Below are 57,671 nucleotides of genomic sequence, written 5' to 3'. Positions count from 1 at the left end.
CATAGTCATTTGGAAGCCCGAGATTTTTGGAATTTTCATCGTTAATATATATCAATCCGGCAAGTCCATTATACACCTGTTCAGACGTCTGACCTTTTGGATGAGGGTGGAACCATAAAGTTGCAGCTTCCTGTGTTACTTCAAATTCGATTGTACTTTCTTCTCCCGGTTTCAGTACATTGTGTGGACTGCCATCGTTATTACCTGAAACTTCCAATCCATGCCAATGGAAAGTCGTATCCTCATCCAGTTCATTGATTAGGTTTATTGTCACTGTCTCTCCTTTTTCAAACTGAAGCATCGGCCCCAGAAATGATCCGTTATATCCGTATGTTATAGTCTGGACACCATCGAATATTTCTGTTTGACCCGTTTGTGCACGCAAGGTATATTCTGTCTGCTCTTGGCTATCGCTTTTGAGCACAGGAGGAATTATCAACTCGTTTTCTCCTGTTGAATCAGTTAAACTTATTATTTCATCATGGTCCATATGTTCATTATCCATAGAATCATCGTTCATCATACTGTCCATGTGTTCCTCGCCCATAGAATTACTATCCATCATGCCCTCCATAGATTCTCCTTCCATATTGGTTTCTTCATTTGTATCCTGCTCATCTCTACTGCCGGCTGCCGATGTCTCCCTGTCATTATCAGTACAAGCAGACAAAATGGACATAACCATTAAAGAAAACAGCATTAACCATAGATTTTTCTTCTTCATTTTCTCACTCCATTTATTTTTCACTGATGTTAGTAAAGAAAGTTCTTTCTTCATTAATCAGCTTAAAATAAATTTTTAAAGAAACTGTGCATATTATTAGTATTTAATATGACAACTAAAAAATTTAAATGAATGTTTATGTCATCTTTATTTAAATACACCGCGATTCCAAATAACGACCGTTTATTGGACGATTTGATGTATGCGTGAAATCGTCCTTTATTCATATAAAAATAGTCCAAGAACCAGTATACTAATCATTGTCTATAATATTTAAAAGTATATGAGTTTTTGAACGATGTCATGCACTGTGAGACCAATTTTATGAGGTGGAACTGGGGGATAGATGTCAAAAGAAAAATTAGCGATATAAAATATTTTATCAATAATCTTGATAACTACCTTAATGTAGAGTAGAATAAAAAAACAAAAAGTGGTGCATATCTGCTGAATGCACTTGAGGCTGACTGTTGCGACGGTCACCTCTTTTTTATGTGAAAATTAGTCTTCTTTATTTGAATCTCTTTATTTTTGCCCTCAAATTGCCCTTTTCATAGCTTGTCCACTATAAAAATAACCCTCTAACCACCATGGTTAAAGGGTTTCATTTTTTACATCGTTATTCCCACTCAATAAAATATAGGGGATTCTAAGCCTTATTCTATAAGGGTTTTTGATAATATGGCAGGGTATTCGGCAGGGTAAATTAGGTGTAATCCTTGAGTTGTCTAGGTTAGTTTGAACTCAAGAATGGACTAGAGTGGGAAGTTAAAATTGAGTGTAACACCTTGAGCGATCTTCATGAATTCTTTGTCTGATATCTTACCTACAACAGAATGTGTCGCGTCTGGATTGTATTGCTTCATCATATGAATATTTAGCGTGTTAGTCTTACCATTTCGTCTTAATCCACTCACTTCAATAGGTACCAGAAAAGGTTGAGATTCATCCGTGTACACGATACGACATGCTAAGCATTGTTTGGTCACTCTATTGTATTCATCTCTGCTGATGACTATATAGTCTGTCTTATTGAATCGGTTAGACTCTTTATTATATGCTTCAACTGTAATGACATCTTTCTGGTTCAATATCTCCAGCACTCCTTAGGGTTTATATTTTTGTATAAGCTTATCTAGACCTTGTTCTTCATCTAAGCGTTCGAAGAAGTCCTCGGTTTGAGGTATTAGTCTCAGCGTGTCATCCTCTTCAATAATATAAAACTTTTGTCCTGCTTTAATTTGGAACTTGGCAGGAATAGTGATCACAACGGCATTCCTTTGCTTCCTTGCGTTTGATGTGCCTACCATCATTTATAGCTCCTCCTAATTAATATAGCATCCCAGGATAGCTGTCCTGAGGTGCAATATGTTATTTTACAACGTGTTGACTACCATAAAAGTTAATCTGTGAATTTTTTGCCAAATTAATTTCTATGTCTCCTGTAATGACATTAGCGATTGATTTGTCACTCCTACTCCATAAATGAGAGTAGTATTTTAGCGTAATTTCAGGACTTGAATGACCTAACCTACTTGTGACTTTTGACTTTATTTTGCACTTATTTAAGTGATATTTTGCACTAAAATTAAGCCGATATCTCACATTAAAAGAGAGATATCGGCTTATAAAATTTTCTATTAAAATAGGAATGAGAACAGAGCGTTGAATGTGCCATTTTCAAATAGGATATAAATTCCTAATCCTATAAAGACGATTGGAACGATCCAACGTTCATATTTTTCGATTTTATCTGAAACAAAATTCAAGGAAGCCAATCGATAGCTGATTAGACATAGAACACCAACCATGATCATGAAAACAATGACGGCAATAATGATTTCCATCATATTTAAAGTTGTAAAGTACGGTATATAGATAGCGAAATCATCCGCACTGGAAGCCAGTACAATGAAAGTGACCGTTATAAATAATTGATTGAATCTGCCTGAAGAGAAAAGGGAGAGAATGTTATCTTCATCTTCGTCCTCTTCCTCTTTGATCCATATTTTGATACCCAGGTAAAGTGGCAGCAATCCAAGCAGGCCGATCATCCATTGTTGAGGAATAAAATTGGCTACTCCCAATGCGACCAGAAGACTTGCGCCTATAATAATGACTGTCCCAATATATTGTCCAATCCAGATATGTTTTATTTGATTACTCTTTTTGATTTGCGAAAACAGAAGAATCAATATGACGAGATAGTCGATTCCTGTCGCTACATAGATGGCAGCAGCTGTAAATGCCGTTATAATCATTTTTCCAACTCCAATATTTCGACATCAGTACTTTTACTTATCTGGGAAGAACCCAAGCTTAATGCATCTTCCTTCACACGCATAAGCCTCAAACCATTCAAGGCCACCACTAAAGTGGCACCCATGTCCGAGAGAATCGCAATCCATAGTGTCAGCCATCCTGGGATGACCAACAATAGAGCAATCAGTTTGATTCCAATGGCAAAAGCGATATTCGCTTTGATGATGTTCAATGTTTTACGGCTAAGTTTGATGGTAAAGGGCAGTTTCCTCAGGTCATCGCCCATTAAAGCGACATCCGCTGTTTCAAGAGCGGTATCTGTACCGGCGCCACCCATAGCGATACCAACGGTGGAAGCTGCCAGCGCCGGGGCGTCATTGACCCCATCGCCGACCATGCCTACATGACGATAATCAGTTTTTAGTTGCTTGATTACGTCTAGTTTATCCTGCGGGAGTAATTCAGATTGAATATCTGTGACACCGACATGTGAACCAATCGCACGGGCAGTACTATGATTATCCCCCGTAAGCATGACTGTTTTTTCGATGCCTGCCTGATGCAGCTTCTGGATTACCGCTTTACTTGATTCGCGGACTTCATCCGCGACTGCAATAATTGCCTGAACTGTATTTTTCGTTCCTGCAACCATAACGGTCTTACCTTGTTCTTGAAGTGTTTTGACATCACTTTTAATTGCATCATTGAAATTAGCTGCCTCTATCTCTTCAAATAATGCCGGGCTGCCAACGTAATACATTTCATTATTGATTTTGCCCCGTATCCCTTTGCCTGTAATGGAAGAAAAGTCTTCGACAAAGATATCAGAATAAGGAAGGTTATAACTGTCTGCCTTCTTTATAATCGCGGATGCCAATGGATGCTGAGAACGATCTTCCAATGCTGTGATGACTGCCAGCATTTCCTTTTCATCAATTGCATTGTCGATTAAACGATAATCAGTTACAACCGGGACGCCTTTTGTGAGTGTGCCGGTCTTATCAAATGCAATGGCCTTTAATCCACCCATTTCTTCGAGGTAGACCCCGCCTTTTACAAGGACTCCCTTCTTGGCAGCATTTCCGATTGCCGAAACAATCGCTATCGGCGTGGAAATTACCAATGCACATGGACAACCTACAACGAGAACCGCTAACCCTTGATACACCCAAGTGGACCAGCTCGCACCGAAAAATAACGGGGGTACAATCGCAACCAGCACTGCGACAACCATAATGGCAGGCGTATAATATTTTGCAAATTTATCAACGAATGCCTGGGCAGGAGCACGCTCACCTTGTGCTTCTTCCACCAGATGAATGATTTTGGCAATGGTCGTATCTTCAACCAATTTAGTGATTTTAACTTCCAGTAAGCCTTCTTCGTTCAGTGTCCCTGCAAATACTTCATCATCGATCGATTTTTCAACCGGCACTGATTCACCTGTGATTGCTGCCTGGTTGATTGCAGAGTAGCCATTGACAATTACGCCGTCCATAGCAATTTTCTGTCCAGGCTTAACAATCATGATATCGCCCACAGCAATATCATTGACGTGCACTGTCATTTCCTGTCCGTTGCGTCTGACAAGTGCCTCTTTAGGAGCAATATCCATCAATGAACTGATGGATTGCCTTGCTCGATCCATCGAGAAACGCTCCAACGCTTCGCTGATGGCAAACAAGATGACAACAATGGCGACCTCGGCCCATTCTCCGATGATGACACCGCCAATCACTGCGACTGTCATCAGGGTTCGCATATCAAATTCAAACCGGACTAAATTCTGGAGACCCGTTTTCAGCATTGAAGCCCCTCCGACAATCATGGAAGTGATGAATAGCAGCGGTGTAAGAATATTGTCATCACCATTCAACAACATTGAAATGAAGCCAAAAGCGATAAATAGTAGCGAATAGAGCAGAGAGCTGTGCTTTTTATAAAATGGAACGGTTACTTCCTTTTCTTTTTTGTCTTGTCCACTTTCTTCTCGAGACTTTTCGGGCACCACTTTGAGGTTTTCAAATGCCCCTGCTTCTTCCAGTTCCTCAACCGTTGCAGAACCATATACAGCAATTTTTGATGCGCCAAAATTCACCTTCGCATCTTGAACTTCAGGTAGTTTCTTCACATTGTTCTCAAATGTGCCAGCACAATTCGCACAGGAAAACCCCTGAACACGGTAAACTTTTTTTTCTTCTTCAGTCAGCTCTGCAATCCCTTCAGACATTGGTAATCACTTCTTTCCTATGTATTAATGCAATCGTCATGATTTCTTTAATATGCTGATCTTCCAGAGAATAGAACGCGAGTTTCCCTTCTTTCCTGAATGTAACGATGCCTTCTTTGTAGAGCGTGCGTAAATGATGAGATGCATTTGCTACAGTCACACCGAGTATATTTGCGATATCACAGACGCATAATTCCTCTTCCTTGCATAAGGAATAGGTGATTTTTGCCCTATTCACATCGGCAATAGCCTTAAGCATCTGTGATATACCGGCAATATCTACAGTTTGTAAATTCACTTGCATCCGGTTAACCTTTTCTTCGTCATAACAAAAAACTTCACATGTTTCTTTCTTATTCATACATACACCTCATCATTCAAATATTTGTTTGAGTATAGCATAACATCTTGTTTTTCTTTATTCAAGCAGACGTTTGAATAATAATAAATTTGTATAAGTTTTTCTCGACATAGAAAGAATTTTCTGAAATAAAGCTGAAAGAAATTACGATATCGTAAGTGAACTTTATTGTGGTAAATAATGGGTCTTCGGAATATATAGTGGAATTACTTTCTTAATAGTTTAAAAACAACTGGTGTTTAAATCGGATTTTCTGGTGGGATGTTAGGACAATCAATAGTATTATATAAAAGTATCAATCACATACGAGTGATACGTTGGGGAAAAATAAAATAGTCCAATTTACTTGACCGCGTACTATGGTACGCGGTTTATAATATTCATGGGGTGAAATAAGATGATTTATCGCATTAGTGAGTTTGCAGATAAATGTGGAGTTAATAAAGAAACGATTAGATATTACGAGAGAAAAAATTTATTACAAGAACCTCACCGAACGGAAGCTGGTTATCGGATATATTCATATGATGACGTTAAGCGTGTTGGGTTTATTAAACGAATACAGGAACTTGGTTTTTCTTTAAGCGAGATTTATAAATTACTTGGTGTTGTAGATAAAGATGAAGTTCGTTGTCAAGACATGTTCGAATTTGTTTCTAAAAAACAAAAGGAAGTGCAAAAACAAATAGAGGATTTAAAACGAATTGAAACTATGTTAGACGACTTAAAACAACGATGTCCAGATGAAAAGCAATTACATTCGTGTCCAATAATAGAAACATTAACATGAGACATTAACGAAAGGGGCTTTTTTATGAATAAATTTAAGGTAAACATTCAAGGAATGACTTGTACGGGTTGTGAAAAACACGTAGAATCAGCACTTGAAAAGATAGGTGCTAAAAATATTGAGTCTAATTTTAGTCGTGGTGAAGCAGTATTTGAACTGCCCGATGATATTGAGGTTGAAAGTGCAATAAAGACGATTGATGAAGCAAATTACCAAGCCGGAGAAATTGAAGAAGTATCATCACTAGAAAACTTGGCGTTAATTAATGAAGACGATTATGACCTTCTTATTATTGGTTCTGGTGCTGCTGCCTTTTCTTCGGCAATTAAAGCTATAGAATACGGTGCAAAAGTTGGAATGATTGAGCGTGGAACGGTTGGGGGAACCTGTGTGAATATTGGCTGTGTTCCGTCAAAAACTCTTCTTAGGGCAGGGGAAATCAATCATTTATCAAAAGACAATCCGTTTAAAGGTTTACAAACATCCGCTGGAGAAGTGGATTTAGCTAGTTTAATCACGCAAAAGGATAAATTGGTGAGCGAACTTCGGAATCAAAAATATATGGATTTAATTGATGAATATAATTTTGATTTAATTAAAGGTGAAGCAAAATTCGTTGATGCTAGTACGGTTGAGGTCAATGGGGCAAAGTTATCTGCAAAACGCTTTTTAATTGCAACAGGTGCATCGCCTTCGTTGCCCCAAATTTCAGGACTTGAAAAAATGGACTATTTAACTAGTACAACACTTCTTGAGTTAAAGAAAATACCAAAACGATTAACTGTAATTGGCTCAGGATACATTGGAATGGAGCTTGGACAACTATTTCATCATTTAGGTTCAGAAATAACGCTTATGCAAAGAAGTGAGCGACTTTTAAAGGAGTATGATCCTGAGATTTCAGAGTCAGTTGAAAAAGCGTTAATTGAACAGGGTATAAACCTTGTCAAAGGGGCAACTTTTGAGCGTGTTGAACAAAGTGGAGAGATAAAAAAGGTTTACATAACAGTAAATGGCAGTAAAGAAGTCATTGAATCAGATCAGTTACTTGTTGCCACTGGAAGAAAACCAAATACGGATTCTTTAAATTTAAGTGCAGCAGGTGTTGAAACTGGAAAAAATAATGAAATCCTGATCAATGATTTTGGTCAAACAAGTAATGAAAAGATTTATGCAGCAGGAGATGTGACGTTAGGACCGCAATTTGTATATGTAGCAGCCTATGAAGGTGGAATTATTACTGATAATGCTATCGGTGGATTAAACAAAAAAATAGATTTATCGGTAGTTCCTGCTGTTACGTTTACGAATCCGACGGTTGCAACGGTTGGTTTAACAGAAGAACAAGCAAAAGAGAAAGGGTATGATGTGAAGACATCTGTATTACCTTTAGATGCTGTTCCAAGAGCAATTGTAAACCGTGAAACAACCGGTGTATTTAAACTAGTAGCAGATGCAGAAACACTAAAAGTATTAGGGGTTCATATTGTATCTGAGAATGCAGGAGATGTCATCTATGCAGCATCATTAGCTGTTAAATTTGGCTTAACGATAGAAGATTTAACAGAAACCCTAGCACCATATTTAACAATGGCTGAAGGGCTAAAATTAGCTGCACTTACGTTCGATAAAGATGTTTCGAAATTATCTTGTTGTGCAGGCTAAGGGAACTTTTTTTACAACTCCCTATTCAAGTGAACCAGCTAATACTGTACTAAAGGTGTGCAGTAGTTTAGCAAAGTCTACAAAAGATTTCATACACTATTTTGCGATCACCCATTATATAAATGCTTTAAGGGATTTTCTAAGTGCATTTGTGGTCACAAAAATAATTTAACAATGATGATTTCGACATCAAATCTATAATTGATACCTTAACACCGCAGAGTAATAAAGGATGAACAATATGTCAGACTTATTATCCCTACCAGACATTAAAACAATAGAACCACCACAAGAAAATGAAACCGATATGATGTTTAAAGTTGAAGCAGTCGGACCACCTGAACGTTGTCCTGAATGTGGTTTTGACAAGTTGTACAAACACAGTTCAAGAAATCAACTAATTATGGATTTGCCCATTCGTTTAAAGCGAGTGGGCTTACAATTGAACCGTAGACGATACAAGTGTCGTGAATGCGGATCTACCTTCTGGGAACGCCTAATATCTGTAGATGAAAAGCGTAGTATGACCAAAAGGCTTTTAAAGTCCATTCAAGAGCAATCCATGTCTAAGACCTTTGTAGAAGTCGCAGAAAGCGTTGGTGTTGACGAGAAAACAATTAGGAACGATTTTAAGGACTATGTGGCACTCAAAGAACGTGAATACCAGTTTGAAACTCCTAAGTGGCTTGGGATAGACGAGATACATATTATCCGTAGACCTCGGCTTGTATTGACTAATATTGAACGCAGGACTATTTATGACATCAAGCCAAACCGTAACAAGGAAACAGTCATCCAACGTCTTTCAGAAATCAGTGACAGGACTTATATTGAGTACGTCACAATGGATATGTGGAAGCCTTACAAAGACGCAGTGAACACTATCCTTCCACACGCTAAAGTTGTCGTAGATAAGTTTCATGTAGTTAGAATGGCTAATCAAGCCTTAGATAACGTCAGAAAGTCTTTGAAAGCCCATATGAGCCAAAAAGAAAGACGTACCCTTATGCGTGAAAGGTTTATCCTTCTAAAGCGTAAACACGATCTAAATGAACGTGAATCATTCCTCTTAGATACTTGGTTAGGTAATCTTCCTGCTTTAAAAGAAGCCTATGAACTCAAAGAAGAGTTTTACTGGATATGGGATACTCCTGATCCAGATGAAGGTCGTCTTCGTTATAGTCAATGGAGACACCGTTGTATGTCCAGTAACTCTAAAGACGCATATAAAGACCTCGTGAGAGCCGTAGACAACTGGCATGTCGAAATATTCAACTACTTTGATAAAAGGCTCACTAACGCTTATACGGAGTCAATTAACAGCATTATTAGGCAGGTAGAGCGAATGGGTAGAGGTTACTCGTTTGATGCCTTACGAGCCAAAATCCTTTTCAATGAGAAGCTCCATAAAAAGCGTAAGCCACGATTTAATTCAAGTGCTTTCAATAAAGCTATGTTATACGATACTTTCAATTGGTATGAAGTGAATGATCACGACATTACAGACAACTTTGGTGTCGATTTTTCCACACTTATTAAGAATTTGGAGAAGGGTGATTTATAAGCCCTTTTCCACCATGAAATCCGAATACCCTAAACTTAAAGAGGTTGGAACTAGACTGTGTTCCACCTCTTTTCAAATGTGTTATAGTGCAAAATAGCGCCCAAAAAATGTGCAAAATAGCGATTAAAGTGACACAAAAAAGCCCCTAACTCATTTTCGGAGTTAGGGGTAATATTACGATATTAATATAGTCTAAATAAGGAAGTATCAAGTAATCCAGTTTGATGAGTCTTCATTAAATAGCTTGTCTAATTATTTCCTTATGTTTGGTTGAAACTTTACAGTGGCAGGGATAATGGCAGGGAACTATATTAATAAATATTGGTCTTAACAAATAACATCTCTCTAAATCCATCTAAATCAAGGTAAGTCGATTGAGATATCGCTTATTTCTATTCCCACTCAATAAAAAACAGGGTTGTCTAGGCCTTATTCTGTAAGGGTTCTTGCAAATACGGCAGGGTATTCGGCAGGGTGAGCTAGGTGAAATCCTTGATCGAACCAACAAAGATAAAACCCGAACCAACGAGAGCGGTTTGCTTAATGCCAAGTCGCTCTATAAATATTCGTCCGCTGAGCACAGAACCAATTGGCCATCCGAGACTGAGTGGTATGAGTACAATACCGGTTGCAGTGGCACCCATGCCGAGTACGTTCTGTATCCAAAGTGGTAAAAATGCAGACATACTGATTAAAATCATACTTGTTAAAAATGATGCAGAGACAGAAAATGAAACATCTTGAGATGATGACATCTAAATCCATTTATCCAGAGAGTTCCTTCTTTGAAAAAGAAGTCCTCCTGCTCCTGGAACAAGTAGGGCGGCCTTTCACTAAAGTTTTGGAATTAGGGGCAGGGCGTGGCGAGATAGCCAATGGCCTAGCCCGTCAGAATAAAGATATAGTCACTGTTGAATTGGTGGAAGAGATCTGTGAATATGCGAAAAAGCATGCCCATCCAAATGTTCAAGTGATATGTGGTGACTTCTATACAGTGAAGTTAAATAGAGAATTCGATTTAATTTTGTATCTTGATGGATTCGGAGTTGGAAATGATGATGATCAGTTCTTTTTACTGCAACGGATGTACAATTGGCTGAGTGATGACGGATGTGCCTTAATAGATATTTATCAACCGCTATACTGGCAAAAAGTTGCTGGAAAAGAGATGTATCCGTTTGGCACGAAAGATATTGTACGAAAGTATGATTATGATGAAGGGGAAAATAGAATGACAGATACTTGGTGGGAAAGTGGCCAAGAAAACGATTCGATTACACAATCCCTTGCTTGCTACTCACCTGAACAAATCTATGCCCTTTGAAAAACAGCAGGATTACAGATAACTGCTTATTATCCCTCAGGTGCGATGGACTTTGAAAAAGGTGCTTATCAAAAAGTAACAGCATTGGATGAATGCTTATCTTATCGCATCAAGTTAAAAAAGAAATAAGACGGAGTAAAAGACCTTCTGATATAACAATCGGAAGGTCCTGCTATTATTTATAAGGTCTGCTTATAATATACAGTTAAAGTTGTTACTATATATCATAAATGTAGGGATATGATACTTAGATTTTGAGTAATCTTTAGAGACAATATATCCTAGTATTTATGCATAAAATCTGTGAGTTTATAACGTCTCAAAAACATTCGTTTATGAGATTACTTCTCTAAGTGTCTATAGAGAGTAGCACGACTTATATTTGTGGCAGATTTAATGTCATCTAATGTGTATTTTTTTGACATATACATTTCAACTGCTCTTTTTATATTATCGTCGCTCCGTTTAGGTCTTCCCATTTTCTGACCCTCTTTAATAGCCTTGTTAACACCTAATTGAGTCCTGAATCTGACAACATCACTTTGAAAGTTGGATATTTCATTTAAGACTTGTTGAAAATTGTATACAGAATTAGGCGAAACTAAAATGTCGGAATTAATAATATAAATTTGAACAGACTTTTCATTACACGCATCGATTATATCGACAAGATGTTTAGTTGAGTCCGCTAATATGCATATGTCAGTAATAATGATTTGATCATTCTTTTTCACAGTGTCATTAAGCAATGTATCTAATTGGTACCTTTTTTTATTTTCAGCATGTTCTTCTATATAAATATTAATAGTGTATTCCTCTAATTTTTTCTTTTGACTTTCAACATCATCGTATAAGTCAATGGGTCTTATATAACCGTGTTTCATTTAACTTCACTCCATTCTTTTCAATATTATACCATCTTTCTCATTTAGTCTTTCTCATAAAGGGGTATACATATGAAACTATTCTGTTATACTTATTTTAGATATTTAAAAAGGACAGGAAGTGTATTATGTTAGAAAAATTTAAAAGAGAATGGCTGACAGCGCCGGGTACGAATATTATGGCTGGTATAGTGGTTGCATTAGCATTAATTCCTGAAGCAATCGCATTTTCAATTATTGCCGGAGTCGATCCGATGGTCGGTTTGTATGCATCATTTCTAATTGCAGTGATCATTTCATTCGTCGGTGGTCGCCCAGCTATGATTTCAGCTGCGACAGGCGCAATCGCCTTACTCATTGTGCCACTTGTCAACGAATACGGGGTCGATTATTTACTGGCTGCCACTATACTTATGGGTATCATTCAAATATTATTTGGTGTTCTTAAAGTTGGTAAGCTGATGAAATTCATACCAAACTCTGTGATGATTGGTTTTGTTAATGCGCTCGCAATTATGATATTCATGTCTCAAATTGAACATATTTTTGGAATATCTATCGATAGTTATGTTTACGTCATCGCTACATTATTTATAGTATATGTATTTCCAAAGTTCATTAAAAAAATACCTGCACCATTAATCGCTCTTGTCGTTCTGACGGGTGTTTATATTATTTTCGGATCTAACGTAGGCACAGTCGGTGATCTTGGTACTATCGAAAGATCTCTGCCGAGCTTCTTCATTCCAGACGTTCCATTTACTATGGAAACTCTAATGATTATCTTGCCTTATTCGCTTTCTATGGCGATTGTCGGACTGGTAGAAAGTCTACTAACTGCTAGAATTGTTGATAATGCAACAGATACTTACAGCAGCAAAAATAAAGAATCCCGCGGTCAGGGTATCGCAAATTTCATTACTGGATTCTTTGGTGGAATGGGTGGTTGTGCCATGATCGGTCAATCAATCATTAATGTGAGATCCGGTGCGACTACAAGATTATCTACTTTCACTGCTGGTGTTTTTCTAATGTTTCTGATTATCGTGCTTGGTGATTGGGTCGTCCAAATTCCAATGCCAATACTTGCGGGTATTATGGTGATGGTTGCTATTGGTACATTCGACTGGGATTCATTCAAGTATGTCGCTAAAGCTCCCCGTACAGATGCTTTCGTGATGCTGATTACAGTCATTATTGTATTATTTACACATAACCTTGCAATCGGTGTTATTGTGGGTGTTATATTCAGTGCGCTCTTCTTTGCGACGAAAATCTCAAAAGTCGATGTGTATCTGGAAGAAATGGAAAATACTATTACGCTGCATTTTGAAGGTCAGATTTTCTTTGCATCAATTGATACAACAATTGAAAAAATTGATTTCAAGAAATATGATAAACCGATTCAATTAGATTTTTCCAAAGCTCATTTATGGGATGACTCCGCAGTAGATGCGATTGATACCATCGTAAGAAAGTTTGAGGAAAAAGGTAATACAGTTTATATCAAACAATTAAATACAGACAGTCGTAAAATTGTTAAAGAACTGAGCCAGTTGAATGAACAGCACCTTACTTAAGATATAGGAGGAATTTCGATGTATAAATCAATTTTGCTTGCCGCAGACGGTTCTGATAATAGTATCAGAGCCGCAAAGGAAACGTTAAATTTTATCAATGAAGAGTCAGAAGTTACCATACTCAATGTCATCGATCCAGCAGATTCTAAAGACGATGTGCTTCACAGTGGAGCTTCAGAAAGTATTATTAATAAGAGAAAAGAAAAACTGTCAGAAATTATTAGTGTTTATGAATCGAACGATATTCCTTACCTGATTCATTATGAACATGGTGTGCCGAATGAAACTGTTGTCGCTTTTGCCAATAAAGGACAGTATCAATTAGTCGTTTTGGGCAATAGGGGATTGAATAGACTGCAGGAAATGGTAATGGGAAGTGTGAGTCACAAAGTTGCCAAACGTTCGAAAATTCCAGTAATGATTGTTAAATAAACATTTGAAGCGTCTATAGAAAATCCTATACACGCTTCTTTTTTATAAATTTTTACCAACCCTCAATACTACATAGACATCCATCTATATAGATGGTAATCTATGTATGAGAAATATATTCTATTAATAAGGTGCGTGTCATTATGTTGGAAGTGAAATTTTATGAAGAAGAAATGTGTTGCTCTACAGGTGTGTGTGGTCCATCTCCTGATGAGACACTCATTAAAGTGAATCAGCTGGCTGAATTACTAAAAACTAACAATATTAGTGTAGAAAGATTTAATCTAGGTGGCAATCCAAGTAAATTCATTGAGAACAAAAATATTATATCTAAGGTTCAAGAACAAGGATTAGCAGTTTTGCCGATTACAGTAATCGATGATGAAATTGTGAAAACAGGCGAGTATATGACTGAAGATGAAGTGAATGATATTATCATGGTGAATCAGTTGAGAAATGGAGGATGCTGTAGTGGAGATGGATGTTGTTAGAGACATGCGGAGAATAAACACTAAAAGTATCGAACTCACGAAATATTTGTTTTTCACAGGTAAAGGCGGTGTCGGTAAAACAACTGTATCGTGTGCACTTGCACTTAACCTTGCAAAAGAAGGATTCAGCATTGCATTGATCAGTACAGATCCGGCAAGTAATCTGCAGGATGTCTTTAATATGGAACTCACAAATAAGCTCAACAAACATCCGGACTATAAAAATTTAGCTATTGCCAATTTTGATCCAATGACAGCTGCGCAAGACTACAAAAATAATGTTGTGAAACCATATGAAGGTATCTTACCTGAAGAGACTTTAGAGAATATGAAAGAGCAGCTCAGTGGTTCATGTACTGTTGAGGTTGCTGCTTTCAATGAATTCACACACTTTCTGTCAGATGAAAATATAGAGTCACAATATGACTATATTATTTTTGATACGGCACCGACGGGTCACACATTGCGGATGTTGGAATTACCAACTGCATGGAATGATTATTTGGATACGACCAGTCACGATGCCTCATGTCTTGGACAACTTTCAGGTCTGGACGATAATCGTCAAAAGTATCAAGGGGCTTTAGAACGGTTACGTGATGAGAAAAGTACAACCATGATGCTGGTTACTCGTCCTGAACTATCCCCGATGAAAGAACTTCAAAGGGCCCAGGAAGAACTGAGAGAACTTTCCATCAATCATTTTAAAATTATCATTAATGGTTATATCGAATCTGTTCATGGTGAGATATCGGAATACAAAAAAAATGAACAGGATCGTGTAATTGAAAGTTTCGCTGATTGGCTGAAGGGAAATGATGTTTATCATGTCCCATACAGTGGAAAGATCAATAGCTCAACGCCTGATTTAATTGGTCTTTTTAGTGATAATACTGAAACTGAAGAAGATACGTTTGAAAGAGAAAATCACCCAATGATTGACGGACTTATAGAAGAAATTGAAAATAGCAGTGTCCGTTATCTCTTTACAATGGGTAAAGGTGGTGTTGGCAAAACAAGTGTTGCTACGTTACTTGCAGAAACACTTGCGGCTAAAGGACATAGTGTGCATCTCGCAACAACAGATCCTACAAAAGAAATTACAGCTGCACAGCATCATGATAATTTGATGACTTCATTTATCGATGAAGAAGAATCTTTACAGAATTATAAAAATGAAGTTTTATCATCCTTAGGACCGAATGTCACACAAGATGATATCGATTATATCGAAGAAGATCTGCGATCGCCTTGTACTGAGGAAATTGCTTTCTTTAAATCATTCAGCGAAGTAATGGAAAATAATAATCAAACAGATTATGTAGTTGTTGATACAGCACCAACTGGACATACTTTATTACTTTTAAATTCAAGTGAAAGCTACCATAAAGAATTAGAGAAACAAGGGAATAATGTTTCTGACTCTGTTAAAACACTATTGCCAAAAATTCAAGATAAAAATTTAACTCAAATGATCATCGTTACTTTAGCTGAAGCTACACCATATTATGAAGCAAACCGATTGGCTGATGATTTAAAACGTGCAGATATTGGACATAAGTGGTGGGTCATCAATCAATCCCTGGTTACACTGGATCAGAAGGATAAATTATTCAGCAATAAAAAAACAGATGAATCAAAGTGGATTCAGATGATTAAAAAACGCAGTGATGCGAACTATCATCTTATCCCATATATGGAGAAATAATAATGAAGAAAATCGTAATTATTGGTTCGGTAGCTGCCGGTACAAGTGTTGCAGCAAAAGCAAGAAGAAATGATGAAAATGTTGAAATTACTGTCTATGATAAAGATACGGATATTTCGTATTCTGTTTGTGGTATTCCTTATTTTATTGGTGGCGAAGTGGAAGAAATTGATGAACTGACACCGAGAGATGCGAAATGGTTCAAAGATCGGTTCAATATTAACATTCATACACAGCATGAAGTGATGAACATAGATAAAGATAATAAAACTATTTTAGTTAAGAATTTATTAAACGATGAGACCTTTGATCAAGACTATGATGAACTTGTTCTAGCGACTGGCTCCAGCCCTAAAGAATTGCCACAATTAGATTCCAGTCATTACAAAAATACGTTCCAGGTCAAAAACATCAATGATGCTAAAAGTATTCATCAATATATTGAATTAAATGATGTTGAACATATTGCAATTATCGGTGGCGGATTTATTGGACTGGAAATGTTGGAACAATTATCTAAATATCAAATAACGATGATTCAAAGAAGTACCTTTATGAGCAATTTGGATCCTGATATGAGCTATATGATTGAAGAATACCTTAAGGATAAAGCAAATATCGTTTTGGGAGATACAATTGATCATGTAGTTGGAGACGACTCCATCAATCAAATTGTTCTGCAAAGTGGCCGGACGATAGACACAGATATGGTGATATTGGCAGTCGGCATTAAGCCCAATACATCATTGGCTGAAAGAATCGGAGTAAAAATCGGTGATACGGGTGCAATTCAAGTCAATAAACACTTAGAAACCAATATTCCTCATGTGTATGCTATTGGAGATGTTGCAGAAAGTTTTAGTATTGTTTCAGGGCAACCTTTATATAGACCCCTCGGCTCAACAGCTAATAAAATGGGAAGAATCTTAGGTGATCATCTCACTGGTGGCGATTTGGAGCATAAAGGAATTTTAGGCACTGGTATTGTACGGATTTTCGACATGACAATTGCACAGACAGGGCTCACTGAAAAAGAAACTAATCGATTAAATATGAATGTTGATGTCATCCACAACATCAAACCAAATCAGCCTGAGTATATGAATGGTAAAGAAATGGTCATCAAAGCGATTATTGATAAGCGAAATTCCAGAATCATTGGTGCTCAGATTATAGGATTTGAAGGTGTCGATAAACGTATTGATGTTCTCGCCACTGCAATTACCTTTGGGGCGAAAATAGAAGATTTATTCCATTTGGATCTCGCTTATGCACCAACTTTCTCGACTACAAAAGATCCAGTCATTTACACTGGAATGATTGGTCATAATATTCAAAGAGGCAGAAAAATCATCACACCGAAGGAACTCACAGAGAGAGCAGAGCAAGAGAATTTCCGGATCATTGATGTACGGTCACCCAAACAATACGAGACCAATCACGTTGAAAATGCTGTGAATGTTCCTCTAAAAGATTTAAGAGATTATGCAGAAGAAGTAGATAAAGACCAAACAATCGTCACATATTGTAACAAAGGGACGACAGGCAATGCGGCCCAAAATGTGCTGATTAATCTTGGTTTTGAGAATGTCTATAATTTATCAGGTGGTAATAAAAACTATCAAAGGTATGTGAATTTAATTGATAAAAGAAGAAAATAAAGTGAGTTATCAAACCCTGTCGCAGTATTTGAAAGTAATTTCCGATAGTAACCGCTTAGAGATATTGGATTTACTGTCATGTGGCGAACTCTGTGCATGTGATCTTCTGGAACACTTTGATTTTTCACAGCCAACTCTAAGTCATCATATGAAATTACTTAGAGAAAATAATTTAATTTTAATGCGAAAAGATGGAACTAAAAATATGTATAGTTTAAATAAAGATGTGGTTAACAGTTTGATGAATAGATTATCACTTTTAAGTTCAGATACGGTTCCGTGTATATGTGACAGTATCGGGAAAGGAACCTGCTCATAATGACGATACTTGCACTAAGTATATTTTTAATTACATTGATATTTGTTATATGGCAGCCTAGAAATTTAGATATAGGTATTACTGCAATGATTGGGGCATTGCTTGCTATCATCACCGGTGTCGTTTCATTCGGTGATGTAATAGAAGTAACTGGCATTGTTTGGAACGCGACATTAACTTTTGTGGCAGTCATTCTTATTTCATTGATACTTGATGAAATTGGATTTTTCGAATGGTCTGCCATACATATGGTTAAGGCTTCAAATGGAAATGGCTTGAAAATGTTTATATATATCGCAATATTAGGTTCTATTATCGCAGCATTTTTTGCAAACGATGGGGCGGCACTGATACTTACCCCAATTGTTCTTGCTATGGGTAGAAATTTAAAACTAGAAGAAAAGGTCATTTTTCCTTTTGTAATTGCAACTGGATTTATCGCTGATACCACATCACTACCATTGGTCGTCAGCAATTTAGTGAATATTGTATCAGCTGATTACTTTAATATTGGATTTTTAGAATATTTAAGCCGGATGATTATCCCGAATATTTTCTCATTAATTGCAAGTATTCTTGTCCTTTGGTTATTATTCAGAAAATCAATTCCTAAAACAATTGACCAATCCCAGTTAAAAGCACCTGCATCTGCGATTAAAGATCAAAAGATGTTTAAATATTCTTGGGTTGCGCTTTTAATGTTACTCATTGGTTATTTAATCAGCGAATTTATTAACGTGCCTGTGTCATTTATTGCAGGCGGTATTGCAATCATCTTCTTAATACTTGCAAAACGTTCTCCCGCTGTTAATACAAATCCAGTCATTAAAGGTGCACCATGGAATATCGTTTTATTCTCGCTCGGTATGTATGTTGTTGTCTTTGGACTGAGAAATGTCGGTCTAACTGATACTTTAGCAAGCGTGTTAGTCGATATTGCTGAATATGGATTGTTCGCTTCAGTTATGGGGGTGGGCTTTATTGCGGCTATTCTCTCTTCAGTAATGAACAATATGCCTACTGTAATGATTAATGCCATTGCAATTGATCATGCAAATGTGACGAAACTGATTCAAGACGGAATGATTTATGCAAATGTCATCGGTTCAGATTTAGGGCCGAAAATTACACCTATTGGGTCACTTGCCACACTGTTATGGCTGCATGTCCTAGCTAAAAAAGATATGAAAATTTCTTGGGGAACCTATTTTAAAATAGGTATCATTATTACTCCACCTGTACTTTTTATTACATTATTAGGGCTCTATTTAACCTTATTAATGTATTAAATAATTTAATAAAAAATCGTGCGCTTATCAAGCGACACGATTTTTTATTTTAACTATTTTTCTTTCTTAGAATCATTATTAGATTTTTCATCTGGTTTTTTTTCTTCAATTTCAACTGAACAACAGTTTTGTGCTTTAGGCTTTAATTTATTAACAAAATCTTTCACACTCATTTTCCCACCTCCTTTTTTTATTATAAGTCTGTATCTTAAATAACTATATTAAGAATCATTCCTGCGCTAATCGCAACCACCAGAATCGCTGTTATAAAAGCGACTAAAAATTTCTTTTTAAATAGTTTGGATAATAACGCAAGCTCGGGAATGCTGGCGCCTGCGCCACCGATAATCAAAGCAATGACTGTACCGATAGCCATTCCTTTAGTCACAAGCGCATCTGCGATAGGAATCATTGTTTCAGGGCGAATGTACATCGGTATACCTAACACGGATGCAATCGCCACGGATATGAAACCATCTCCACTTGCATAACGTGTCACAAATTCTTCCGGTACAAAACCATAGATGAATGCACCAATGAATACACCGATAAACAGATAGGGGAGTAAAGGATATAAAAATGCCCATGCATCGTTTAATGCTTGTTTCACTTTAGACCCTTTAGCATCAGCAAAAAATCCTTCGCCTTTAATTGTTACACCTTTATAGGTTTCTTCTAAATTAAGACGGGAGAATATGACTCCGACAAGGACACTAAAGATACCAATAACTATAAAATAAACGACAGCTACCTTCCAGCCTAGCAGAATCCATAACGCAAAGATCATCACTGGATTCATTAATGGTGAAGTCATCAAAAAACTCATTGACGGTCCAAAAGGAACTTTTGAGTTCAGAAGACCTGCTAGAATCGGGATGGTTGAACACGAACAAAATGGTGTAATTGCACCGAAGAGAGTCGCTAAAATATAATTGACCCCTTTATTGGGACGATTTAAGACACTTCTTACTTTCTCTTCCGATACAGTTTGTTGAATCAGACTGACAATAAAACTAATTACAATAAACAGGGCAAGCAGTTCAAAAAATAAAATAAAAAATGTTTTTATAAATTCCAGTATTGAATCTGACATCGATAACGCGCCTCACTTAATTAAATCCGTTTTATAAATCAAAAATATTTGATGTATTAGCTATAAAAAAAGATACTCATTATAGAATTCTACAACAAGTATCTTCTGATAGAACAACTTGTATTTGTTTTTCATTTATACTGTAATAATTCCATGTTCCATGCTTTTCTGTAATAAGAATATTTGCATCCGCCAGTTTTTTAAGATGATAAGAAATTTTAGATTGCTTTAAATCTAGTACTTCTTCAAGATCACAGACACAGAGACTCTTGTCAAGACTCTTACTAATCTCATTAACAATTTTTAAACGTGTTTTATCTGCCAAAGCACTGAACATCTGCTCATAGAATTCAAGTGTCATATCTTCACTCAATTCATTTATATTATCTATTAACTTCATTTCATTCACCTTCTTTGATTATATCAATTTTTTTTAATGTATTAATCATAATATTTTATACATAGAAAATCAAGTTTAATATCTAAGTTAAATGTAAAATATATATTTTCATTATATTGTGCAAGATAACTCTTAAAATTAGTGCAAATTAAAGTTCAAAGTCACAACATTTCCACATGAGAACTTCCTTTATATTGTATGAAATAGTCTATCAATGACTATACCATCCACGCACTGCGATGTTATTTATACGTTACGTGTTGACACTAGTATCAATAATTGTTGTCACTTTGTTTCAATATTGCTGTGGGGTAATTATATGAAGATTTTCTTATATATATAGAACATATACAATTTGTTACAATAGAATTATATAAGATAAAGCGATTATTTATATTAGGGAGAGATAGATTATGGCAAGTATAGGATTCGAGGAAAAGCTCTGGCAGGCTGCGGACAAATTAAGAGGAAGCATGGATGCATCAGAATACAAGAGTGTAGTTCTGGGATTGATATTTTTAAAATATGTTTCAGATTCATTTGAAGAGAAGCATGCAGAACTTGTCCAAGACGAATATTCAGATGAGGAAGACAAAGATGAGTATATGGCAGAGAATATATTCTGGGTACCTAAAGAGGCACGTTGGTCATACATAAATAATAATTCTAAGAAACCAGAGATCGGTCAGATTATTGACAAGGCTATGATAGCGATTGAGGCTGAGAATGACTCTTTAAAAGGCGTGTTGCCTAAAGATTTCTCACGTCCAGGATTAGACAAGTCAAAACTCGGTGGTATCATCGATATCTTCACATTCAAAGTAGGAGATAAAGAGAGTCAAAGACAGGATGTATTAGGGAGAGTATATGAGTACTTCATTGCGAAATTTGCGAGCGCGGAAGGAAAGAACGCAGGAGAGTTCTATACAGCTTCCTCTATCGTTAAACTATTAGTTGAAATGATTGAACCATATCAAGGGAGAGTGTACGACCCATGCTGTGGATCGGGTGGGATGTTTGTACAGAGCGAGAGGTTTGTTGAAAATCATCAAGGACAGCTAGGGGATATTGCGATATATGGTCAAGAGTACAATCTAACCACATGGAAGCTTGCAAAGATGAATTTAGCAATTAGAGGTATAGATAATAACCTTGGTAAAACTCACGCAGATACTTTTCACAATGATCAACACAAAGGATTGAAAGCTGACTTTATTCTCGCTAATCCACCATTTAATGCGGATGAGTGGGGGCAAGAACGTGTGTTGGATGATTATCGCTGGAAGTATGGTATTCCTCCGAAAAGTAATGCGAACTACGCTTGGATTCAACACATGGTGTCAAAATTAGCACCTAGTGGAACTGCTGGGTTTGTACTGGCAAACGGATCTATGTCAACAAGTACAACTGCTGAATTGGAAATCAGGAAGAATCTAATTGAAGAAGACCTTGTCGAATGTATAGTCACATTACCAGGTCAGTTATTCTATTCTACACAGATTCCAGTGTGTCTGTGGTTTATAACTAAAAATAAAGAAAAGAATGGTAAGAACGAACGCAAAAACGAGATTCTGTTTATTGATGCGAGAAATATTGGTCATATGGTAACGAGGACTCTCAAAGAGTTTTCCGACGAAGACATTAAGAAAGTCTCAAACACTTTCCACGCTTGGAGAGGTACAAGCGATGATAAGTATGAAGATGTTAAAGGTTTCTGCAAAGTAGCAACTCTTGATGAAGTTCGGGAGCATGAGTATGTTCTTACTCCAGGTAGATATGTTGAATTGGCAGATATGGAAGAAGATGATGAACCATTTGAGCAGAAGATGGAGCGTATTACATCCGATTTAAGTGAGCAGTTTGCCAAATCCAAGGAGCTAGAGGATAAAATCCGAAAGTCATTGGAGGGATTAGGTTATGGAGTATAGTTTAGGCGAGTTAGTAAATATAAAGTACGGTAAAAATCAAAAAAAAGTAAGAAATCCTAAAGGTCGATACCCCATACTCGGCACTGGAGGGATAATGGATTACGCAGATGAATACCTTTACGATAAACCTAGTATATTGATAGGGAGAAAAGGTAGCATAGAAAGGATAAAATTCATAGATGAGCCTTTTTGGACAATTGACACATTGTTCTATACTGAAATTAATGAAAATCTTGCAGATCCAAAGTACTTATATTATAGGCTAAGTACAATTGATTTTACGTATTATAACGAGGGCACTACCATTCCAAGTCTAAGAACGGAAACTCTTAACAAAATAAAAGTAGTTTTACCTCCTTTAATTGTTCAAAAAAGAATAGCTAAAGTTTTAAATTATTTCGATGAAAAAATAGAAGTCAATAATAGTATAATCGCAAACCTCGAGGAGCTATCACAAACACTATTCAAAAGGTGGTTTGTGGATTTTGAGTTCCCTGATGAAAACGGGAATCCATATAAATCAAGTGGAGGAAATTTTTCTACTGAATTCTCTCAACAGGTACCAGAGTACTGGTCTACACAAAAGTTGCAAGACGTAGATTGTATTATATCGGATCATGTTGCGAATGGGAGCTTTAAGAGTTTAAAGGACAATGTTCATTTCTCTGATACTCTTAAAGACAATTATGCAATATTTGCAAGAAATATAGACCTCAAACATGATCTTCAAAAAGACATAAAATATGTTACTAAGGAGACCTATAACTTCTTAAAGAAATCTAAATTATTTGGCGGTGAGGTCGTTATATCTAATGTAGGTGATGTAGGAACCGTTCACAGGATACCAAATTTGGGTGTGCCGATGGTGCTAGGGAATAACCAAATTTTCGTTACCTCTAAAGTAAGATATTTAAATGAATATATCTATCTATATTTTAATAGTCAAGAAGGCAAATCTTTAATCGTTTCTATTACTTCTGGGTCAGTGCAGATGAAATTTAATAAAACAGACTTAAGGAACTCTGAGGTTGTTATTCCTTCCGAGAGTGATTTAACAAGACTAATGCAACCTCTAAAGACACATTTAGACTTTATTCAAAAGTTAAAAAGCGAGAATCATAAATTGGTTAATCTAAGAGATACTCTACTACCAATACTAATGTCAGGAGAAATCGAATTACCAGATGATTCGGAGGTGAACGATTATGAAGAGCTTCTTCAATGAAGATGATCTTGAGCAACTATCACTAGAATGGCTAGAGAATCTAGGATACGAAATAAAACATGGAAATGATATTAGTCATATCGGTATTGCATCTGAGAGAGATAGCTATGAAGATGTCATACTCGGGCAACGTCTAGAATCAGCACTGCAATCAATTAATCCCGATGTGGCATATGAAGCGATCAAACAAGCTGCTCATTTATTGACGATTGAACAATCACCAAGTCTCATTGAAAACAATAGAATCTATCATGAATATATGACAAATGGCATTGAAGTTGAACACTATAATGAAGATGGTAAAACACTAAGAGATATCGTTAAAGTTTTTGATTTTAATAACCCGGGAAACAATGATTTCCTGGCAGTGAAACAGCTTGTTGTAGAAAAGGGAGACAACCAGAGAATACCGGACATTGTACTGTATGTGAACGGACTGCCATTGGTCGTCATTGAACTGAAAAATGCGACAAATGAATCTGTAGGTGTTCTTCAGGGATACAATCAGTTACAAACATATAAAGAGAGAATTCCCCAGTTGTTTAATCATAATGCATTTATGGTGACTTCTGATGGGCTTAATACGAAGGTAGGCTCTCTGACTGCCAATTACGATCGGTTTATGCACTGGCGAACTAAAGATGGGGAAACTGAAGCAACCTCAGCAATACCGAGTCTCGAAGTACTAATAACAGGCATGTTGAATAAACATGTTCTATTGGACATGCTCAGACATTTTATCCTGTTTCAAGATGTTGGTGAAGATCAGGTAGTTAAAATTGTCGCGGCTTATCATCAATATTATGCTGTTAATAAAGCAGTTAAAAGTACACTTGAGGCATCTTCGTCAGAGGGTGATGGTAAAGCAGGTGTAGTCTGGCATACACAGGGATCTGGTAAGAGTTTAACGATGGTGTTTTTTAGTGGAAAGCTGATACAAGAAATGAATAACCCAACCATTGTTGTACTCACAGACAGGAATGATTTAGATAACCAGTTATTTGGCACATTCTCAATTTCAAAAGGCAGACGTGGTAAGGGGTTACTCAGACAAACGCCTAAACAAGCTGAAAGTACGAAAGATTTGATTGAATTACTTTCTGTGGAATCAGGCGGGATTATTTTCACAACTATGCAGAAGTTTGCACCTGAAGAAGGTGAGTCTTTCATGAGACGGCTGTCTGATAGAAAAAATATAGTGGTGATGGCTGACGAAGCACATCGTACTCAATATGGCTTTAGTGCAAAAGTCGGCGATCAGGGTGAAGATGTTAAATATGGTTATGCAAAGTATCTAAGAGATGCCTTACCTAATGCTTCTTTTGTAGGTTTTACTGGTACACCGGTAGCTTCCACTGATAAGAATACGGAGCAGGTATTTGGTGATTATATAGACGTTTATGATATGACTCAATCTGTCAAAGATGGCTCAACAGTTAAGATTTATTATGAAAGTCGTATCATTCCTTTGAACCTCCCTAACGATTTGAGCATTGATGATGATTATGCGGAAATTACTGAGGGGCAGGAAGATTTTACAAAAGATCGTCTCAAATCAAAGTGGTCTCGCATAGAGGCATTAGCTGGGTCTGAACCTCGTGTAAAGGCACTCGCAAAAGATATTATTGAGCATTTTGAAACACGTCAGCAGGCTATGGTTGGTAAAGGCATGATTGTCGCTATGAGCAGACGTATTGCTGTGGAACTATATGATGAGATTGTTAGACAGAAACCTGACTGGCATTCTGATGATGACCATAAGGGCGTTATAAAAGTAGTTATGACTGGACAATCGAGTGATCCACAGAATTTCCAGAGGCATATTGGTCCGAAACAACGCCGAGTCTTGTTGGAAAAACGTATGAAAGATGAACAGGATGAACTGAAACTCGTAATCGTTCGAGATATGTGGCTCACAGGTTTTGATGTACCTTCATTACATACCATGTACGTTGATAAGCCTATGAAAGGGCATAACTTAATGCAGGCAATCGCCCGGGTTAACAGGGTGTTTAAAGACAAACCCGGTGGACTGATTGTGGATTATATTGGTATTGCAGATAGTCTGAAAGAAGCACTTAAAGAATATACAGCTGATGATAGAGAGCAGACAGGTGTGAATACAGAACTCGCTGTCGAATTAATGTTGACAAAATATGATGTATTGCAGGATATGTTCTATGAACATGATTATTCTGACTATGAATCGGAGAGTCGTATTGAACGTTACACTGCATTTAATAACACAGTAAATTTTGTGCTGGAGTTTAGTAAAGATCATCGTAAATTATTTATCGATACGGTAACTGAATTATCCAGAGCATATGCATTATGTGCGACAGAGGAAGAAGCCAAAGATTTAAACAGAGAAATTGCTTTCTTTAAGTCCGTTAAATCAGGTGTGGTGAAACTCGTTTCTCCCCCTTCACAGGGTGGACGGACTAAAACGCCGGCAGAGATAGATGCTGAAGTGAATCAATTAGTTTCTAAGTCTGTTGTTACTGATGAGATAGTAGATATTTACGAAACATTAGGGTTGGAAAACCCTGACATCTCTATATTATCTGATAAGTTTTTAGAAGATGTGCAGGCATTACCACAGAAAAATGTCGCAGTGGCGTTACTTGACCGGTTATTAAAAGGTAAAGTGCGTTCGTTAATGCGAACTAATGCGACGCAATCTAAGAAATTTTCAGAGATGCTGGACAATGCGATTAATCAATATAACAAGAGATCCATCGACTCCTCCAAAGTAATAGAAGAACTCATAGAGTTGGCTAAAAGTATTGATAAAGCTCAGAAAGAAGGAGAAGGTTATAATGAACCAGAAAAACCCTAAAGACACGCAAAATTTTATTACTTCTAAAAAGCATGTAAAAGAAATATTGAATCACACGAATATCAGTAAACAAGACAACGTAATAGAAATCGGATCAGGAAAAGGACATTTTACCAAAGAGCTAGTCAAAATGAGTCGATCAGTTACTGCTATAGAAATTGATGGAGGCTTATGTCAAGTGACTAAAGAAGCGGTAAACCCCTCTGAGAATATAAAAGTGATTCAAACGGATATTCTAAAATTTTCCTTCCCAAAACATATAAACTATAAGATATTTGGTAATATTCCTTATAACATCAGTACGGATATTGTCAAAAGAATTACCTTTGAAAGTCAGGCTAAATATAGCTATCTTATCGTTGAGAAGGGATTTGCGAAAAGATTGCAAAATCTGCAACGAGCTTTGGGTTTACTATTAATGGTGGAGATGGATATAAAAATGCTCAAAAAAGTACCACCACTATATTTTCATCCTAAGCCAAGTGTAGACTCTGTATTGATTGTTCTTGAACGACATCAACCATTGATTTCAAAGAAGGACTACAAAAAGTATCGATCTTTTGTTTATAAGTGGGTAAACCGTGAATATCGTGATCTTTTCACTAAAAACCAATTCCGACAGGCTTTGAAGCATGCAAATGTCACTAATATTAATAAACTATCGAAGGAACAATTTCTTTCTATTTTCAATAGTTACAAATTGTTTCACTAAATTAAAGTAATAAAGCGTTCTCTAATTTCACAAGAGGACGCTTTATTCTTCCCAAAAATTGTTCAATATTTATCAATAAATCAGTAGTTTTAAAAGTAAGCACCTGTTATTGCAATAAAATTAGCCTAATTGAGAGAAGTTTCTATAGAATTTTTCATATACTTAACGAGTGCTTTCACCTTTGAATATAGTCCTTCCCACTTATCATCACACTCACCCCGATAGCCTTTTCTAGCTATATCCAGTAAAGTTACATGCTCTTTAGGTAAAAGAGGTATAGCCCATTCTGCAGCGACATCTTTCGAGGTAATTTCACCAGTAGTCACTGTTTGCCACATTCGAGCTAGGGTTAAAATTACATTACGCTCATCACCTTTTATCCCCTCAATTAGTTCTGGCAAAGAATCCTTAATTGCTCTTCGAATATCTGTCAAAGGTACGGAGACAAGTATACTTGAAGAATCAGGACCAAATAGAGAAATACTATTCTTTCTTGCTTGTGCTAAAACAATAGCCAAATCAGGATCATAGCTTGGTTCCTGAATTTGTCCATTCTCAAATTCACCCCTGAGCCACTCACCGTATATAAATTCTCTTTTTGGAGGATATTGCCAAGGGACAACTTCACTCCTATTTATAACCGTAACTTCAAGTGGTCTAACAGAATCCGTATTTCCAATCTTTCCTGATATAGTCATTAGTCTTTCTGTTAGTTTTTTTCGAGTTAATTGAGGTAAACTATGATTCACGACGACTAGAACATCTACATCGCTGTTAATGCGTAAACCACCATTTACTGCTGAACCAAATAGATATACTCCAACTATTGAACTTCCAAATAAATCTTTTACGATATTTAATGTTTGAATCGCTTGATTTGGTAGTTTTCCGTTAATCAAATTGCTCATGATTTCACCTCGTAACTGATTATGTTCATATAAAATTTTATATTGATACTCAATTTACTTACCCTAGATTGGACATATACCTAAATGACTGTTCAATAAAGCTGACCGTTAGCGTTTAAGTACATCCTTTCACAATTTGTCTACAGATTAATAATTATTCTTTATTATACAGATCTCCATATAATTTTTGAATTTGGTTCTGTAATTTTTTATTTTCTTTTTCTAATTCCATTACTCTTCTTTTTAAGGTTTTAATAAGGATTTCCTCCGAACGAGAACTTTTCTTGGGTTTTGAGACTACATTTGCTGTTATTTGACGCTCACGAAGGGATTCGATTCTTTGCCTAATATCGTGTTCCTTATAAAGCCATGATTTAGAAACATTAGCTTCCTTTGCTATTGAATTAAAATTAATAACTTTACCTTCAATCGAAAATTTAGAAATCGCTTTGTCTACTTTTTCCCTTGTCTTTTTTGATTTCTGCTTCGCCAAACGTACAATTTCTGTTGTATTTCTAACTTGTTTATCCATTGATAATTACCCCGTCAAACTTCCAATGATTTGTTCTAAACGCTCTTTAACACGGCTATTAGTCTCTACTTGTCTTTGCCATTGTTTATCCTTAGCTATGGCTAATAACTCTTCTGTACGCTCTAACTGTTCTTCGTGCTGTGGTAAGAATTGCTTACTGGTACAGAAGTGAGTGCAATCTAAGCATGCATTCGCATGTGGACAACCACCTGCTACTACTGGCAATCTACAATAACCATTTGGAAGCACTTGTGCATTTATATTTTTCTTGAACCATTGAAGCTCTACATCATCGACTTCACTATCATCATCTAGATTGAGCACATCTCCATTATTGGTAACCAGTTTTTCTTGAAATTTAGTAAATTCATTTTTTAGAGTTTCATCAAAGATATGAGCGTATCTGCTTGTCATTTCTGGGCTTTCATGTCCCAAAAATTTCTGCACAATATGCTGGGGCACCCCGTTGTTAATCATTCTTGTTCCTACTGTATGGCGAAAGGCATGGGCATGGAATCTATAAATCTCGCCTGATTTATCCACTATATTATGCTCATAAGCTAATTTATTTAACTCGCCTCTAAATGTTTCTTGTTTTAATGGCGATCCATCTTTTCTTGGAAAGAGGTATTCACTATCTGGAAATTCCTCTGAAACTTTATCTTCCCGAACTTTAATAAGTAAAGCTACCTCTTTAGATATTGGAACTATATGCTCCTTTTTCATTTTCCATTGATAATACTTTAAAAAGTAATCTCCATCTTTGTCCTCTAATAGACAGCCTTTTTTCAAGGTGCACAATTCACTTATCCTCATTCCACATTCTTGAACAATCATAGTCATCGTAGCTATATATTCGGGTAATTTATCAAGATGACTGTTCAATTGCTCTAGAACGAATTCGTCTATAAAGTGAGGTTTTGCTCTTGGTATTTTCGGATAGTCCTCGGGATAAATTAATATTTTGGAAGGAACATCATCCCATTCTAGCCTATGAAGGGTACTAAATAGTCCTTCCAATATAGAAATCCTCCCAGTTATTGTACTAGGTTTTATCCCCATCATGTTTAGTTCACTTAAATATGCTTCAATTTCCACTCTCGTTAATTGGTGTACTCTCTGAACGTGTTTAAACTTTATGTCCAGAAAATTAAAGAACTCTTTAAGTTTTTGGGCAATATCCCTTACATAGGAAAAGCTATCCATGTTCAATCTTAACTTACAATATCTTTTTACAAGCTGTTTAAAATATGTATTCCGAAACCCTTTAAAGTTAATTGTATATTCATATTGTGTTGGGTTAACCTTATCATCTGACAAAGGTAAGTTTCGTCTATCCCAAACGTCTTTATCCCACTCCTCTCCATCAAAATAAAAATCCTCATAAAACTCCATAAATTGTTTTAGATTAGTAACATAGTAAGAATTAGCTTTTACAGGTGTTTTTTCTTGATTAGCAGTAATCTTATAATTAGTGGTGGTAATTCTAACACCCTGTTTTGTCAAATATGTTCTATACTCCGTCATTGCTTTATCAATAGGAACTTCAGTAATTGAAGTAATGCTGGGATACTTTAAATCTAAAAAATCTAACATTTTATTAATTACTGTTCCTTTTCTAATCCAGACAGTTTTTGCATTCCATATTCCATTGTTTAAATGGTAAAAATAAAAATATTTCAATTCTGTTCTTAACCACAGATTTTTAACACGTTCAAAACGAACCCAACGATTTCGTAAAGCAGGATTCTTACTTAATTCTATGGCAGAAGGATGTGGACATTTTCTTATATCCCAACTATTATTAGCCCAAAACCCTTGCATTTCTTCATTCATTACAGCTATTTTTTTGCTGATCTCACTCTGACTGATAATTTTCCTTTTACTAGAAGCATTCATTTCTTATACTCCTTTCTCTCAAGGTATTTATTAAACTCATTTTTCATATCCTGATCTGAAAGATGAACATAGGTATTTAACGTTGTCTGAACATGTGCGTGACCTAATCTCTTTTGAACGAACGCAACATCCCATCCTTCCCTAATTAGCTGCGTTGCGTGAGTGTGGCGAAGCATATGCGATGTAAATTCTATTCCAGTCCTTTTAACTATTCTTCTAACTAGATCAAGAACACTTTGGTACTTTAGTGGTTTCCCAAAATAGCCTTCTTTTAAGGAAATAAAAACATAGTCATGCTCCAATTCCTCACTATACTCATATACCAAGTAATCTGTATAAAGCGACATGAGTTCTTTACTCACATGTATTGTTCTTTCCTTCCTTAATTTAATATAAGCTTCATTAATATTAACATCTCTAGGTGTTAAATGGATTTGATTGTCCCAAGTGGCAATATCTTCAAGCCTAAGCGATAACACTTCACCGATTCTTAAACCACCCTCATACATAAGCATTATAATTAACTTATCTCTTTTCGTATGACAAGCGTCAATAATTTGCTTAACTTCCTCTGATGTCAATGTTCTTATCTGTTTCTTTTTAACCCTTAACTTTAAGACATTCTTTTGGTATCTACCCTTATTAACATGATGTAAAAATCCTTTGAAGTTTCTTCCCTTTGCTTGTTTAAATACATCAATTGATTTAAATTCTCCTAATCTACTTAAATAATCAAGAAAACTCATAACGGCATTTAAAATTGTATTCACTGTCGTTTCTTCTCTTATGGCTTCTTTTGACTGAAGATCAATTACATTATTTGCTGTTGGATATCTCAACCAGCCTACGAAGTCTGCTAACAACTCAAAGTTAATATCATTAAGAATAACGCCTCTCTGTTCCATGAACTCATACAGCAACTTTAAATGATAGCAGTATGCTTTAATGGTATTAGGAGACTTACCAGTATTATCTAAGTATTTAATAAATTTCATTACTGGTTCTATTAGCTGGTATTCTTTATCTAGTAATAAATACAATGGATACGGCTTATTCTCCACTTCTATCCTTTGAACCTTCACATGTTCCCACCTCTTTAAATACTTTAACTACTACAAATTATAAACCTTGTTAATTTTTATTTAAAGTAAAATATCCCTTTAATATCTCCTCTTAAACTACTTTAACTACTATTATTTATTATACTATGGTTAAAGGATTACGCCTGATGGATGGTTATGACCTACAATGAAGCCAGCTGCATTAGACAGTATAGCCGGCTTCAACACCTCTCTTGGGTGAACAATGGACGCGGCCAAGCTGCCGATATGGCAAATGTTAATTGCTGTCGGCTGATTTTTCGTATCTAAGCAGACAACGACAAAATACTCACGATCGACGTCTCCCAAGAATTGCTTTATGAGCTCATATGCATCATGTGGACTGCTGACTACTCTTTTTTTATATAACATACTCTGTTCCTTAACCATCTTAACACTGACAATATCCACGCGCTTCGCTGGTACGACTTTCTCTCTATCTTCACGAATAAAGTCTATTTCTAGCTGATTCAATTGATTATTGTTAATCATAAAAATTCTCCTTTTATTATAATTTAATGTGTATGACAAAAAAGCCCCTAACTCATTTTCGGAGTTAGGGGTAATATTACGATATTAATATAGTCTAAATAACGAAGTATCAAGTAATCCAGTTTGATGGGGAGTGTCAATAATTATGTGTAAATGAAGTGCTCCTTCTATAAAATCGATTTATTAATTTGTTAATCTTTCAAACATTTTTTCTAGCTCTGCTTCAGCTTGTTGGAAGCCGCGGTGAATCCGTGTCAAAAACTTCTGATTGTACGTATCAAAACGGGAAACCAAAAAGCGATCCATAGATTCTTCATTCCGAAATTGCTCTTTACGTCGACTATACTTTTTAATTTGTTTATTAAAGGATTCAATCAAATTAGTGGAATACAAGCTCCTACGGATTGATAAAGGGAAATCGTAAAATGTAAGTAAGTTATCATTTTCTAGAATAGACTTGGCCAGTTTAGAGTAGCTACTGCGCCATTTTTCTGAGAAAGCAAGGCGAGCTTCAAGGGCCGTCTCTCGTGAATCTGCTTGATAAATCGTCTTAAAGTCTTCGCATATTTCCTTGCGATCAGCGACGCGTACTTTACTAGAAATGTTGCGAGAAACATGGACACAACAGTGTTGGTAAGCTGCTTGAGGAAAAACGTGATGAATGGTATCTTTAATACCCTTGAGACCGTCGGTCACGAAAAGAAGAACATCATTGACACCACGGTCGGATAAATCTTCCAATATCTCTTTCCATGTGACGGTCGATTCATTAGGGGCAATAGCGTATCCTAGGACTTCTTTGGCACCATCTGGTCGAATTCCCACCGCAATGTGTATGGCTTCTTTCTCAACGGTTTTCCGCTTCAAAGGAATATAGGTAGCGTCCAGATAAATGACTGCATAATGACTGTTTAGTTTACGCTTTTTGAACGCTGATACTTCTTCAGTAAAGACTTTAGTCATATTGGACATCGTTTGTGGTGTATAGTGATGACCGTACATTTTCTCAATCAAATCAGCAATTTCAGACATGGTAATACCTTTTTGAAAAAGATGAATGACGGTTTCTTCTAACGTGCCATTGGTTCGCTTATATGCAGGAAGAGTCTGTTGTTTAAATTCACCGTTGCGGTCGCGCGGAATCTGTAGATGAAGTTACGCCGTATTCTGTCTTGACCGTACGGTCATGGGACCCATTGCGTGAGTTCCCTGAATGGAAACCAATCCGATCATACTTTTCGTAATCCAAAAAGGCAGTCAGCTCTGTTCTCAGGAGCGTATTTACGGCTAATTCCAAGTGCGAACGGAATAATTCGTTCAAATCACCTTTTGTAGCTAGAGTCTGTAAGATATCTGTAGTAAGATTGTTCATAGGGAAGTCCTCTTTTCTGTGAATTTAGTGTGGTAACTCTATTCTACAGAAGGGACTTCCTTTTTTCTATTTACACAAAATATTTTACACTCTCTAGATACATCACAAGCCTATATGTATTTATGACTATTTCACAAATATTATTTATTAGTTTTATTTCTCTCGATCAATATATATTCTTTAAATTCTATTGCTCTTGGAACTAAGCTTTCAGGAATCTCTACTTTATCATTTTCATACAACAAATGAATTTGCTCTAAAAACTCATTCATATATGGTTTTTCGTTCATCATCCACTTTAAACCTTCAAGTTTTGAGACCAATTTACTATTAGTATAATAATATTGGCTTCTACATAGATTCATAATTGTATCTACGATATTTACTGGTGCGTCTGATTCATCGTAGTTTAAACTGTCTATGAAATCTTTCTCAGTAATTTTCGGAAAAACATCTTCAATGGCTGGTCCTAATAGAACTATTCCCTTTGAACGTAGATTCATTATATGGCCGGCTAAGTCAGGATCTTCTTTTATTTTATTAGTATTAATTTGCCAATGATTTTCACACATATTCATATACCAATACGGTGAATAGTGAAACTCAAAATGATATGGATGCTTGTCACTCTTTAATTTGTTTGTATCTAAAAAAGATATCTCAATTTCTTTTTTTGGACCGTGTGGTTTTAATTCACGAAAAATTTTTAATAAATCTTGTTTAATTGTTGTACTCAAATTACCATCCACTACAGCTAGTATATCTATGTCAGATCTTTCCCATTTAAACGAACCTTGAGCGAACGAACCATGGACATATAGACCTACTAATTTATCCTTTAGTAAGCTCTTTAATTTATTTTCTAACAAGCTTAAATAGCAGGACACTTTTATTTTATCATCCATCTAGCTTCTCCTTTCTAGTAACATATTTAAATTGAGTATTATCTCTTAAACAATGCACTACCGTTAGTTATCAAGTATCACTCTAGTTTGAAATCATATTTAAATGATTTTACCATTATCACTTATGATAAGGTTCTCCACAGAACAACTAAATAAGGTTCTTATTCACTACAAAAGTTTCTTCTATAAAACCTTCCGATTTTGACAAGTCTTTTTATTCAATTCGGTTTCTAGCAATATATTTGTGTTTAATATTTTTATCGTTTATAACTGTATTTAATTCACTCGCGAATAACATAATCTCATTATCAATTTCTATAAAAAGTTCGTCCCAAGAAATACCTAAAAGTTTATTAGTTATTCCTCCATATACATCCTCAAGGTCTGTATCATTTCTTAATATTTTTCCTAATCCATAATGGGCCATTGAGTCTCTTAAGTCTTTATTTTTCCATCTCGTATTAATACTTAAGTTTAAATTGAAATATGTATTCAAATCCTCTATATTATCACTCAAATAGTAATAAAAAATATAAGTAAGTCTTAACTTAGTAGGAGTTAGAACATCAATGGCTCTATTAATTGCATAAAGAACTTTGTTACATTCGTTCAAATCACCTTTTGTAGCTAGAGTCTGTAAGATATCTGTAGTAAGATTGTTCATAGGGAAGTCCTCTTTTCTGTGAATTTAGTGTGGTAACTCTATTCTACAGAAGGGACTTCCTTTTTTCTATTTACACAAAATATTTTACACTCTCGTTTGATGAGTCTTCGTTAAATAGCTTGTCTAATTATTTCCTTATGTTTGGTTGAAACTTTACAGTGGCAGGGATAATGGCAGGGAACTATATTAATAAATATTGGTCTTAACAAATAACATCTCTCTAAATCCATCTAAATCAAGGTAAGTCGATTGAGATATCGCTTATTTTTATTCCCACTCAATCGTTGCTGGTGGCTTACTCGTCACATCATAGACGATGCGGTTGACGCCTTCGACTTCATTGACAATTCGTTTTGAAATTTTCTCTAGTATTTCCCAATCTATACGAGCGAAGTCACTCGTCATGCCGTCGATCGATGTGACTGCACGGATACCAACGGTATGGTCATACGTACGATAGTCTCCCATTACACCGACGGAACGGATGTCTGGTAACACAGTGAAGTACTGCCAAATTTCTCGCTCGAGTCCTGCATTTGCAATTTCTTCTCTTAAAATCGCATCGCTCTCTCGCACGATTGATAATTTATCTTCAGTAATTTCTCCAAGCACGCGTATGCCGAGTCCTGGTCCTGGGAATGGTTGTCTCCATACTAAATGTTCTGGAATACCAAGCTCAATTCCGAGTGCACGGACTTCATCTTTAAACAATGTGTTCAGTGGTTCGATCAGTTCGAACTGCATATCCTCAGGCAATCCACCGACGTTGTGGTGAGATTTAATCGTCTGTGCAGTTTCTGTACCTGATTCAATGATATCTGTATACAGAGTCCCTTGTGCAAGGAAATCAACATCTGTTAATTTACCTGCTTCATCATCAAAGACATAGATGAATTCATTACCGATAATTTTACGTTTTTGCTCTGGGTCTGACACACCTTTTAGTTTTGATAGGAAGCGGTCTTTCGCATCGATGCGTATGATGTTCATATTGAATCCTTCACCAAACTGTTCCATAACCATGTCGCCTTCGCCTTTACGCAATAGGCCATGGTCGACAAAAATACATGTCAATTGGTCACCGATTGCACGGTGAATCAACACTGCTGTTACTGATGAATCCACGCCACCGCTCATTGCACATAGTACTTTTTTGTCACCAACTTGCTCACGGATTTTCTCGATTTCAATATCAATAAAGTTCTCCATTGACCATTCGCCACTGCACCCTGCTATGTCACGGATGAACGTTTTGATGAACGTATCACCATTGATCGAGTGCTTTGATTCCGGGTGGAACTGCACACCGAATAGAGGCAGTGTTTTATGTTGAACTGCAGCAAATTCGCAATTTGTAGTCTCTGCAATTTTAATGAAGTCTTCCGGGATTTTCGTTACTTTATCGCTGTGGCTCATGAGTAGTTTTTCTTGATTTTGAAGGTCTTTAAAGATTGGTTTTTCAGTATCTAAAGAGACAACCGTCTGGCCAAATTCTCTTGTTTTAGACGCGACAACTACACCGCCGAGATTATGCATCATGAGCTGCATGCCGTAGCAGATGCCTAGGACAGGGATGCCAAGGTTGAAAATTTCAGGATCTACTGTGTAAGCATCATCTTTATAAACAGACTTCGGTCCACCTGAGAGCACGATGCCTTTCGGATTGAGCGCTTTAATTTCTTCTAAAGTGATACTTGGATTATGTAATTCACTATATACACCTAAGTCACGAATACGTCGTGTGACGAGTTGGTTAAACTGGCTACCATAATCAATGACTAAGATCAGTTCTTGCTCGAATGCCATTTCCATTGTTTTATCTCCATTCTTATCAATCGTTACTTATGTATTAATTTTATCAGAATAAAATGACAGCATACATGATTATTGTACAAGACTTTCGTACAAATTACGTCGTATGCTGTCGAAATAGAATATGACTATCTTGAATAGTTCGGTGATTCTTTTGTAATTTGAACGTTATGTGGGTGTGACTCAATCAATCCCGCATTTGTAATTTTTACAAATTGCGCCTCTTCACGCAGTGCTTCGAGGTCTTTTGAACCTGTATAACCCATACCTGAACGGAGTCCGCCCATCAGTTGGTAGACAGTATCTGCCACGGGTCCTTTGTATGCGATACGTCCTTCGATTCCTTCTGGAACGAATTTCTTCGCTTCACTATCTTCTTGGAAGTAACGGTCTTTTGAACCTTTTTCCATTGCACCAAGTGAGCCCATACCGCGGTAAGTTTTATAGCGACGGCCTTGGAAGATTTCCGTTTCGCCAGGTGATTCATCTGTTCCTGCAAGTAAGCTACCGAGCATGACTGCGTGTCCACCCGCTGCAAGTGCTTTCGCGATATCACCAGATAATTTAATACCACCATCCGCGATGATCGTTTTACCACGTTTTCTCGCTTCTGTTGCTGCATCATAGACAGCCGTAATCTGCGGCACACCAACACCTGCAACAACGCGTGTCGTACAGATTGAACCTGGTCCGATACCAACTTTCACGACGTCAACGCCCGCATCATATAGCGCAGCCGTTCCTTCTGCCGTCGCAACGTTTCCTGCGATGATTGTAACGTCAGGATATTCATCTCGAATACCTTTTATTACCGATAAAACCCCAGCCGAATGTCCATGTGCTGTATCGATGACAAGTGCGTCCACACCTGCTTTAACAAGTTCAGCAACACGTACTGAAGTTTCTTTTGCAACACCAACAGCAGCAGCGACGAGTAGGCGACCTTGATCATCTTTTGCCGCATTAGGGAATTCAATCACTTTTTCTATATCTTTGATCGTGATTAAACCTTGAAGCGTTCCATCATCGTCGACAAGTGGAAGCTTTTCGATGCGGTGTTTCTGAAGAATTTTCTCAGCATCCTTTAAGCTTGTGCCGACTGGTGCAGTCACTAATCCCTCTTGTGTCATGACTTCTTCGATTAAAATTGAGTAATCCTCAACAAAACGTAAGTCACGGTTTGTAATGATACCGATGAGTTTTTTATCCTCAGGATTGTTGACGATTGGCACACCAGAAATACGGTATTTACCCATCAAATGCTCCGCTGCAAATACTTGCTCTTCTTTTGTTAAGAAAAATGGGTTTTTAATGACACCATTTTCAGAACGTTTAACAATTGTAACTTCCTCAGCTTGCTGTTCAATCGACATATTTTTGTGGATGACACCCAGTCCACCTTGACGTGCAATTGCAATCGCCATTTTCGACTCAGTGACAGTGTCCATTCCAGCACTGAGAATCGGAGTGTTCAATGTAATCTTATCTGATAACTTAACCGTAAGATCCACGTTGTTTGGTAATACTTCTGACTTCGCTGGCACTAATAAAACGTCATCAAACGTTAAACCTTCCTTTTGAAACTTATTCTCCCACATTCCAAATTTCCCCCTATAAAATTTTAGTGCCTTAAATAAATAATTATGAAATTAATTGAATAAAATCCAGAGTGTACTTCATAGTGCTTTATTTAAGGTAAAGCGTAGAGACTCATAACCTTATCTTATGAATATATGAAATAAGTTAATTTAATATGATAACAAAAGAGTGATTTGTGTTCAAGTTTTATTTACTTTGGGTACACATATAGTATAGTACAAAAATAATTTCAGTGAAAAGGAGGAAGTTTTGTGAATTATTTTGAATTTTTTAATACTCAGGAAGAAGTCCTTCAATATTTTGAACGATTGAAAGAAGAAGGTTACTTTGAGGAAGATATACATTTAATAACCGAAGACACAGACTTTGATGCGTTGAAATATACAGGTGTAAAGGTGCACTATCATTTGGTAGAAAATCAATTAAAAGCATTCTTTTCTAAGGAAGCACAGGGTGAGAGCTTTTTAAGAGATCATCGATTCAGTGATGAGGATATCGAGACTTACTTGAAAGATGTTGAAGATGGCCAGTACTTAGTCGTCGTTGACCCTGAGGATTTGAAGAGGCGAGAGAGTCAGATGAATGAGAGAGATGAAGCGGAGTAGGGGTTGGTGATTGGTGCTTTCGAACATTTTGAGTTGTTGACGTGAAGTGTTACTCCCAATAACAAATCAAGGGATTGAGTAACACATAAATCATAAATTGTGCGTCAGCATAAGAAAACCCGAGCTGCCGCACAGTTCGAAATCAAAAGTGTGCGACAGCTCCAAAAAACCCGAGCTGTCGCACAGTTCGAGATCAAAAGTGTGCGTCAGCTCAAGAAAACCCGAGCTGCCGCACAGTTCGAGATCAAAAGTGTGCGTCAGCACAAGAAAACCCGAGCTGTCGCACAGTTTAAGAACAAAAGTGTGCGTCAGCACAAGAAAACCCGAGCTGCCGCACAGTTCGAGATCAAAAGTGTGCGGCAACTCCAAAAAACCCGAGCTGCCGCACAGTTCGAGATCAAAAGTGTGCGTCAGCCCAAGAAAAACCAAGCTGGCGCAAATTTCATCATCAATATCCCTCTCGATCCAACAAAGACAACCCGCCCATCAGACAATCATCAACGACAGTCCAACATGCGGGTTTAAATCTGTAAAAAATGCTTCATTCCTTCATCGGACCGCAATTCCTGGGAAATTGATATCGGAATATGTAAAGCAAATGTGCTCTAGCTGGTCAATTGTCAATTCTTTACTTGTCTTGTACGGCTTATACCTATCAAGCATCATTCGATATTGTTTTAGCGAAAGGAAGTTCGTGTCTTTTATCGGCAATGTGCAAGGGTGGTACTCCATATAAAACCTCAAGTAGATAAAGTGCGCGCGTTCTTCTGGATTCTTCCCATTGAATCCATTGAAACTATAAATATAGTCATCGATAAATCCAAGGCGTTGAATGGAATGACAATTGTTTTCAAGCGCATGGTGAATCGCTTCAAACATACGAATGATTTCGCACACTTCATCTGTGACTGCGACAGAAATCGTCGCATCTTCTGTTGAGATTTCATCGTAAATACTATTATATTCAGATTCAATCCCATTGATTAATACATCTTGATAGAATTTAATATCCTCTTTTAGCGTCTGATTTAAAATGTGTTTCATTTGTAGAGAGTGTAATAATAGTAAGCGGTTAAAAGGGTGTTGCAACATGAGATCTTTACCAGACATAATCGATACAGTAACATTCAGTTGGTTCATTTTCAGGTGAGCTAGCAACTCCGACGAAAGTAGTAAAAACGATAAAACTCGTAATCATGAGACGTTTACTGTTTAAATGTTTCATTAAATTAACCTCCGTTTGCATTCTATTACACAGCTATGTTGTGCAAATACAGTTTATAAAGACATGTAAAATTAAGGAAGTCTAATCAACATCATTATTCGCCAGTGAATAATTCTTTGTATCGTTGCCATAGTTCCAATTGTTCTGAGAGCATAAATATAGTTTGGGCACCCATTAGGATTTCCATACACTTGCTGTAATTTTTCTGGAAATGATGTGCGTTACATTCGATGATAATCAGCTTCGTCAAGTGAAATGTTGAGTGTTGTGAATGCAGTACTTTGTAGCCTTCGTTCACATGACGCAGCGACTGCTTATAGTTGCTCATCTCACAGTACAGATTGGCAAGGTTCACCAGTATATTGATGTACGTTTTGTAGTTTTGCTGCGCACTTTTTAGGAACATTTTCTTAGCATGTGTATACACGCGCACTCTCTGTTCCGGCTCGGTTAATATGTTGCCATAATTATTCAACACTTGTGCCATGATTTCGTAACAGCCAGGGATATCCATATACTGGTTAATCAGGCGTTTTATCTTTGAAATTGCATCCGCAACATCACCATTATGGTAATCGATAATGGCTTCATGCCACGTCTTATAAATTTGAAGTTCCGGACTTTTGTTCCAAAAGCTGATTGGATGACTATTCAGGATGTGACGTATGCTTTTTAAATCTCGAGTCGCACGTGCCGAATCCAGCATATGCATTGCAATTAACACTTTTTCAGTCGTCGCATTTGGCACAACTTCTGTCACATCAATGCTCAGCACATTGATGATGGAGATAAAGTGTTCGAGCGGGATGGTATTATCCTGATTTTCCAGTCGACTGATCATCGTTTGTGAAACGTGCGCACGCGCTGCGAGTTGTGTTTGTGACAGTGCCATAAGTTTACGTCGTTCTTTAATTTTGATGCCGATGTTATTCATTTGAATGTTGCGCTCCATTTGATAGTGAATTTCAATACCATTATATGAAATACAATCGATTATATCCTAAAATTATCCAATTCTTATTAAATTTTACATAAGGTTTACAAACAAAAAAATACTTAGACATCTTGGAGCGTGAGCCAAAATGTCTAAGTACTTTTATTTTAAGTTAGCGATGAATTTGAATATCTAAAATCTCGATATCCGGCGAAAGATATTCTGCTTTAATCGGTTCTTCTTTCATTAAATCACTTGAGAGATATTTCTTGTTATCGTCAGAGAATACTGTTGTTGCAACGGCACCATCTGGTAAGTTTTGCATCATCTTCACAGTGCCGATAAAATTCGCCCCGGATGATATGCCGACGCCTAGTCCTGAAGCGGCAAGTTTTTGTGCCATGATGATGCTATCACCATCGCTTACGGTGATTACTTCATTTAAATCTTTTAACTTACATATTGAAGGAATGAACTCATCACTAATACCTGCGATACGGTGTGATCCGACTTTCGTTCCTGTAGATAGTGTTGGAGATTCTGCAGGCTCCAGCGGATGGATAACAGCCTCTGGATTGACTTCACGTAGCGCACGACCGACGCCCATGACGACACCGCCAGTACCGACGCCTGCTACAAACCCATCTACTTTTTTGCCGAGCGATTCAAGCTGTGAGATGAGTTCTTGACCGAGACCGTGGTATTGTCCCCACATGTTGTCGTCATTATCAAACTGATGGGGTAAGAAGACATTTTCATTATTTTCTGCCATTTCATCTGCCATTTTAATACTGCCTAAAAATCCGCCTTCTTCACTTGAAACGAGTCTGATTTCAGCACCAAAACTCGCAATTAAATCACGGCGTTCTTTACTCATCCAGTCAGGCATGAAAATTGTGACAGGATGCTTTAAGTATGCGCCGAGTGCACACATTGCAATCCCTGTATTTCCACTCGTTGCCTCAGCGAAGCGATCGCCAGGTTTTAGTTCGCCGCGTTTCATGGCTTCTTTTAAAATATGAAACGCCATGCGGTCTTTCACACTACCTGTTAAATTCTCAATTTTTGACACGTCCGACACCTCAACATAGTATTTTGTTCAATCAATTTCTTAATTATACCATAGGTATACGACTATGTTGAAAGCGTTTTAACAAGTATTTGATCAATCACTATTTTCTCGCTAAATGTTGAATATCTTTTGACGCATCAAAGATTGCTTTGTAAATTTTTTGGATGCTCTCAAGCGGGTAGGGTGCGTGTTCCATATGTTCTATGCCATCTAGTATTTGTTGTTCTCTTTCAGGATCGAATACAGGTAATCCGTGTGAGCGCTTAAAATCTCCCAGCTTCTCAACTGCTTTACCACGCTTAAAGAGCAGTTCTAAGAGCTCTAAATTTAAATCAGAGACTTCCTTTCGCAAGCTATTGAATGCTTGATTGTTCATGGGTAACGCCTCCCTTCATATAACCCGATATTCGCTCAATGGCTTTTTCTATCATTTCAATACTTGCGGCGTAACTGAGTCGGATGTATCCTTCGCCGGCTGCACCAAAGGCGATTCCGGGTACGACTGCAACCTGTGCTTGTTTTGCTAAATCAAGCGCGAATGCCATGCTGTCTTGGTTGCTGCCATCGGGAATTTTGGCGAATATATAGAATGCACCATTCGGTTCAGCGATTTTAAATCCGAGTTCCGTCAACGCGTTGCAGAAAATGTCGCGTCGCGTGCGGTATTCTTCACGCATCGGATCCGCATCATCAATGCCATCAGACATCGCAAATGTCGCTGCATATTGTGCGATAGAGTTGACGTTCGTCACCATGTTTTGATGGACTTTCATAATCTCACGCGTAATGTGTGCTGGTGCAAACGTAAATCCGATGCGCCATCCAGTCATCGCGTGTGACTTAGATAATCCATTAATCACGACTGATTGGTCCTTCAGAAATCGACCGATTGATACGTGTTTTCCCGTGTAGACGAACTCGCTATAAATCTCGTCACTGATGACACAGAGCTGTGGATACTTCCGCAGTGCATCCGCAATTTGTTTGCATTCATCTTCCATCCAAGTGACACCTGTCGGGTTGTTCGGGAAATTCAGTACGATGCCGACGACATTGTCATGTTCAGTCATCGCTTCATGTATCGATTCTGGTTTTAACATAAATTCCGTTTTTACCGTATCGATAAAGACCGGAACGCCGCCTGCCATCTCGACGATAGATTCATAGAGTGTGAAAAATGGTGATGGAATCAGAACTTTATCGCCTGGGTTAATGATGGCTAACAGTGAAGCGGTCAATGCTTCTGTTGCACCATTGGTCGTTAAGATATCAGTGTTTGGATCATAAGTTACGTCATATTTCTCTTTCATAAAATGACTGGAAGCATTAAGTAAATCAGGTGTTCCTTGACTCGGTGTGTACGTTGTTAGATTCTTTTCGAGCGCTTCAATCGCACGATTTTTAATATGCCTCGGCGTGTTGAAGTCCGGTTGCCCAAGCGTGAGGCGAACCATATCCGGAATCTTCTGCATCTCTGCATCTAATGTACGTATAAGCGAGCCTTCGATGTTCGCTAGATTTTTGTTGAATGTAATATGCGATGACATCTCCATCAGTCCTTTCTTTTTGAATCGGATTTCTCAAATGCTAAGCGGCGCTCTGATGATTGACGGAAGATATCATACATGTTTTCAACCTCATCATTTTGAATGGCCGTTTTTAATCGTTGCATCTCTGCCTCAAAAGTATCGAAAGACTCAAGCAATGCTTCTTTATTTTCTAAAAATAATTCCGTCCATAAATACTCGTTAATGTTCGCAATACGCGTTAAATCACGGAAACTATCGCCGACGTACTTGTATGTTTCACGACTCGTATCATCGCTGTTCATCAGTGCCACTGCAATTGCATGCGTCAGCTGACTCGTGTAACCAATCATCGTATCGTGCATACGCGGCGTTACTTCAGACACGCGTCCAAAACCGATTGACTTAAGAAAATTAGTGAATTCTTCGATGTTTTTTCTGTCGTTCAGTTCCGTCGGTGTAATCAAATAGTTCGCTTTATTAAACACGGCGGCATCGGCATAGTTGTAACCTTGTTTTTCACGTCCAGCCATCGGATGTCCAAAGATAAAATCAACATGCGACGGGATATGTGGCGCAATAAAATCAAGCATCGTTTGTTTTATACCAGACGTCTCAGTAACGATAGCACCGGGCTTAAAGTCCTGTGCATGCGTTTCTAAAAATGTCTTCAAGACTTTCGGATAAAGTGAAATAATGACGAGATCTGCATCTTGTAAAATCGTCTGGTTCGTCACCTCACCATGCTGGATAACGCCGTCTTCTTTCGCACGAGCGAGCGTTTCTTCGTTTTTATCTATCGCTGTCACTTTAAAAGTGTTCGGCATATGTGCATCAATGGCTTTTGCAAATGTACCACCGATGACACCTAGACCGACGAGCGCAATATGTTTCATTAAGGTGACTCCTTTCCTCTAAATGGATTAAATGATCCAAACGTATGATGATATGTGGATTCAGTTTTTAACGTATTGATGAGTGCACCTAAATTCGTGTCTAAAATATCTACTTCAATGAAAAATCCATAGCGAAATGGTTTGTTTTGAATCGGTCGTGAGTTCAAACTGAGCAAGTTACATTTGTGTTCATCAAAAATATTTAATAGTTTCAGCAGGGCACCCGGTTTATGCGGTGTTTCGATATAAAAATAACTGAGTGCGCCGAGTTCTTCATTTTTCTTCGTCGACAAGATAAAAAACCGTGTCGTGTTTGCTTGTTCAGAGTTAATGTCACTGGCAATTTTTACGAGGCCGTTTAAGCGACCTGCACGATCACCCGCGAGTGCCGCATATGTCGTTTGATCTGATTCTGCAACATGACGTGCAGCATTTGCAGTGTCCGTATAACTCACGCGTTTGATGTTCGGATAATCTTTAAAATAATCCTCGGTTTGTGTAAATGCTTCTGGATGAGAATAGACATGCGTCAGTTCAGACAAATCCATTTTCGACTTTGCCCACAGATGATTTTCAATCGGCAAGTACCATTCATCGACGATGTACACATTCTCATATTTGAGTAAATCCATCGTGCGTGTAATCATTCCCGTTGTTGAATTCTCGACTGGTAAAATAATATGAGAAAGCTCGCCGGACTTAAGCATAGCCACCAATGAATCAAACGATTCAACATTTGTTTTACTTGCACCTGCTGGTAAATATTCAGTAAGTGCTGTTTCACTATACGATCCAGGTATACCTAGATACCCAATATTCATGTGCTCACCTCATTAAATTTGCAGTTGTTCTAAGTCGAGTAATGGTTTCGATGCACGTACGAGTGATTCAAATGTTTCTAAAGAAACAGTTTGCTGCCCATCACTCCATGCTTTCTCTGGATTTGGATGTGCTTCGATAACGAGGCCATCAGCACCGCTGACAATCGCAGCCTTACTCATCGGTGTGACAAAATCACGAATACCCGCTGCATGCGATGGATCGATCACAATCGGCAAGTGTGTTTTTGATTTCAAGTAAGGGACCGCTTGTAAATCCAATGTATTTCTAGTGCCTGTTTCAAATGTACGAATTCCACGTTCACATAAAATGACGTTCGTGTTTCCGCCAGCCATAATGTATTCCGCAGACATCAACCACTCTTCGTACGTTGCCGTTAGACCGCGTTTCAATAGAATTGGCTTGTCAATTTTCCCAAGCTCTTTTAATAGTGAGAAGTTTTGCATGTTACGTGTACCAATTTGAATTAAATCGACATTTTCTACGAACATATCTAAATTATCTGCGCTCATGAGTTCAGAGACGATTGGTAATCCAGTTTCCTGCTTTGCCACTTGTAAGCGACGTAACCCTTCTTTACCAAGACCTTGGAAACTGTATGGAGACGTTCTCGGTTTAAATGCACCACCACGGAACATGTTGGCACCCATGGCTTTTAATTTAATCGCCGTTTCGACCATTAAATCTTCATCTTCTACTGAACAAGGACCCGCTGCAATCATGAAATGACCGCCACCAACTTTTACACCATCCACATCGACGATCGTATCTTTTGATTGGAACGAACGACTCGCTTGTTTGTAAGGTTCAGCAATACGCTCAATACGTTCAACTGCATCAAACTTACTGATCGAGTCAGTGGAAATGCGGTTCGTTTCCCCAACAAGACCGATAATTTCACGAGATTCACCTTGCACCTTGTGGACCTGCACGTTGTATTCCCTTAATGCTTCCAGTAGAGATTCCCTTTGTTCCTTCGTGTGATTCTGTTTTAACATAATAATCATGACTCCTTCGCCTCCGGGTTTTATCATTTTTATATAATAAAAAAGAACCCCACCTAGATTGTTATAAAAAATCTAAGTAGGGTTCTCTTATACATTTAAGAGTATGGTTCATCTTATTTGTTGCCTACATTAGATTTTTTCAATCTATGTGGCAACAATTGCATTACAATTAGCCATCATAGATACAAACTCAGTTTGCATCTATGAAAACTAGATACAAACTCTATCTAAAATAGCTAAAATAAAACGATTGAGTTGTCGTTAAATGAATGTGCTGCATAATGAACGACCTCTGTTCTTTAATATTATAATTGCAATCATAGTACGTATATTTTGAAAAGTCAAAATATTTACAAAACTTTTACAATACTTACGATAAATACATAAAATATAGTGCGTACAGTATAAAAGCTAAAAGAGTTATGGGATTAAATAGATACCGACATCTTCATTCAACTCGCGAGAAACCTGCATATCCGTGAAAGTCACAACAATTTCAGCAGTGACCGAAACAATCGCTTTTGAAACATGACCACTCCAAGTTTGGTATTTATCATCACCGAAAGTACCGTGAATGTGTGCGAACGGCTTGCCGTCTTTCAGCGTCAAGTTACCCATCAAGCTGATCAATTCAACATCTTCTTCTAGAACTTTCTCATAATACTTCTTCGTTTTAATATCATAAAAATTTAGGGAAACTAGGTCGCACGCGCCAATGCCAGAAATCGTTGCAAACTTATTTCCGTATTGCTCGGATAGCTTTTCTAAACTTTCGTTAATATCTTCACCAATCTCAAGCACCAACAACACCGTATTGCCAGATTCAAACGTCTTCATTTCAATATCACTACTTTCTTTTTAGTCTTGTCTTTTATCATACGACCATTTATAAAATAACAAAAGCGTTTCATTGCTTGGTTTAGGTGGAATATATAATTAAGGAGTGATAGAGATGAATAAACGTAATGATGAAGATAAACGCATGACAACAAAAGAAGATGAGCGAAAATTGAATGAGCGTCGCGGAGATAGACCAATCAAAGAGGACGTCCCAGCAGATAGTCCCCCAGATGGTGAATTGAAACGAGAAGTAGAGCGAGAAGAAGAAGTTAAAAAGAATAAAGAGTAGGTTGTTTGAGGAGTGCCTGCCAATTCGGGGTGTGAAATTGCTGTGAATTGGCAGGTTTTTCTTTTTGTTGCCAATTCGGTATGTGAAAACGCTGTGAATTGGCAGATGGAGTGGATTTTGGTAGTTTTCGTGCCAATGAAACTCGCTCACAGACACGCAAACGGATTTACGTTCCAATGAAGTTCGCTCACAGACACGCAAACGGGTTTACGTTCCAATGAGCCTCGCTCACGGACACGCAGATTGATTTACGCGTCAATGAGGTTCGCTCACAGACACGTAGATTGATTTGCGTTCCAATGAAACTCGCTCACAGACACGCAAGCGGATTTACGTTCCAATGAAGTTCGCTCACAGACACGCAGATTGATTTACGTTCCAATGAGGTTCGCTCACAGACACGCAGATTGATTTACGCGCCAATGAGCCTCGCTCACAGTCACTCAAAACCCCTAAAAACCACAAAAAAGGATTTGGAACTTTATCTTACTAATTCCAAATCCGTTTCTCTATATTTAAAACAAAAACTATTCCACAATATCCTCTTCGGGAATATCTTTCAATTCTTTTAAGAAAAATGCCATGATCAGTGCGAGTAATGCCAAGAATCCACTGAATAAGAAGGTCGCATTTACACCCAACACTTGAGATTCAATGCTCGGCGACGCGCCATCGATTGACGCGGGTATCAATGTCATAATCGTTACCATAATCGCAGTGAATAGTGACGCTCCAATCTGGCGCATCGTATTGTTCAGTGCGGTACCATCTGGAATCAAACGGTTGCTGATCGAGTTCATCGCATAAGTTGTAAGTGGCATCATTGCAAAGCCGACGGACACGAGTCGTAATGTATAAATAATCGTAATCGCCCAGAATGAAGAATTTTCATCTAAAAATGCCATCATGACTGATGTGATAAGCAGCATGCCTGAGCCAAGAATGGTCAGGTACTTAATACCATATCTATCAAATATGTAACCTGCAATCGGCATGATCAGTCCCATGATGAATGCCCCTGGTAAAATTGCAAGACCAGATTCAAGTGGTGTGTAATCGAGCATCTCTTGCATAAAGACAGGCAGTATATTATTTCCACTAATAATCGATGTGAAAAAGACAATCGCAATGACCGAACTCAATGTGAATGCACGAGATTTCATCACGCGTAATTGCAAAATCGGTTGTTCAAGATTCAATTGACGTCTGACAAATACAGAGACGAGAATTGCTCCAAAAATAAGTGAACCGATTACGAATGGATCAGACCAGCCCATCGTACCTGCTGCTGAAAATCCATATAACAAACTACCGAAACCTAATATAGAAAGAACTAAACTCAATAAATCGAATTTCGGATTTGTCTGGGTTGTGACATTACGCATCGTAAATGCCGCGAAGATAAAGTTTGCAGCAGCGATCGGTAAGACGATCCAGAACAACATGCTCCATTCGAATGATTGAACAACAAAACCACCGAGTACAGGACCAACAGCTGGTGCAACACCGATGACCATACCGAATAAACCCATCGCTCTTCCTCGCTTAGAAACAGGGAATAGATTAAGTAAAATGACTTGAGTCAACGGCATCATAATACCAGCGGAAATCGCTTGAATAATACGACCTGCAAGCAAGACAAAATAATCACTAGATAGTGCTGCGATTAAAGTACCTGTCATAAAAATACCCATCGCAACTAAAAAGAGCGAACGAGTCGTAAATTTATTTATGAAAAATGCTGAGACCGGAATCATAATACCGTTCACTAAAAAGAACGCCGTATTTAACCACTGCGCCTGAGCAAATTCAATATTCAAATCATTCATGATTTCAGGAATTGCCGTAAGAAGTAAGGTTTGATTGAGGATAACAACGATCGCACTTACGACAATAATCGAAATGATAAAACGTCTCTCTGGCTTAGAAATTTCCATATGTAACAACCTTTTAGAAATATAATATGTCTATTATACACGTAAGAATTAAAGTATGACAAAGATGTGAAATGGTACATACTCAATATGTAAGTTTTACTTTTTATAACTTTATTTTTGTAGACATAATCTAAACCACTTATCTCAATTTTTGATGTTTTTGAAAGCTATATCCAGTTTCATCCAAAATACTCACAATTATGTAAACATTAGACGTATTTTATCGACAGAAATATTTACTTATTACACTTCTATTTTTAAATATTCCTATTATAATTAAACATAACTCAACTTTGAACGGAGGCTATTCATTGCTCATTCGATTTTTTATCGCCTTATTTTCTTCTGTTCTGATCGTACTTCTGTTTGCAACACATGTTAAAGCAACGGATGCAGAATCTTATTTATTTAAGTTAGAAACTGAAGACGCAACGATATTTACAGAGATCGTTGCAAATGGAGACACTGTCAGTCGAATGTCTACAGCAAGTAGAACGACGTATCAATACCAGCAGTTTGAAAGTGAAAGCTTAGCGAATATCGCTATGGGCGTTCGCTCGCAAAATTATAATAGTAGAGATGGATTCAAACACTTTTACTCAATAACACCGAGTATTATTGAAGAATTGTTAGTTGTTGATTTTGGTGTCACATCTGAACATTTGAGTCTTACCGAACAAATCAACACGCTGATTCAACAGGGGTTCACTCGTACAGATCGATACCCGGCTGAAGAGAATTTTATTTTAACGGATGATTTATATGTAAGTGGAAATATCGTTTTGGAATATGAAGATGACACATTGTTTAATCGTGTTGAAATAGATTACATCGGTGAGCGAATATTTATTATGACATCGTTGTTGGAACCATCACTTGAATATTACGGTTTTGAAACTGTTGATGATTTCATTCAATATGCCGAAAATCATAGACAACGCGTCAACAGTGAAGGGTATGCATACAATTATTATGTTGAAGATGAGTTTTTAGGAGAGACAACAGAAGTTAGGTTTTACTTATTATCTCCCCAAACGTTTTTTATGAATTTGTATAACCTTGATGAAGCGGAATATTATACGCGTTATCCAAATGGTGTGGACGCCGTTGAAGAGAGAGTCAACAATTATATTTCTCGGGGTTATGAAGTGATTCGACACACGAATAATTCTCCTGAGTTTGATAGAAACTCAAGTATTGATTTCGAGCAACTATATAACGATGCTTCAGAGATTGCCCTTGAAGAGAATTATCCGGATATTGTAGATGATATAATCGAAGCGCCTGAGGAAGAGTTAGATGAAGAGATTGAAGACGAGCTGGAAGAAGAAATTATTGAAGAAGAATCAGAAGAACAAGAAATAATAAATGAAGACATTGAACCTGATGAAGTCGAAGAGACCGAGGAAGAATCTGAAGAGCAAGAAGATATAACAGAAGAACTTGATGACGCACCAGATGAAGAAATTATTGAAGAAGAAATTCCAAATGAATTTGGAGATAGTGTCTCACTGCATCAATACTCAAGCTATGGCAATGTTGCCGTGTATCAAGATTCGGATGCAAAGATCAATATCATTCATCAAGATGGTGTTATATCTCACATTTATATGGAACATACTGAAACACCATTTGATTTGGCGTTTCGATTAGAAGAGGAATACAATCGGTATCAACTGATGGATAATATTTCTGGTTATAATAGTAGCGTATCGAGTAATGAGGATACGATATATTATCAAGTTGGGATTGACTACACTGCATTCTCATTACCAGAGTCTTATATTCCTATCGCCGAAGAGTTATTACCTATATATATGAGCTATCGTCTTTCAAATGTGCATCAGACATTGATTGAGGAGGGGTACCGTTATCATCCGAATGAAGTGAGTTCAGAATCGACACAGGTGATTTTAGAGCATGCACATCATGGTCAAATAGAACTTAAATTTGAAGCGGGTCTCTTGAATTCTGTTGATGAGGATAGTGAAGACAGACGGATGAATGATGTAATTGATGAATATGTGGGCTTAGGTTATGTTATTATTTCGGTAGATAAATAATGATTGTTAGAAATTGTGGAGGCATTACATATGAAGAAATTAATTTATACACTCTCTTGTGTACTGTGTGTAGGTGTTTTATCTACGACTGCATATGCACAAGAAGAAGAAACGGATGATGAGGTCGAAGAATCGATAGTCAACTTCACGCCTGAATCTGAAGAAATTGAATGGTTATTAGAACTGATGAATGGTGCGACGCCATTTGAAGAAGACATAGAAGATGTTTTAGCAGAGGCGGAAGATGTGAGTACGTATTTAGCTTTTTCTAGCTTTTACTCAGGTCAAGTCACAGAGGGTGACACACCGGTTGATGAATCGCTTGTAACGACGACGTTCACTCAATCATTGGTCCATGAAGAGGGCTCACAGTTGGAAGTGGAACGGTATCGTACAGATAGTGAGCGTAATATTTTAGCACCACAATCATATATGAACTCTATTAATAATGAGATGTATTTATATGATACTGTCTCAGGGTCATTTATTGATTATACGACATCAGGTTTTACAGATGACGATATTATGATTGAGCGTTACGACAATATTTACGAAAATTTAGCAAGTAATATTGATGCATTTGATATTTATGAAAATGTTGAGTATTTTATTTTTGTTTCTGAAGCATTACCTGAGTTAGAGAACCAATTCTTAACGCAATCGGGTTGGTCGCTGGACTCGCTTGTCGAGGATAGTTTCGAGTATTCATATATTGTTCTCATCAAAAAGGAAACGTCACGTATTGATTACAACGGCCTTGTTACAGATGCAGTGAACAATGTCGATGAACAGTCATATCGCACAGAATATTATACGTATTACTACGATCATGACATGTATGAAAATCTAGATGAGATGTACGATGAAAATGCATTTGAATATGAAGAAGATGATGAAGCTGAAGATACAGAAGAAACAGAATCAGAAGAATAAGGAGTGAATCAGATGATCAGAAATTTAAGTCAAGTGGTTTTAGCTGTTAGTGATGAGGAAGCATCAGCAAAGTTTTGGGAAGAAAAGCTAGGATTTGTTATTGTCAATCGCACGACAGCTTCTGAAACGAATGAACCGGTCGTTGAAGTCGGCGCACATTTAAATGCAGAAACGACACTCGTACTCCAAAAGCAGAATGGTGTGAAACAAGTAGCACCAATGCTCATTTTCAATACGATGCGTTTTGACGAAGTATATGAAACGTTAAGTGAGACTTTGACTGTTGGCAATGTAGAGGAAGTAAATGGCGTTCGTACGTTCACATTTAACGATCCTGACCAGTATGTTTTCCGTATTAAAGAAGCAAAAGAATTAGAATTTGAATAGTTTATTGTAAAAAAATGTTATACAAATGTAATGCAATTCACTTTCCTTTGCAATAATTAATCTCTATACTAGGTAGGTATTTGTAGAGATATTATTGAAAGGAAGTACTTATGAGAAAATTATTAATGCTTATGCTCGTATCAGTTTTCTTCATTGTAGGGTGTAATAATGATTCGAATGATCGTGACCCAATTACATTAGATACGGATGAAGCAGCAAGTGATACAGAAGAAACAAAAGTTTCTGAAGATGCTGAAGATACAGAACCAGTTGAAGACATTCCGGAAGAATACCAAGGCTTAGGTCTTGAGAAATTTGAACGTGTTGAATCTGGAGTGACATCGAATGTAACTTTAGAATTTGAAGATAACGTTGTGTTACAACAAACAACAGAGAACTCAGCAAACTTTGAAGATGTTGGGCTAACGCTTGAAAGTGCAACAGAAGAGGAAGCGAACCTAACAGCAGACTATTCAAGCATCTATGATGTCACATATGAGACAGAGTTAATTTACGTCGGTGGTACTGAGAAAATGATCATCGACTACCGTAACCAACGTGATGAAATAGAAACGTTAAATAGCTTGTTTATGAATGAAATACCGATTCTAACGCGCGATACAACGGTTGAAGATGCGATTGAATTCTTTATTGACGAAGGTTATACACATATTCAAGATTAATTGTATAAACTGCTCATGAATCAATTGCATTTGAACTTTTACTTTGATATTATGTTAAATACCGTGCTAAGTGGGGGAGTAGCGGAACCCTGTACCTGCAATCCGCTCTAGCAGGGCCTAGATCCGTTTTTGAGGCTGTCCACATTATGGTCTGCCTTTTATATTCTCGTGTTGAGAGTTCGGTCCTATGCAATAGGACGTTGTGAACCATGTCAGGACCGGAAGGTAGCAGCATTAAGCAACTCATCTTATGTGCCGTAGGGTTGCCGAACTTGAGCGAGGTATAGAAGTAACGCTTGATGTGGCTGTCGAGATAACGGTGCACGGCTACATAATTAAACTTCGTCCATAGGACGGAGTTTTTTCTTGTTTAAAGAGAGAGAAATACACCGACTATGTTATAATTATGAACATAATAATATCTGTGTGGAGGAGTCGTTTTATGGAGTATCAAGCGTTGTACCGTGCGTTTAGGCCGCAGACATTTAACGATGTCGTTGGACAGAAACATGTCACCAAAACTCTGAAAAATGCGATTATACGCGATAAAAAATCGCATGCTTACTTATTTAGTGGGCCGCGAGGTACGGGTAAAACGAGCATTGCAAAAGTCTTTGCAAAAGCCTTGAACTGTCCACAACAGACAAATGGAGAACCGTGTAACACATGTCACATCTGTGAGAGTATAACGGATGGGTCAGCAAATGACGTGATGGAAATTGACGCGGCATCAAACAACGGTGTCGATGAAATTAGAAATATCCGTGACAAAATTAAGTACGCACCGACAGAAGCAACATTCAAAGTTTACATTATAGACGAGGTGCATATGTTAACAATCGGTGCATTCAACGCGCTGCTCAAGACGTTGGAAGAACCACCGGCGCATGCGATCTTTATCTTGGCGACAACGGAGCCACATAAAATTCCAGCAACCATCATATCCAGAACACAACGCTTTGACTTTAAAGCGATTGAACATACTGAAATTATCTCGCATCTAGAACACGTTGCTTCTACTGAAGGCGTAGCGTATGATGATGAGGCACTTGCTTACATTGCAAGAACGGCTGAAGGTGGTATGCGTGATGCACTATCGATTCTTGATCAAGTGCTGGCATATAGTCAGGAGAACGTGACGCTAGATGATGTCGTGATGATTACGGGTGGGATTAAAACTGACCAGTTAAGTGAATGGATGAAATTGATTGAAGCGTCTAAATCAAAAGAAGCATTTGAAATGTATCATCGGTTGATTGATGAAGGTAAAGATCCGACGCGATTGATTCATGAACTCGTGTATTTTATCCGAGATAGTATTATTTTAAAAACGAGCAATCAGTTACAAGATGGCGATGCATTTTTCAATACGAGTGAAGAAACAATGTATAAGATGATCAATGTGCTGAATGATGCGATGGTGATGATGCGCTTCTCAGTTAACACAAGTGTGCACTTGGAAGTTGTCATTATTAAATTGATAGAAGTTATCAAAGCATCAACAGAGCAAGATGTTCCAAATGTAGACCTTGGTCCACTTGAAGCGCGAATTAGGCAGCTGGAGCAAATGCTTGAAAACAACGCGCAGCCGACGAGTGAACCGGTTCAACAGCCAAAAGTGACGCCAACGAAAAACGGTTTAACTGAGCGTGAAATTGAAAAGATTTTAAACAATGCGAACCGCGAAGACTTGGAACGATTGAAACAGGATTGGCAGAAAGTGTTATCGCATGTTAACGAGAGTCAAGATTTCTCAATATCTACAATGATTGAACATACGCAACCTGTTGCGGCAAGTGATGAAGCGGTGTTGATTGGTTTCGACAACGGTGTCCAAAGTGACATATTAAATCGTGATGAAGAAAAGCGTAAAAGAATAGAGTCAGCAATCGCGAGCGTCATCGACCGTAACATTGAAGTCAGAGGTATTCCAAATGTAGAGTGGCAACAACAAGTTGACGTGTTCCGTGAAAATTATAAGAAGAAACAGAAACAAGGTACACAACAACAAGAAAAAAAATCATCGGACATCGCAAAAGAGATGTTCGGAAGTCACATGGTTGAAACAGAATAGCTGTGTCATGTAATATATGAATAGATTAATAAGAAAACTCATTAAGGGGCTGTAAGTAATGCGTGGAATGAACAATATGCAAGGCATGATGAAACAGATGCAGAAGATGCAAAAGAAAATGGCTGAAGAGCAAGAAAAATTAAAAGAAGAAACAGTTGAAGGTACTGCTGGTGGCGGTATGGTCAAAGTTGTCATGAATGGGCACAAAGAAGTCATGGACGTAGAAATCGATGAGGAAGTTGTAGATCCTGATGATGTAGAAATGTTACAAGACTTAATCGTTGCAGCGATCAACGAAGCGATGAACAAAGCAGATGCACTGACGTCTGAACGATTAGGAAAACATACACAAGGTCTTAACATTCCAGGGATGATGTAATATGCACTACCCTGCGCCAATATCAAAATTAATTGATAGCTTCATGAAACTGCCAGGCATTGGACCTAAGACGGCCGCTCGCCTGGCGTTTTATGTTCTTAATATGAAGGAAGAAGATGTCGTACAGTTTTCTAAAAGTCTGATGGACGTCAAACGCGATCTGACGTTTTGTTCGACTTGTGGACATATAACTGAAGTTGACCCTTGTTATATATGTAAGGATAAAGAGCGCGATCGCTCAGTCATCTGCGTTGTGCAAGAGACAAAAGATGTCATCATGATGGAAAGAATGCGTGAGTACAAAGGACTTTACCACGTCTTACATGGGGCAATTAGCCCGATGGATGGTGTGGGCCCAGAAGATATCAACGTCCCGCAATTGCTCGAGCGCTTGAAAGATGAAGAAGTAAAAGAAATTATTATGGCGACAAATCCAAATATCGAAGGCGAATCAACTGCGATGTATATTTCGAGATTGGTCAAGCCGCTCGGATTAAAAATTACACGTCTCGCACATGGTCTACCAGTCGGAGGAGATCTTGAGTATGCGGACGAAGTAACACTGTCAAAAGCGATGGAATTCAGGACAGAACTATAAGTGAAAAATCTTTAAAAGAAAAAAGATAAAAAGCTTGCATTAAAAAATTCAGCGTGATACTATAGTAAAGCACTCGAGAAAACTAGAACGTTTTGGAGTGCTTACAAAACGCTTGAAAAAGCGGATTTGCACATTGAAAACTGAATGACAATAAGTCAACGTTAATTCTAATAATTTTGGTATATAACCAACTTGGGGTAACCAAGTAAAAAAATGCAAACGAGCTATAAACTAAAATATAGTTTACTAATTATATGGAGAGTTTGATCATGGCTCAGGATGAACGCTGGCGGCGTGCCTAATACATGCAAGTCGAACGCGACACTTTCGGGTGTCGAGTGGCGGACGGGTGAGTAACACGTGGGTAACCTGCCCATCAGCCTGGGATAACCACCGGAAACGGTGGCTAATACCGGATATGTCTACGGATGAAAGTCGGATTATCTGACACTGATGGATGGACCTGCGGCGCATTAGCTAGTTGGTGAGGTAGTGGCTCACCAAGGCGACGATGCGTAGCCGACCTGAGAGGGTGATCGGCCACACTGGGACTGAGACACGGCCCAGACTCCTACGGGAGGCAGCAGTAGGGAATCTTCCGCAATGGACGCAAGTCTGA

53 protein-coding genes, 1 rRNA gene, 1 other RNA gene, 3 pseudogenes and 1 riboswitch (1 of these 59 running past the window's edge) are annotated in these 57,671 nt (G+C 37.5%); of the genes and pseudogenes, 27 read left to right on the top strand and 31 right to left on the bottom strand.

Annotated elements, in window-relative coordinates; genetic code table 11:
• The 6 genes from BMW30_RS09635 to BMW30_RS09610 form a co-directional block, all read right to left on the bottom strand.
• On the bottom strand, window positions 1-724 hold the 5' portion of the coding sequence (locus BMW30_RS09635) for a multicopper oxidase family protein (protein ID WP_143249026.1). The gene continues 851 nt to the left of window position 1, outside the view; 724 of the gene's 1,575 nt are visible here — the first part of the coding sequence; its start codon is at window positions 722-724; the stop codon falls past the left edge of the window.
• 755 nt (window positions 725-1,479) lie between these two features.
• Entirely contained in the window at window positions 1,480-1,815 is a 336-nt protein-coding gene (locus tag BMW30_RS09630; protein ID WP_180366287.1) for a type II toxin-antitoxin system PemK/MazF family toxin, read from the bottom strand.
• 15 nt (window positions 1,816-1,830) lie between these two features.
• The gene (mazE, locus tag BMW30_RS09625; protein ID WP_091476474.1) at window positions 1,831-2,037 is read right to left on the bottom strand and encodes a type II toxin-antitoxin system PemI/MazE family antitoxin; all 207 of its coding nucleotides are present in this window, start codon (window positions 2,035-2,037) and stop codon (window positions 1,831-1,833) included.
• Window positions 2,038-2,364: 327 nt separating this feature from the next.
• Window positions 2,365-2,985, bottom strand: a complete 621-nt coding sequence (locus tag BMW30_RS09620) for a CadD family cadmium resistance transporter (RefSeq protein WP_091476471.1) — start codon at window positions 2,983-2,985, stop codon at window positions 2,365-2,367.
• Window positions 2,982-5,216: a heavy metal translocating P-type ATPase gene (locus BMW30_RS09615; RefSeq protein WP_091476469.1), complete on the bottom strand. Its 2,235-nt coding sequence runs from the start codon at window positions 5,214-5,216 to the stop codon at window positions 2,982-2,984. Before BMW30_RS09615 ends, BMW30_RS09620 begins: the two co-directional genes overlap by 4 nt.
• Complete coding sequence (locus tag BMW30_RS09610; protein ID WP_091476467.1) at window positions 5,209-5,577, bottom strand: ArsR/SmtB family transcription factor; 369 nt, start codon at window positions 5,575-5,577, stop codon at window positions 5,209-5,211. The genes BMW30_RS09615 and BMW30_RS09610 overlap by 8 nt, the downstream gene beginning before the upstream one ends.
• Window positions 5,578-5,974: 397 nt before the next feature.
• Here BMW30_RS09610 and merR point away from each other — a divergent pair, with 397 nt between their 5' ends.
• The 3 genes from merR (at window position 5,975) to BMW30_RS09595 (ending at window position 9,596) form a co-directional block, all read left to right on the top strand.
• On the top strand, window positions 5,975-6,367 hold the full coding sequence (gene merR / locus BMW30_RS09605) for a mercury resistance transcriptional regulator MerR (protein WP_001863748.1): 393 nt from the start codon (window positions 5,975-5,977) through the stop codon (window positions 6,365-6,367).
• 24 nt (window positions 6,368-6,391) lie between these two features.
• Window positions 6,392-8,032, top strand: coding sequence for a mercury(II) reductase (merA, locus tag BMW30_RS09600; RefSeq protein WP_091476461.1), 1,641 nt, complete (start codon window positions 6,392-6,394; stop codon window positions 8,030-8,032).
• Between the two features lie 241 nt (window positions 8,033-8,273).
• Entirely contained in the window at window positions 8,274-9,596 is a 1,323-nt protein-coding gene (locus BMW30_RS09595) for an ISL3 family transposase (protein ID WP_091476458.1), read from the top strand.
• Between the two features lie 479 nt (window positions 9,597-10,075).
• On the opposite strand, the gene BMW30_RS10455 is transcribed toward BMW30_RS09595, so the two are convergent.
• The gene (locus BMW30_RS10455) at window positions 10,076-10,351 is read right to left on the bottom strand and encodes an MFS transporter (RefSeq protein WP_180366286.1); all 276 of its coding nucleotides are present in this window, start codon (window positions 10,349-10,351) and stop codon (window positions 10,076-10,078) included.
• Between BMW30_RS10455 and BMW30_RS09585 the strand changes: the two genes are divergently transcribed.
• Window positions 10,309-10,920, top strand: a complete 612-nt coding sequence (locus tag BMW30_RS09585) for a class I SAM-dependent methyltransferase (RefSeq protein ID WP_143249024.1) — start codon at window positions 10,309-10,311, stop codon at window positions 10,918-10,920. The two genes, BMW30_RS10455 and BMW30_RS09585, sit on opposite strands and share 43 nt — an antisense overlap.
• A 341-nt stretch (window positions 10,921-11,261) precedes the next feature.
• Here BMW30_RS09585 and BMW30_RS09580 read toward each other — a convergent pair whose 3' ends face one another.
• Window positions 11,262-11,804, bottom strand: a complete 543-nt coding sequence (locus BMW30_RS09580) for a recombinase family protein (RefSeq protein WP_091476451.1) — start codon at window positions 11,802-11,804, stop codon at window positions 11,262-11,264.
• 128 nt (window positions 11,805-11,932) lie between these two features.
• On the opposite strand from BMW30_RS09580, the gene BMW30_RS09575 reads away from it, so the two are divergent.
• The 7 genes from BMW30_RS09575 (at window position 11,933) to arsB (ending at window position 19,284) form a co-directional block, all read left to right on the top strand.
• Window positions 11,933-13,384, top strand: coding sequence for a SulP family inorganic anion transporter (locus BMW30_RS09575; protein ID WP_091476449.1), 1,452 nt, complete (start codon window positions 11,933-11,935; stop codon window positions 13,382-13,384).
• A gap of 18 nt (window positions 13,385-13,402) precedes the next feature.
• Window positions 13,403-13,816: a universal stress protein gene (locus BMW30_RS09570; protein WP_091476448.1), complete on the top strand. Its 414-nt coding sequence runs from the start codon at window positions 13,403-13,405 to the stop codon at window positions 13,814-13,816.
• Window positions 13,817-13,959: 143 nt separating this feature from the next.
• Entirely contained in the window at window positions 13,960-14,307 is a 348-nt protein-coding gene (gene arsD, locus BMW30_RS09565) for an arsenite efflux transporter metallochaperone ArsD (RefSeq protein ID WP_091476446.1), read from the top strand.
• On the top strand, window positions 14,288-16,015 hold the full coding sequence (gene arsA, locus BMW30_RS09560; RefSeq protein WP_180366289.1) for an arsenical pump-driving ATPase: 1,728 nt from the start codon (window positions 14,288-14,290) through the stop codon (window positions 16,013-16,015). The genes arsD and arsA overlap by 20 nt, the downstream gene beginning before the upstream one ends.
• 2 nt (window positions 16,016-16,017) lie before the next feature.
• On the top strand, window positions 16,018-17,676 hold the full coding sequence (locus BMW30_RS09555; protein ID WP_091476439.1) for an FAD-dependent oxidoreductase: 1,659 nt from the start codon (window positions 16,018-16,020) through the stop codon (window positions 17,674-17,676).
• A gap of 1 nt (window position 17,677) precedes the next feature.
• Complete coding sequence (locus tag BMW30_RS09550) at window positions 17,678-17,995, top strand: ArsR/SmtB family transcription factor (RefSeq protein WP_091476643.1); 318 nt, start codon at window positions 17,678-17,680, stop codon at window positions 17,993-17,995.
• A complete protein-coding gene (gene arsB / locus BMW30_RS09545) occupies window positions 17,995-19,284 on the top strand; it encodes an arsenite efflux transporter membrane subunit ArsB (RefSeq protein WP_091476433.1) in 1,290 nt (429 codons plus the stop codon). Before BMW30_RS09550 ends, arsB begins: the two co-directional genes overlap by 1 nt.
• A 53-nt stretch (window positions 19,285-19,337) precedes the next feature.
• On the opposite strand, the gene BMW30_RS09540 is transcribed toward arsB, so the two are convergent.
• The 3 genes from BMW30_RS09540 to BMW30_RS09530 form a co-directional block, all read right to left on the bottom strand.
• Window positions 19,338-19,457: an alcohol dehydrogenase gene (locus BMW30_RS09540; protein WP_091476431.1), complete on the bottom strand. Its 120-nt coding sequence runs from the start codon at window positions 19,455-19,457 to the stop codon at window positions 19,338-19,340.
• A 35-nt stretch (window positions 19,458-19,492) separates the two neighbouring features.
• Window positions 19,493-20,377: a permease gene (locus BMW30_RS09535; protein WP_091476427.1), complete on the bottom strand. Its 885-nt coding sequence runs from the start codon at window positions 20,375-20,377 to the stop codon at window positions 19,493-19,495.
• 79 nt (window positions 20,378-20,456) lie between these two features.
• The gene (locus BMW30_RS09530; RefSeq protein ID WP_091476424.1) at window positions 20,457-20,777 is read right to left on the bottom strand and encodes an ArsR/SmtB family transcription factor; all 321 of its coding nucleotides are present in this window, start codon (window positions 20,775-20,777) and stop codon (window positions 20,457-20,459) included.
• Between the two features lie 413 nt (window positions 20,778-21,190).
• Here BMW30_RS09530 and BMW30_RS09525 point away from each other — a divergent pair, with 413 nt between their 5' ends.
• From BMW30_RS09525 to erm(A), 4 genes and pseudogenes are all read left to right on the top strand, one after another.
• A complete protein-coding gene (locus BMW30_RS09525) occupies window positions 21,191-22,705 on the top strand; it encodes a class I SAM-dependent DNA methyltransferase (RefSeq protein ID WP_091476423.1) in 1,515 nt (504 codons plus the stop codon).
• Window positions 22,695-23,930 (top strand): restriction endonuclease subunit S, encoded by a 1,236-nt coding sequence (locus tag BMW30_RS09520; protein ID WP_091476420.1) that lies wholly within the window; start codon window positions 22,695-22,697, stop codon window positions 23,928-23,930. The genes BMW30_RS09525 and BMW30_RS09520 overlap by 11 nt, the downstream gene beginning before the upstream one ends.
• Window positions 23,911-26,742, top strand: a pseudogene (locus BMW30_RS09515) (type I restriction endonuclease subunit R); the annotation flags it as partial. The gene BMW30_RS09520 and the pseudogene BMW30_RS09515, both read left to right, overlap by 20 nt.
• Before the next feature lie 7 nt (window positions 26,743-26,749).
• On the top strand, window positions 26,750-27,481 hold the full coding sequence (gene erm(A) / locus BMW30_RS09510) for a 23S rRNA (adenine(2058)-N(6))-methyltransferase Erm(A) (RefSeq protein ID WP_091476416.1): 732 nt from the start codon (window positions 26,750-26,752) through the stop codon (window positions 27,479-27,481).
• A gap of 125 nt (window positions 27,482-27,606) precedes the next feature.
• Here erm(A) and ant(9) read toward each other — a convergent pair whose 3' ends face one another.
• The 10 genes and pseudogenes from ant(9) to guaB form a co-directional block, all read right to left on the bottom strand.
• Window positions 27,607-28,389: an aminoglycoside nucleotidyltransferase ANT(9) gene (gene ant(9) / locus BMW30_RS09505; protein WP_091476414.1), complete on the bottom strand. Its 783-nt coding sequence runs from the start codon at window positions 28,387-28,389 to the stop codon at window positions 27,607-27,609.
• Window positions 28,390-28,543: 154 nt separating this feature from the next.
• Complete coding sequence (locus BMW30_RS09500; protein WP_000361059.1) at window positions 28,544-28,921, bottom strand: DUF6262 family protein; 378 nt, start codon at window positions 28,919-28,921, stop codon at window positions 28,544-28,546.
• Between the two features lie 6 nt (window positions 28,922-28,927).
• Window positions 28,928-30,820 (bottom strand): tyrosine-type recombinase/integrase, encoded by a 1,893-nt coding sequence (locus tag BMW30_RS09495; RefSeq protein WP_091476412.1) that lies wholly within the window; start codon window positions 30,818-30,820, stop codon window positions 28,928-28,930.
• Window positions 30,817-31,902 carry a tyrosine-type recombinase/integrase gene (locus BMW30_RS09490; RefSeq protein WP_091476410.1) on the bottom strand — a complete coding sequence of 362 codons (1,086 nt, stop codon included), beginning with the start codon at window positions 31,900-31,902 and terminating at the stop codon, window positions 30,817-30,819. The genes BMW30_RS09495 and BMW30_RS09490 overlap by 4 nt, the downstream gene beginning before the upstream one ends.
• Before the next feature lie 141 nt (window positions 31,903-32,043).
• Window positions 32,044-32,310, bottom strand: a pseudogene (locus BMW30_RS09485) (JAB domain-containing protein); the annotation flags it as partial.
• A 285-nt stretch (window positions 32,311-32,595) separates the two neighbouring features.
• Window positions 32,596-33,784: pseudogene (locus BMW30_RS09480) on the bottom strand (IS256 family transposase).
• Window positions 33,785-33,924: 140 nt separating this feature from the next.
• Window positions 33,925-34,689 (bottom strand): nucleotidyltransferase domain-containing protein, encoded by a 765-nt coding sequence (locus BMW30_RS09475; protein ID WP_091476404.1) that lies wholly within the window; start codon window positions 34,687-34,689, stop codon window positions 33,925-33,927.
• Window positions 34,690-34,903: 214 nt separating this feature from the next.
• A complete protein-coding gene (locus BMW30_RS09470) occupies window positions 34,904-35,353 on the bottom strand; it encodes a hypothetical protein (RefSeq protein WP_091476400.1) in 450 nt (149 codons plus the stop codon).
• A gap of 267 nt (window positions 35,354-35,620) precedes the next feature.
• The gene (gene guaA, locus BMW30_RS09465) at window positions 35,621-37,165 is read right to left on the bottom strand and encodes a glutamine-hydrolyzing GMP synthase (RefSeq protein WP_091476397.1); all 1,545 of its coding nucleotides are present in this window, start codon (window positions 37,163-37,165) and stop codon (window positions 35,621-35,623) included.
• 128 nt (window positions 37,166-37,293) lie between these two features.
• Window positions 37,294-38,763 carry an IMP dehydrogenase gene (gene guaB / locus BMW30_RS09460; protein ID WP_091476393.1) on the bottom strand — a complete coding sequence of 490 codons (1,470 nt, stop codon included), beginning with the start codon at window positions 38,761-38,763 and terminating at the stop codon, window positions 37,294-37,296.
• Between the two features lie 61 nt (window positions 38,764-38,824).
• A riboswitch (purine riboswitch) is annotated at window positions 38,825-38,922 on the bottom strand.
• Window positions 38,923-39,015: 93 nt separating this feature from the next.
• Between guaB and BMW30_RS09455 the strand changes: the two genes are divergently transcribed.
• Window positions 39,016-39,369, top strand: a complete 354-nt coding sequence (locus BMW30_RS09455; RefSeq protein WP_091476391.1) for a general stress protein — start codon at window positions 39,016-39,018, stop codon at window positions 39,367-39,369.
• A gap of 99 nt (window positions 39,370-39,468) precedes the next feature.
• A complete protein-coding gene (locus BMW30_RS09450) occupies window positions 39,469-39,894 on the top strand; it encodes a hypothetical protein (RefSeq protein WP_091476390.1) in 426 nt (141 codons plus the stop codon).
• Between the two features lie 24 nt (window positions 39,895-39,918).
• On the opposite strand, the gene BMW30_RS09445 is transcribed toward BMW30_RS09450, so the two are convergent.
• From BMW30_RS09445 to BMW30_RS09405, 9 genes are all read right to left on the bottom strand, one after another.
• The gene (locus BMW30_RS09445) at window positions 39,919-40,509 is read right to left on the bottom strand and encodes a YfbU family protein (protein WP_091476389.1); all 591 of its coding nucleotides are present in this window, start codon (window positions 40,507-40,509) and stop codon (window positions 39,919-39,921) included.
• 179 nt (window positions 40,510-40,688) lie between these two features.
• Window positions 40,689-41,528: a helix-turn-helix domain-containing protein gene (locus BMW30_RS09440; protein ID WP_180366284.1), complete on the bottom strand. Its 840-nt coding sequence runs from the start codon at window positions 41,526-41,528 to the stop codon at window positions 40,689-40,691.
• A gap of 172 nt (window positions 41,529-41,700) precedes the next feature.
• A complete protein-coding gene (locus tag BMW30_RS09435) occupies window positions 41,701-42,600 on the bottom strand; it encodes a PLP-dependent cysteine synthase family protein (RefSeq protein ID WP_219314700.1) in 900 nt (299 codons plus the stop codon).
• Between the two features lie 100 nt (window positions 42,601-42,700).
• Entirely contained in the window at window positions 42,701-42,976 is a 276-nt protein-coding gene (locus BMW30_RS09430; protein ID WP_091476385.1) for a chorismate mutase, read from the bottom strand.
• Complete coding sequence (locus BMW30_RS09425) at window positions 42,954-44,147, bottom strand: aminotransferase class I/II-fold pyridoxal phosphate-dependent enzyme (RefSeq protein WP_219314699.1); 1,194 nt, start codon at window positions 44,145-44,147, stop codon at window positions 42,954-42,956. Before BMW30_RS09425 ends, BMW30_RS09430 begins: the two co-directional genes overlap by 23 nt.
• Window positions 44,148-44,152: 5 nt before the next feature.
• Entirely contained in the window at window positions 44,153-45,022 is an 870-nt protein-coding gene (locus BMW30_RS09420; RefSeq protein ID WP_091476381.1) for a prephenate dehydrogenase, read from the bottom strand.
• Window positions 45,022-45,843, bottom strand: a complete 822-nt coding sequence (locus BMW30_RS09415) for a prephenate dehydratase (protein WP_091476379.1) — start codon at window positions 45,841-45,843, stop codon at window positions 45,022-45,024. The genes BMW30_RS09420 and BMW30_RS09415 overlap by 1 nt, the downstream gene beginning before the upstream one ends.
• Window positions 45,844-45,855: 12 nt before the next feature.
• The gene (gene aroF / locus BMW30_RS09410) at window positions 45,856-46,860 is read right to left on the bottom strand and encodes a 3-deoxy-7-phosphoheptulonate synthase (protein WP_245705677.1); all 1,005 of its coding nucleotides are present in this window, start codon (window positions 46,858-46,860) and stop codon (window positions 45,856-45,858) included.
• 429 nt (window positions 46,861-47,289) lie between these two features.
• Window positions 47,290-47,706: a PPC domain-containing DNA-binding protein gene (locus BMW30_RS09405; protein ID WP_091476376.1), complete on the bottom strand. Its 417-nt coding sequence runs from the start codon at window positions 47,704-47,706 to the stop codon at window positions 47,290-47,292.
• A gap of 115 nt (window positions 47,707-47,821) precedes the next feature.
• Here BMW30_RS09405 and BMW30_RS10665 point away from each other — a divergent pair, with 115 nt between their 5' ends.
• Window positions 47,822-47,998, top strand: coding sequence for a hypothetical protein (locus BMW30_RS10665; RefSeq protein WP_180366283.1), 177 nt, complete (start codon window positions 47,822-47,824; stop codon window positions 47,996-47,998).
• 527 nt (window positions 47,999-48,525) lie between these two features.
• Here BMW30_RS10665 and BMW30_RS09400 read toward each other — a convergent pair.
• The gene (locus tag BMW30_RS09400; RefSeq protein ID WP_091476374.1) at window positions 48,526-49,935 is read right to left on the bottom strand and encodes an MDR family MFS transporter; all 1,410 of its coding nucleotides are present in this window, start codon (window positions 49,933-49,935) and stop codon (window positions 48,526-48,528) included.
• 311 nt (window positions 49,936-50,246) lie between these two features.
• On the opposite strand from BMW30_RS09400, the gene BMW30_RS10450 reads away from it, so the two are divergent.
• From BMW30_RS10450 to BMW30_RS09355, 9 genes are all read left to right on the top strand, one after another.
• Window positions 50,247-51,998 (top strand): hypothetical protein, encoded by a 1,752-nt coding sequence (locus BMW30_RS10450; protein ID WP_143249023.1) that lies wholly within the window; start codon window positions 50,247-50,249, stop codon window positions 51,996-51,998.
• A gap of 30 nt (window positions 51,999-52,028) precedes the next feature.
• Window positions 52,029-52,931: a hypothetical protein gene (locus BMW30_RS09390; RefSeq protein ID WP_091476371.1), complete on the top strand. Its 903-nt coding sequence runs from the start codon at window positions 52,029-52,031 to the stop codon at window positions 52,929-52,931.
• Window positions 52,932-52,943: 12 nt separating this feature from the next.
• A complete protein-coding gene (locus BMW30_RS09385) occupies window positions 52,944-53,318 on the top strand; it encodes a VOC family protein (protein ID WP_091476368.1) in 375 nt (124 codons plus the stop codon).
• A 110-nt stretch (window positions 53,319-53,428) separates the two neighbouring features.
• Window positions 53,429-54,001, top strand: coding sequence for a DUF1307 domain-containing protein (locus BMW30_RS09380; RefSeq protein WP_091476366.1), 573 nt, complete (start codon window positions 53,429-53,431; stop codon window positions 53,999-54,001).
• Window positions 54,002-54,062: 61 nt separating this feature from the next.
• Window positions 54,063-54,328: signal recognition particle sRNA large type (ffs, locus tag BMW30_RS09375), an RNA gene on the top strand.
• Window positions 54,329-54,443: 115 nt separating this feature from the next.
• On the top strand, window positions 54,444-56,075 hold the full coding sequence (gene dnaX, locus BMW30_RS09370) for a DNA polymerase III subunit gamma/tau (protein WP_091476364.1): 1,632 nt from the start codon (window positions 54,444-54,446) through the stop codon (window positions 56,073-56,075).
• A gap of 58 nt (window positions 56,076-56,133) precedes the next feature.
• The gene (locus tag BMW30_RS09365) at window positions 56,134-56,454 is read left to right on the top strand and encodes a YbaB/EbfC family nucleoid-associated protein (RefSeq protein ID WP_091476362.1); all 321 of its coding nucleotides are present in this window, start codon (window positions 56,134-56,136) and stop codon (window positions 56,452-56,454) included.
• A 1-nt stretch (window position 56,455) separates the two neighbouring features.
• Window positions 56,456-57,052 carry a recombination mediator RecR gene (gene recR / locus BMW30_RS09360; protein ID WP_091476360.1) on the top strand — a complete coding sequence of 199 codons (597 nt, stop codon included), beginning with the start codon at window positions 56,456-56,458 and terminating at the stop codon, window positions 57,050-57,052.
• 251 nt (window positions 57,053-57,303) lie between these two features.
• A 16S ribosomal RNA gene (locus BMW30_RS09355) occupies window positions 57,304-57,671 on the top strand; the annotation flags it as partial.

This window comes from Aliicoccus persicus (assembly GCF_900110815.1).
Lineage (GTDB): Bacteria > Bacillota > Bacilli > Staphylococcales > Salinicoccaceae > Aliicoccus > Aliicoccus persicus.
The sequence above is the reverse complement of the archived record's forward strand: the minus strand, read 5'-3'. Positions and strand labels throughout refer to the sequence as shown.

Bases quoted from the DNA above. Each gene is read 5' to 3' on its own strand.
- BMW30_RS09365 (WP_091476362.1), top strand. From the start codon at position 56,134: ATGCGTGGAATGAACAATATGCAAGGCATGATGAAACAGATGCAGAAG.
- BMW30_RS09535 (WP_091476427.1), bottom strand. From the start codon at position 20,377: ATGTCAGATTCAATACTGGAATTTATAAAAACATTTTTTATTTTATTT.
- BMW30_RS09595 (WP_091476458.1), top strand. From the start codon at position 8,274: ATGTCAGACTTATTATCCCTACCAGACATTAAAACAATAGAACCACCA.
- BMW30_RS09430 (WP_091476385.1), bottom strand. From the start codon at position 42,976: ATGAACAATCAAGCATTCAATAGCTTGCGAAAGGAAGTCTCTGATTTA.
- BMW30_RS09585 (WP_143249024.1), top strand. From the start codon at position 10,309: ATGATGCAGAGACAGAAAATGAAACATCTTGAGATGATGACATCTAAA.
- merR (WP_001863748.1), top strand. From the start codon at position 5,975: ATGATTTATCGCATTAGTGAGTTTGCAGATAAATGTGGAGTTAATAAA.
- BMW30_RS09530 (WP_091476424.1), bottom strand. From the start codon at position 20,777: ATGAAGTTAATAGATAATATAAATGAATTGAGTGAAGATATGACACTT.
- BMW30_RS09425 (WP_219314699.1), bottom strand. From the start codon at position 44,147: ATGTCATCGCATATTACATTCAACAAAAATCTAGCGAACATCGAAGGC.
- BMW30_RS09500 (WP_000361059.1), bottom strand. From the start codon at position 28,921: ATGGATAAACAAGTTAGAAATACAACAGAAATTGTACGTTTGGCGAAG.
- arsB (WP_091476433.1), top strand. From the start codon at position 17,995: ATGACGATACTTGCACTAAGTATATTTTTAATTACATTGATATTTGTT.
- dnaX (WP_091476364.1), top strand. From the start codon at position 54,444: ATGGAGTATCAAGCGTTGTACCGTGCGTTTAGGCCGCAGACATTTAAC.
- BMW30_RS10665 (WP_180366283.1), top strand. From the start codon at position 47,822: ATGAATAAACGTAATGATGAAGATAAACGCATGACAACAAAAGAAGAT.
- mazE (WP_091476474.1), bottom strand. From the start codon at position 2,037: ATGATGGTAGGCACATCAAACGCAAGGAAGCAAAGGAATGCCGTTGTG.
- BMW30_RS09400 (WP_091476374.1), bottom strand. From the start codon at position 49,935: ATGGAAATTTCTAAGCCAGAGAGACGTTTTATCATTTCGATTATTGTC.
- BMW30_RS09440 (WP_180366284.1), bottom strand. From the start codon at position 41,528: ATGAATAACATCGGCATCAAAATTAAAGAACGACGTAAACTTATGGCA.
- BMW30_RS09385 (WP_091476368.1), top strand. From the start codon at position 52,944: ATGATCAGAAATTTAAGTCAAGTGGTTTTAGCTGTTAGTGATGAGGAA.
- BMW30_RS09445 (WP_091476389.1), bottom strand. From the start codon at position 40,509: ATGAACCAACTGAATGTTACTGTATCGATTATGTCTGGTAAAGATCTC.
- BMW30_RS09555 (WP_091476439.1), top strand. From the start codon at position 16,018: ATGAAGAAAATCGTAATTATTGGTTCGGTAGCTGCCGGTACAAGTGTT.
- guaA (WP_091476397.1), bottom strand. From the start codon at position 37,165: ATGGAAATGGCATTCGAGCAAGAACTGATCTTAGTCATTGATTATGGT.
- BMW30_RS09525 (WP_091476423.1), top strand. From the start codon at position 21,191: ATGGCAAGTATAGGATTCGAGGAAAAGCTCTGGCAGGCTGCGGACAAA.
- BMW30_RS10455 (WP_180366286.1), bottom strand. From the start codon at position 10,351: ATGTCATCATCTCAAGATGTTTCATTTTCTGTCTCTGCATCATTTTTA.
- BMW30_RS09405 (WP_091476376.1), bottom strand. From the start codon at position 47,706: ATGAAGACGTTTGAATCTGGCAATACGGTGTTGTTGGTGCTTGAGATT.
- BMW30_RS09540 (WP_091476431.1), bottom strand. From the start codon at position 19,457: ATGAGTGTGAAAGATTTTGTTAATAAATTAAAGCCTAAAGCACAAAAC.
- arsD (WP_091476446.1), top strand. From the start codon at position 13,960: ATGTTGGAAGTGAAATTTTATGAAGAAGAAATGTGTTGCTCTACAGGT.
- BMW30_RS09380 (WP_091476366.1), top strand. From the start codon at position 53,429: ATGAGAAAATTATTAATGCTTATGCTCGTATCAGTTTTCTTCATTGTA.
- aroF (WP_245705677.1), bottom strand. From the start codon at position 46,860: ATGTTAAAACAGAATCACACGAAGGAACAAAGGGAATCTCTACTGGAA.
- recR (WP_091476360.1), top strand. From the start codon at position 56,456: ATGCACTACCCTGCGCCAATATCAAAATTAATTGATAGCTTCATGAAA.
- BMW30_RS09520 (WP_091476420.1), top strand. From the start codon at position 22,695: ATGGAGTATAGTTTAGGCGAGTTAGTAAATATAAAGTACGGTAAAAAT.
- merA (WP_091476461.1), top strand. From the start codon at position 6,392: ATGAATAAATTTAAGGTAAACATTCAAGGAATGACTTGTACGGGTTGT.
- BMW30_RS09470 (WP_091476400.1), bottom strand. From the start codon at position 35,353: ATGAACAATCTTACTACAGATATCTTACAGACTCTAGCTACAAAAGGT.
- BMW30_RS09620 (WP_091476471.1), bottom strand. From the start codon at position 2,985: ATGATTATAACGGCATTTACAGCTGCTGCCATCTATGTAGCGACAGGA.
- BMW30_RS09495 (WP_091476412.1), bottom strand. From the start codon at position 30,820: ATGAATGCTTCTAGTAAAAGGAAAATTATCAGTCAGAGTGAGATCAGC.
- BMW30_RS09580 (WP_091476451.1), bottom strand. From the start codon at position 11,804: ATGAAACACGGTTATATAAGACCCATTGACTTATACGATGATGTTGAA.
- BMW30_RS09390 (WP_091476371.1), top strand. From the start codon at position 52,029: ATGAAGAAATTAATTTATACACTCTCTTGTGTACTGTGTGTAGGTGTT.
- BMW30_RS09420 (WP_091476381.1), bottom strand. From the start codon at position 45,022: ATGAAACATATTGCGCTCGTCGGTCTAGGTGTCATCGGTGGTACATTT.
- BMW30_RS09575 (WP_091476449.1), top strand. From the start codon at position 11,933: ATGTTAGAAAAATTTAAAAGAGAATGGCTGACAGCGCCGGGTACGAAT.
- BMW30_RS09610 (WP_091476467.1), bottom strand. From the start codon at position 5,577: ATGAATAAGAAAGAAACATGTGAAGTTTTTTGTTATGACGAAGAAAAG.
- guaB (WP_091476393.1), bottom strand. From the start codon at position 38,763: ATGTGGGAGAATAAGTTTCAAAAGGAAGGTTTAACGTTTGATGACGTT.
- BMW30_RS09475 (WP_091476404.1), bottom strand. From the start codon at position 34,689: ATGGATGATAAAATAAAAGTGTCCTGCTATTTAAGCTTGTTAGAAAAT.
- BMW30_RS09570 (WP_091476448.1), top strand. From the start codon at position 13,403: ATGTATAAATCAATTTTGCTTGCCGCAGACGGTTCTGATAATAGTATC.
- BMW30_RS09415 (WP_091476379.1), bottom strand. From the start codon at position 45,843: ATGAATATTGGGTATCTAGGTATACCTGGATCGTATAGTGAAACAGCA.
- BMW30_RS09615 (WP_091476469.1), bottom strand. From the start codon at position 5,216: ATGTCTGAAGGGATTGCAGAGCTGACTGAAGAAGAAAAAAAAGTTTAC.